Source organism: Dickeya ananatis (genome assembly GCF_019464615.1).
Taxonomy (GTDB): Bacteria; Pseudomonadota; Gammaproteobacteria; order Enterobacterales; family Enterobacteriaceae; genus Dickeya; species Dickeya oryzae.
Genome location: NZ_CP040816.1, coordinates 2,647,739 through 2,705,409, shown reverse-complemented (window position 1 = coordinate 2,705,409; position 57,671 = coordinate 2,647,739). Strand labels below are relative to the sequence as shown.

Here is a 57,671-nt window from a genome sequence, read left to right as displayed (position 1 = left end):
GATCATGGGTGAGGTGCTACGCCATATGGATATCCCCCCTGACGCACTTACCCAATAACCCATAACCGCCATCAACACCGCGCCGACAGGGAAAGTCACCTGCCCGGCGCGTTATTGCTTTCATGATCTACCTCAATGAAGTGTGATATTTTTATAAAAGTTCATACGCAGTGCGGGTATCTGTTTTCTTCACGGTGTACTATCTCTTCGCCGTGTACTATCTCCGCGCAGAGCATTATTCCTTGATGGTGTATTCCCCTGCGCACAGTTTTTTCTTGTTGATGTTAATTGGTCGTAATCATTTAATTTGTCGAATAGGGGTGACCTGTTGTGACGCAATTAATAGCACATGACATCGTCATGGACGATATAGCCAGTGATGATTTGCTTAATGATGTAAAACATTATTGGAACAATAGAGCACAAGGATATAACGACGTTAACGTCGCTGAGTTGGCATGCGCTAAACGTCACTTATGGCAGTCGATAATTTTACGTCATGCGCCGAAAAAAACGGTATTAAATATACTGGATGTGGGCACCGGTCCGGGTTTTTTTGCCGTCACACTGGCGATGGCGGGGCATAACGTTAGCGCCGTGGATGTGACACCTGCCATGCTAGCACAGGCCCGGAACAATGCCGCGTACTATGGCGTTGATATCCGGTTCACTGCCACGGATGTCCATGCCTTGCCGTTTCCCGATAATCACTTCGACCTGCTGGTTACCCGTAACGTGACCTGGAATTTGGAACACCCGCAACAAGCCTATCAAGAGTGGCATCGGGTATTAGCACCCGGTGGACGGTTAATTAACTTTGATGCTAACTGGTACGCCCATCTTTTCAATGATGAGGCACGTGAAGGCTATTTTCGTGACCGACACAATGCCCGTCGATTAAAGATTGATGATCATTATGCAAATACCGATACCGTCGCGATGGAAAATATCGCCAGAGCACTGCCGTTAAGCCGGGAAATACGTCCGCAATGGGATCGTCGTGCCTTGTCAGCCTGCGGTTTTCAGCAGGTGATTATCGATGAAAATATTGCTGAACAGCTGTGGGACGATGACGAGAAAATTAATTACGCCTCTACACCGATGTTTATGGTCGTTGCGGAAAAATAAACTGCGATCGATTATTTCTGTACCCAAAATAATTCGAGTTGCAGGACAACACGCTCGCGTGTTGAACAACGCCACGCGTTGGCCCTTTAGGGCAAGGCTCATTAGAGCCTTGTAACGCGGCAAGTGAGCGAATCCCGATGAGCTTACTCAGGTAAGTGATTCGGGTGAGCGAACGCAGCCAACACACCTGCAACTTGAAGTATGACGGGTATATTAGCTCTGGGTGACAGGTCATGGTTAGGATACACCCCATCACACTGGCGGCGTTGATACTGTGTTTGCTGTTCGGCGCATTTTCTGTTGCTGCCGATATGCGCGGCAATCAGTTGGTTTATGCCAGTACCAAAGATATTCGTGATATCAATCCTCATCTTTATGCGGGCGAAATGGCCGCTCAGAATATGGTGTTTGAGTCGCTGGTCATCAATACGCCTGAAGGGGTTAAACCCTGGCTGGCGGAAAGCTGGACGATATCACCCGACGGCAAACAGTATATTTTCATGTTACGTCACGGCGTGCGGTTTAGCGATGGCGAACCGTTCACGGCGGATGCGGTTAAACGCAATATCGACGCGGTGTTAGACAACTATCAACGCCATGCCTGGCTTGAATTGGTACAGCAGATCGATAAGGTCACGGTGCTGGATAGCCACCGCGTCGAGATAACACTCAAACACCCCTATTACCCGACGTTAATCGAACTGGGTTTGACCCGGCCTTTTCGTTTTGTGTCACCGAAAGCGTTTATCAACGGTAAAACCAAAGAGGGCATCAGCGGGTATGTCGGTACCGGCCCCTGGGTGCTGGCGGAGCATAAATCTAATCAGTATGCGCGCTTTGTCGTCAATCCCGATTACTGGGGTCGCCGACCGCATCTCGACAGCGTGATGTGGCGGGTGATGCCTGACCAACAGTCGATGCTGATGGCGTTGCAAAAAGAGAGCGTCCAGCTCATTTTCGGGGCGGACGGCGACATGCTGGATATGGATAGCTTTGCCGCACTTGAGGCGTCGGGGAAGTATCGGACATTGATAAGCCCACCGGTTGCCTCTCGTGCACTGGTGCTCAATAGCGGTCGCCCTATCACCGGCGATAAAGCGGTACGCCAGGCGCTGCAATACGCGATTGATAAAACGGCGATTGCCAGCGGTGTCATGGGTAATACCGAAAGTGTCGCTGATACCTTACTGTCGCGCCGTGTGCCGTATTGTGACATCGATTTGCCGGTTTACCGATTTGATCCGCCACAGGCGAGTGCTTTGTTGGACGCCGCTGGCTGGCATTTGACGGCAGGAAAAACGGTGCGGGAAAAAGACGGCAAGGCGTTGGTGTTGATGCTGTCGTATAACCGCAACAACGCGGCGGAGCGAGAAATTGCCGAGCTGATTCAGGGTGATTTTAAGAACGTCGGCGTGCAACTGACTATTCTGGGCGAAGAAAAGCAGGCGTTTTTAGACCGCCAGAAATCTGGTGATTTTGACCTGCAATACTCGCTGTCGTGGGGAACGCCTTATGACCCGGCGTCGTATATCTCCTCGTTTCGCATCCCCGCACATGCGGATTATCAGGCGCAGAAGGGGTTACGTCGCAAGGCCGAGATCGACACGTTGATTGGCGATATTTTACTGACGCCGGATGAAAAGCAGCGTCAGGCACGCTACACGCAGTTATTCACCCTGCTGACGGAGGAAGCGGTGTACATCCCGTTGACGTATTCAAGGACGAAAGCGATTTATGCACCGACGCTGAAAGGGGTGTCATTTAATGCCTCACAGTATGAGATCCCTTTCGAGAACATGTCGTTCTGAATACCGGGCGATCATGCTGATGGCGCTGTAACGGGGATGGCATCGGTGAGTGGAGGAGGAAAACGACGCGGATGCGTGCTTATTTCATCAAACGACTACTCATGATGGTGCCGCTGGCCGCGGTCATCTCGTTTCTGGCTTTCTCGTTGCTGAATTTGGTGCCTTCCGACCCGGCAGAGGTTGCCCTGCGTGTTAATGAGATAGTCCCGACCGATGAAGCGATACGGCTGGTGCGCCATGAGCTGGGGCTTGATAGGCCATTCCTCCAGCGTTATGTGTGGTGGCTCTGGCGGGCGCTGCACCTGGATTTCGGCACGTCATTTATCACCAGAAAACCGGTCTGGTATGAGTTTATGCAAGCGCTGCCCGCCACCTTGCATCTGGCGTCGGTCACGCTGGTGCTGATCGTAACGCTGTCGCTGACCTTAGGCATCACCTGTGCGATAACCGAGCATTCCGGGTGGGATAGGGTAGTACGTAGTCTGGTGTTTTTAACCGTTTCCATCCCCAATTACTGGCTTGGCCTGTTGCTGATGTGGGGGCTGGCGGTCAGGCTGAACCTGTTCCCGGTTGGCGGTATGCAGGAAACGCATTCCGTGATTCTCCCCGCGTGTACCTTGATGTTGGGGTATATCGGCACTTATATCCGCCTTATCAGGGGCAGTATGCTCGGCAATCTGCGGCAAAATTACGTGTTGTACGCCAGAGCCAGGGGGCTGCCTGAACCGCTGATTATCACTAAGCATGTGCTGGTGAATTCCCTGCATGCGTCGCTGGTGGCGATAGGCATGAGTATTCCCAAACTGATTGCCGGTACGGTGGTGATAGAAAATATTTTTGCCTGGCCCGGTGTCGGTCGGCTGTGTTTATCCGCCATTTTTAACCGTGATTATCCGATCATTCAGGCCTACATGTTGCTGATGGCGTTGTTGTTTCTGGTGGGGAATTTTTTGACTGATGTGATGCAGGTCAGGCTTGACCCACGCATGAAGGAGGCCCGGGAATGAGACGGCCCGGTATCGCTGCGAGAATCAGGCAGGACAAGCTGGCGTTGTGCTGTAGCCTGTTGTTGCTGATGGTCTGTCTGGCCGGTGTGTTTGCCCCCACGATTGCGCCGCATGACCCGACGTTAATATCGATAAAAGACAAATATCAGGGAATCAGCCTGCTGTATCCGCTCGGTACGGATAACCTGGGGCGGTGTGTTTTTTCACGCCTGGTGTTTGGCGTGAGAACCACGGTGTTTTATAGCATCGCCGCTATGGTATTGACTGTACTGACCGGCGGAATCATCGGGGTGATCGCCGGTTATTTCAAAGGCCGCCTCGATAGCGGTGTGATGCGCCTGTGCGATGCCATGCTCGCGTTTCCCAGCGAGGTGATGATTTTTGCCATCGTCGGTATTCTTGGACCGGGCATGCCAAATATTCTGTTGGCGGTGGTACTGGCGAAATGGGCCTGGTATGCGCGGATGATCCGCGGCATGACGCTCAGGCACAGCAGCAAAAATTATATCAACTACGTTCGTGTTATTGCCGCTCCCTCAACATACATCATGCGACGGCATTTGTTGCCCGCCGCTGCCGCTGACAGCGTTATCCTGGCGTCAGCAGATATCGGCAGTGTGATCCTGATGATTTCCGCGCTCTCTTTCCTGGGGTTAGGGGCTCAGCCACCGTTACCGGAATGGGGGAATATGCTGAGCGAAGCAAAAAATGTCATGTTGACCCACCCCACACAGATGTTGCCTGCCGGTATCGCCATTGCCGTGGTGGTAGCTGCCTGTCATGTGGTCGGCGACTTCTTGCATGACGCACTGGAGCCTGCCGGTTACGTCCACCGGGAGACGTCGCCATCATGACGCAACCGGTATTACTCGATGTCAATCGGCTGTCGGTGGCTGACAAGCGCACCGGTAACCTGTTGGTGCAGGATGTGACGCTGGCGCTCCACCGTGGTTGCTGTACGGCGATAGTAGGCGAGAGCGGCAGCGGGAAAACCCTGCTGTGCAAGAGCCTGCTTGGCTTGTTGCCACCCTGGTTGCACGCCAGTGGTGAAACGATGTTCAACGGTTGCGACATGCAACGCCTCTCACCCAAAGCATGGCTTTCACTGCGCGGTCGGCAGATTGCGCTCATCATGCAAGACGCCCCCAGTGCGTTTGACCCGTTGTATACCCTAGGCAACCATCTGGATGAAACGCTCAGGCAGCATACGTCATTATCACGTGCGCAGCGTCGTGCCCGCGCCCAGCGCATGCTGGACAGCGTAGGGTTACGGGAGGTGGACAGCTTGCTGGCCGCTTACCCCCATCAGCTTTCCGGTGGCATGTTGCAACGGGTGATGATTGCCATCGCGTTGGCGCTGCAACCGGCGTTAATCATTGCTGATGAGCCGACGGCGTCACTCGACAGTATTACGCAATTCGATATCGTTCAGCAGTTTATCGGGCTGCAAACACGCACGCAGAGCGCGATGCTGTTTGTTTCCCATGACCTGGCGTTAGTCAGGGCGCTGGCACAGTATGTGGTAGTGATGAAAGACGGTCGGGTAGTTGAACAGGGCGAAACCGAACGGGTCTTTACCTGCCCCGAGCAGGACTATACACGGACGTTGATTGATACCCGCAGGCGGTTGAGTCAGGCGTTTCACCGGATTATGGGGACATAGCGTATGTTACTGGAGGTCCGGCAGGTTGAAAAAAGTTATTGGCAAACGCACGGTCACTTTTTCCGTAAACGAGAGCGCAAAGTGATAAAACCGCTGTCGTTCTCGCTTGAGCCGGGCGAATGTCTCGGTATTGTCGGTGAAAGCGGCGGTGGGAAAAGTACGCTGGCGCGCTTGATTTGCGGGCTGGAGCAGCCGGATCGGGGACGTGTGTTGCTGGCGGGCGAGCCGGTTTCTTGTGCCCAAAACAGGAAGCACCGTATTAGCGCGGTGTTTCAGGATTACACCTCGTCGATTAACCCGCTGATGACGGTGTATCAGGCGTTATCCGAGCCGTTGCGGCTACAGGAAACCCTCCATCGTGCCGAACAGGATCACCGAATCACCGAATTGCTGGCATTAGCCGGGCTGGCACCCGCATTACGCGAACGCTATATCCATGAGCTGTCGGGCGGTCAGATCCAGCGCGTGTGCATTTGTCGCGCGGTGGCAACCCAGCCTCAGTTGTTGGTGCTGGACGAGGCCATCAGCGCGTTGGATGTCTCTTCTCAGGTACAGATTCTGGATTTGCTTATCGCGTTGAAAAAACGCATTAATCTTGCCTGCCTGTTCATTACGCATGATATTCAGGCGGCGGCGTATCTGTGCCATCGTGTGATGTTTTTCCGTGAGGGTGAAATGGTTGAAAGCTGCGCGGTTAACGCATTGCCCAACGTCTCCCACCCTTATGCGCAGCGGTTGTTGCAGTCGGTCATGACCTTTCGCTAACGCCTCATTCCCTCCTTAATTGTTTCTAAAATGTAACCAAACACGAATCGCTGTTGACATTTAATTGACCAGGCATTAATTTCTTAATCAATTAATGCCTGGTCAATTTTATGATGTCATGAACAATAACCACGACGACGCGCTTTGCTCGATAGGTTTGCTTATCCACCTGTCGAATCAGTTTAAAGATCACCTGCTGAATGAGTATTTTGCTGACAGCGATATCACCGCTCCACAGTTCAAGGTCTTGATCAGTATCTATAAAGGGTTGACCAGCCCGATAGAGGTGAGCAAAAACGTGATGATGGACGGCGGCGCGCTGAGCCGCATGATTGAGCGGATGGCGAAGCGGGAATTGCTCATTCGTCAGTCTCACCCCAGTGATAAACGGCAGGTGATTCTGGCGTTGACGGAAAAAGGGCGGGAAATCTGCCAGCAGTTTGAACAGGAAGGGATGCAGGTTGTGCCGGCGAAGATCACTGCTCGCCTGACGCTTGAGGAAACGGAACAACTGAAACGGCTGCTGACCAAGATGCTGCCGGATGATGTGGTGGCGCGCTACTTGCCTTACTGACGTCCTTCTCTTCGGTATGTTGTGTTCGCCCACGCCGCGGTTATACGGCGGGGGGTGGCGCAGATGCTGGCGTGTTATCGGTAGGGTTGAGTGTATTTCTGGTAGTCAGTAAGGAGGATTTTGCAATGATGTTATCAACGATGCCATCGATGGTGAGATTTACTACTGAGCTGGTTGGCTGGATAGAAAACCATCTTGAAAGCCCACTGATGATCAATGACGTCACCGCGAAATCGGGTTATAGCAAATGGCATTTGCAGCGGTTGTTTAAGAAGGAAACTGGCGTTTCATTGGGAACCTATATTCGCAACCGGCGTTTGAGCAAAGCGGCGGTTGAGTTAAAGCTCACCAGCCAAACTGTTCAGGATGTGGCGTTACGTTATTGCTTTGATTCCCAGCAGTCGTTTACCCGTACCTTCAAAAAACGTTTTGGTATGTCGCCAGGCCATTACCGCAGAACCTCATTCTGGGATTTCTCCAATCTGCAACCGTCATTAGGCGCGGGTGTTGACTGGCTGCCGATCCCCGAACTGGTTAATTTACCGGCCAGACCGATGGGTACCTCTTCGTTTGAACATTCGCAAAATGTTGATGACTTCCTCGCGGGGAATGACATTTCGCACCGGGTCCATTGGTGGGAGCAGGCAAGCCAGCAATATGATGGCGACGAGGTGGTCATTTATTCCTTTTCGACTGTGATCCCGGATGAAAACCGGGTTAATCGCCATGTGCGCGTGGCGTATCACATGAGTGCAGTAGACCCACATGAACGCCTGCTTGCTGATGACGTTGACAGTCAGTCATCAACATCGGAGGGCCGTTATTTACGCTTCGCCTTTTCCGGTGACGAGCAGGAATATAAATCGTTTCTGAAAGCGATTTACCACCACATCTTACCCGGCCAGGACTATACCCATGTCAATGGTGGCGTACTGGAGATCATTCGGTGCAGGAAAGATGAAAACGGCAAAATAGATACCGGGTATTTTGAAGTGGAATACTACGCGCCGTTTGACAGGAAATAAGTCTGGCTCATCGGTCTGATGGCGTATTAGCTCGGGGGCTGCAACATGATGATGACGCGTTCTGTTTCAGTTTTATCGGATGGTGGCTTGCCACAGTGCAGGTATACTCATCGCAGTTTTCGATAACAAAGAAGAGCAAGCGTGTTATGACAGTAATCAAACGTGCAGTGAACATGGCGGGTATTGCCGCCCTGATGGCAGTTTCTGGTTATGTTCAGGCGGCCAGCTGGCAAGATTCCCTTTCCAGCGCGGCCAGCCAGTTAAGCCAGCATAATGCTTCGGATAGCAATGCCAGCGGGCTTGGTAGCCTGCTCAGTAGTGATGCGCGCTCGCTGAGTGCTGGCAGCATGCATAATGCGGCGGGCATCCTGCAATACTGCATAAAACAGAAACTGGTTGCGGCCACGAACACCGAAAATATCAAAAATCAGTTGATGAGTAAGCTGGGGCTGGCTTCTCAACCGGAACAGAAGAAACCTGCGGATTACCTGCAAGGGGTATCGGGTTTGTTAAAGACCGGTGAGGGGAAACAGGTCGATCTGAATGCGATTGGCAACAGTCCACTCGCGGAAAAGGTCAAAACCAAGGCGTGCGATATCGTTTTAAAACAAGGCGTGAAATTCATTTCCTGATGAATATGCCCGCCGCTGTGTGAGAGGCACCGCTCTCCTAAAACGCCGTTGCAGGACAAACGCGGTACGGGCATTGTCCTGCAACTCGAATTATTTAGAGAATAACGGGATCTTGTCGAATTAATGCCCGTATTTAAAATTAAAGCCTAATGCGTCGCCGGTGGTATCGTATTCACGGAAGTTGTAGATCAGTGGCTTCCATTTTGATGAATCGACAACATCATGTTGACCTAAGAGGTGGTTTTCAACCCACACGGTCAGAATATCAAGCTCTGCGAGTATAAAACGTCCTTTATCCGTTGTGCTGACGGTTTTACATTCCGCCTGAATCGGACATTCAACTACGCGTGGTGGTGCGACGCGGGTGGATTTTTCCGTATTAAGTCCGGTTTGGGTAAATTTATCATGACAGACCTGAACACCCCATTTTATCTGGCTGTCAGAAAGTGTTTCTCCCCCTGTCAGTTTGCCGAGTGCTTCCACTTTTTCACACAGGTTATAATCAGGAATATTGATGACCACATCAGAGCCTGACAGTAAGTTACTGTGAGTTTTACTCCCTTTACTAATACCTATAATAATTTTGTCCCCCAATGAAATGGATGATGAGACTGGGGAAATATTGGTATTCCCATTTTTGGTATCTATTGTGGTGACGAGAAATACCGGGAACCCATAATAGAATGAATTTAATTTTACGTTCTTTTTCATTGTAAAAATGCCTATTGCTAACGGAACTATGATGCCCATTTCTACTCTTTATGCATCCATTTAACAATAACTACAATTGAGTATTTATGGGGTAGTCTATTGGGCGTCAGACCTATTGATATCAGGCTATTAAATGATGTTTATTAATTTTAAGTGATTGTTTTCTCTCGTCGAATGCCATGTCTTTTTTATTTCATCTATTTGATTTTTAATGATTTTATTTAATTTATTAAATTTGGCGTAAAAAGTAATCCACAAATTTAAAAAGAGGTATATTATATGCAACATATTGTTTTATCTTCCCGTCATTTCAATCTTATCGGGGAAGGAGAGGCTGAACTATGCAACGAATCGTTATACCCGCTCATTATATTCACACACGAACCACACCATTTTGGACAAAAGAAACTGCCCCTACGTCTATTTGGCAACGTCATCTGGATGCCGGAACCCGACAAGGCGTTTACCCACGTTTATGCGTCATGCAGGGGACCATCCGCTATTATGGTTATGCGGACGAAACCAGTCCGGACCCTGTTGATACGCTGACGATTGAGGCCGGGCAGTTTGGTGTCTTCCCGCCAGAAACGTGGCACCGCATAGAAGCGTTATCCGATGACACGTTATTTAACGTCGATTTTTATGTTGATCCTAAAATTTTAATCGAAGGGTAAGGGAGTTATCGTGGATATCGAGAATAAAGGTTATTCCTTAGCGTTATCAGGCCGTGAACACCATCAAAGGGAAGAACGGGTGTTTCTTAAACCGATGGCGTTGTATGTGCCGGATGTAGCCGCTCAGGCGGTGATGGATTTGATCAGTGCACTGTCGGGAAAAATGGGTGATGACAGCGACGTCGTGCTGAGTGTGACCAACAACAATAATGGTGTGTCCGTTGATAAAGACTTCGCCACCCTGACAGCGCTAAAGGACCCGGCAATCGCGGCAGATGCCGTCAAAGAACTGATTAACATCGTAAGAGGCTACGAATCCGACGAGGAGACGAACGTGTGCGGCTGGTGAGGCCCTTACAACACGGTTAAGATGCCTGTTAGCGAATCCCCCATTACCAGAGACTATCTCCACTATACAGGCTATCTCCGATGCGAATGTTCGCGCGGAGGTTGTCTGAGAACATCCCAGGGACTCGGTATTATCGGAGTCCCTGCACCGACTGAATTGACCCACTCAGCTATTCCTTCACTGCTAATTTTTTATAACGCCAGAATATAATGCATGAACGAAGGGTAAAAAAACCGACAGCACCGCCGGAAGACACCGCTAATAATAGAATCAGCGGCATGCTGAGGACATGGTCGGCCGCCATTGCCTGACGATAACCGATATAGTAGCGAAGAGGGAAGTAGACCAAAAAAATGATAATAACAGACCAGGTTCCTGGTACGGTAATGGTACCGGCTTTACGTCCAGGATAATAAGTCTGAGGTGAGAATATCCGATTTGCCGCAATGCCCCCGATAATACAACCCGCAAGCCATATCAAACCAGCAATAATAATATTGCCTTGTTGTAATAAAGAAATAATCGAGAAAATCATAAAGCCGCCGGGGATAATGAGCAGAAATTTAATGCTGACATCTTTTTTAAAGCAAAAACTTAAACAATAAAGCAGGGATGATACTAAAAGTATGATTACCCATACCGGCATGTCCGTTACGATTCCTAACATAATAACTCCATTTAAAATGTTTTGGTTATAAAAGGTAATAAATCTTTGTCAATAACGACGGAGACCGCGTTTATGGTATCCGATGTTCTCTGGATACGTGAAATTATATTTTATTACCCATCTATCGAATGAGTGCGGTTAATATATTAGCATAATAATTATTTTCACTTGATGTAATTATTGCATTAAACTGATGACATGACTTGAATGTTATTCATTTATTTGAAATTAATTTATATCTTGTTAAAATATTTAACACAACATTTTCAATATAATGCTTTATTTTGGTGATTTATCTTTTTCATCTATTTCATTCTGTTTGTATTGTAAATTATGTATTTTTGTTACATTAGTTTGTGTTTATAAAACAATCAGTTGTGTTATTTGTGGTTTGTTTTTTGTCGTATTTAAAGGGGGGCGGGTAACATCCTGACAAAAAAATTTTTTGATAGTATTAGATGTGTGGCTTTTTTTAATGCAATATCCATAAGAATCCTCCATTTAATGGTAATGGAATATCGAATTCATTGTTTTACGATTAAAGCCGTTGTCAAAAGGGCTATTTGACCGGTTAACTCGCATCCGTTTTGCGAGAAAGAATAAACATAATCACATGGATATGGGTGATGGGTATGGATATTGCAATTATAGGGATCTCTTGTCGTTTTCCTGATGCCAATAACTACAGCGATTTCTGGGAAAATATAATCCATCAGCGCAATTCGGTTTCTGAAATTGCTGATGTTAACCGTGATACACCGCCTGATAACCGCAGGTCGTTACAATGGCCTGATGCCAGTGAGAAACGATGGGCCGCATTTGTTAATAATGTTGAGGGTTTTGATAACCAATTCTTTGGCGTAATCCCGAAAGTCGCCGAAACCATGGATCCCCAACAACGGATCATGCTGGAACTGACCTGGTCTTGCCTGGAAGATGCGGGTATTGCGCCCTCAACCTTACGTGGGCATAAAGTCGGTGTTATTCTCGGTGTTTTCAATAACGATTATAAAGAATTACAGGAAAATACCCATGCGCCGATAGAAGCGCATCATTCCACGGGTACTGCTACATCGATTATTGCCAACCGTATTTCACACTTCTTTGGTTTTCGCGGCCCGAGTGTCGCCATTGATACTGCCTGTTCTGGCTCATTAAATGCCATTCATAATGCGATTCAGGCTATTGCCGGTGGTGATTGTGATATTGCAATTAGCGGTGGTGTTAACCTTATTTTAACCTCTACCCGGCATCAGTCTTTTGCAAAAATGGGAATGATGTCGCCTACCGGTGCTTGTCACTCTTTTGACAACCGTGCTGATGGGTATGTCCGTGGAGAAGGGGCTGGCGTTCTATTGTTAAAGCCACTGGATAGTGCACTGGCTGACGGTGATGTCATCCACGGCGTGATTAAAGGCAGCGCGGTTAACCATTGCGGCACCACTTACACGCTGACGTATCCCAGCGCAGAAGCTCAGGCTGATGTCATTATTGCTGCACACACGAACGCGGGCGTACCGGTTGATTCGATTGGTCTGGTGGAAGCGCATGGCACCGGAACACCCAAAGGTGACCCGATCGAATTTTCCGGGCTTACCCACGCTTTCAGCACGCTCGCCCAGCAACAAGGGGCGACGTTAAATGAGGCTTATTGTGGTGTGACATCGGTGAAGAGCAACATCGGTCACCTTGAAGCCGCAGCCGGTGTGGCTGGTATCATCAAGGTATTACTGGCGTTTAAACACCGTACGTTACCGCCATTGCGCAATTTCCAGGCGCTTAACCCCAAAATTGACACCACCTCAACGCCATTTTTCTTCGTCGATAAGGCCCGTGACTGGCCGCGAATGGCGGAAAACACGCCACGCCGTGCAGGGGTGAGTTCATTTGGCTTTGGCGGGACCAACGCTCACATCGTACTGGAAGAAGCGCCTGAGCCGGTCAACACGGCGCATCAGGAAAACCTGCCAGCAGCGGATACGCCCTGGTTAATTGCTCTGTCGGCTAAAAGCCCGGCTGCGTTATTGCAACGTCAGAAAGATTTGATCGACTGGTTGAGTGAGCATGCTGACGCCGCGTTAAGTGCGGTAAGCGCAACATTATTGATGCGCCGTGATCATCTCGCTTATCGCTATAGCTGTGTAGGCAGTGACAGCCAGGCCATTATTCAGGCGCTGACGCAGGCGGTGGAGCAAGGCCCGGTGTCGTTGCAAGAGCATGTGGCAGATGACGCACAGGCACTGGAAAACGCGCGTCTTGAAGGGGAGACCCTGCTTGATGCGTTGCGCGAAGCGCAGGCGACTGCCGCGATGCCTCTGTTGCAGCAATTGGGGGCATGTTATTTGCGAGGTGCGCAACTGGAGTGGTCCCGGTTATTTGGCGGCACCATCCCACCGCACATGGCGTTACCCGGTTATCCGTTTATTCATACGCCATTCTGGCTGAGTGACAGTTATCGTACCGACTCCTCTGCATCAGCGTTACGTGGCGCGCGTCACCGTGTTGTTAATGTTGGCAGCTCCCGGTATCAGGCCCGGCTTGCGGGGGATGAGTTTTTTATTGCCGGTCATCAGATTGGCGGTCAGACCATACTGCCGGGTGTGGTTTATCTCGAACTGGTTCGCGCCGCGTTCACCGATGCTATCGCGCTAAACGAGGCTGACGCACTCAGCTTCGCTCAGGTGGCCTGGTTAAAACCGCTTGAGTTCCATGATGCCGCAACCGATCTGTTTATTCAGCTTGATCCGTATCAACCGGGTAAACAGTGGCTGTTCCAGGTCCTCGATAGCGACCAAACACTTTACTGCCAGGGGATGGTCGGTTTTTCCGACACAGAACATCCGGCGTTACCGGCGGTGTCGTTGACAGACGACGCAGCGGTGCGTGATGCGCCTGCCAGTTATCAGCTGCTTGATAGTCTGCACATGTGTTATGGCGCCGAGCTGCGTGCCATTCAACAAATCCGATTCAATGAGCATGCCTGTATTGCCCAACTGGCGTTACCGGATGCACATAGCACCGACTTTGTCATCCACCCGTCGTTGGCGGACGGCGCGTTGCAGTCCGCGGTGGTCTGGGCGACGGAAAAACTGCGTGCTTCGCGTCAGGATAGTCAGCAAGGGGCGCTCGTCATCCCCTTCGCACTGGAAGGGCTGGTGTTATTCCGCCCTTGCCATTCCGCTATGACCGCGACCATCACCGTGTCTGACGAGCATCTTCTCCATGATGGTGTTTTCAAGGTAGATATCCATGTTTGTGAGGCAAACCACCCTGAACGTGTGGCGTTGGTATTCCGTGGCTTAAGCCTGCGCGTGCTGGATGACACCCTCACGGCCGCCGACCGGTCGAAACCGGAGCATCGGTTACCGGCGTTATCTGACGGCATCAATCTGTATCAGCCGCACTGGATTGAAAAACCGGTGTCAGAGGCGGATGAGCCGATGACGCAGTTGGTGCTGGTGGGCGAAGAGCAGGATGTCGACCGGCTGGCAAACCTGCTGGCGCAATCAGAAAACCCGCCGCAGATGCAGCGAATCCTGCTGGCTTCAGCACTGGATGTAAACCGTGAAGCCGCAAGTGCCTGGGTTCGCCCCGGTCATCATGATGACTTTATCGCCGCGGTCGATGCGCTGTTATCGCAAGGGGCTACCTTTGAACGGGTACTGTGGGCCAGTGCACCGCAGGCCAACGTTGATTTTGCCACTCGTCTGAATCAGGGCCCACATAGCCTTTTTGCGCTGACGAAGGCCATGATGCGTAAGGTGAAGAAGGCTCGCTTCGTTCACTTCCATCTCGCTAATGAGAGCCTGCCGGATGTTGCTGCTATCAGCGGCTTTTACCGGACGTTACGTGTTGAAAAACCCGCGTATATCGGTCGGGTGGTGCAGTACGAGGCGGTGGCGGATGGCGAATCGGATGCATCCACCGCTATCGCGGCGTTGATTAAAACCGAATTCAGTGACGTGTCTAAAGATGCGGATGTGCGTTATCGCCAGGGTGTGCGACTGGTGCGCCGTTTTGTCGTCGATGCATCGTCATCTGCCTCGGCTCACCCGTCATCGCGCGCTATCGCGGTAGCGGATTCGACGAATGTGGCCGACGCGGTAAACTGGCCAGTATCCTCACCGACGGTGTTGCGCCAACAGGGAACGTATCTGATCACCGGTGGGTTGGGGGCGTTAGGGCTGATTTTTGCCCGTTTCCTGTGCTCGCGTTACGGTGCCACCGTCTATCTGAGTGGCCGTTCGGCACTGGATGAACAGCGTCAGCAACAGCTTGACGCCCTGAACACGTTGGGTGGCAATGTTATTTATCTGGCGTGCGACATGAACGACCCCGATAGTGTGCAAGGGCTGATTGGCGCTATTCGCACGGCGGGGCATGAGCTCAACGGCGTCATCCACTCCGCTGGTGTTATTGAAGATAACTTTATTCTGCGTAAAAGCCCGGAAGCCTTTGGGCGGGTCATCACACCGAAAGCGATCGGCACCTGGTTGCTTGATGACGCGACCCGTGAACTGCCGCTCGACTTTTTCGTGCTGTTCTCTTCCGTCACCGGTGTTCTGGGCAACATGGGGCAGTGTGATTACGCCTTTGGCAATGCCTTTGAAGATTACTTCGCCTTCCAGCGCAATGTTCGGCAACAGCAAGGCGAACGCAGCGGTAAAACTCTCTCGCTGAACTGGCCGTATTGGCAGGACGGCGGCATGCGCCTGACCGAGAAAGAAGCGGGCTTCCTGAAAAGCCAGTTCGGGATTGTGCCGTTACTGACCGAAGATGGCATCGCGATTTTCGACTATGCCCTGCAAAGTCAGGCATCGCAGCTGGTGGTTATGCCAGGTGTGCCGGGCGAACGTGCACGGATAGATGAGGTGCTGGGCGTTGTTGAACCCACCGTGTCGCATCAATCATTGCCGCAACAGCCTGATTTAGCAGCGGTAGCCACGACGGATATGAACGACCCGCACGCCTTGCAGGATGGGGTGATCCGTTATTTGTCCGAGCTGTTTGCCAGAAAACTCCAGATCCCGCCGCATTTCGAACGTCATGGTTTCTTCCGTGATTATGGTTTTGATTCGGTGGTGGTCATTGATTTGGTCAATGAGCTGAAAAAGACATTTGGCAGTGCGCTGCCGATGACGCTGTTTTTTGAATACCAAACCATGGATGAACTGAGCCGCTTCCTGCTGGAAAACTGTCAGGATGCCTGCCGTGGTTTGCAAGGGAGTGCCCCGTCGGCGGCGGTACCGCCTGTGCTTCATGCTGTCGCATCCGCATCGAATAGCGTGCGTGCCGTGGCACCCGCGCCCCGGGCGGCGCAACCGACGCTGAACGATGATGACATTGCCATTATCGGTATCGCCGGGCGCTACCCTGAGGCACAGAACCTCGAACAGTTCTGGCTCAACCTGAGCCAGGGGCGTGACTGCGTTATCGAGATCCCAGCCGATCGCTGGGATGAACACTGGTTCCAGCAAGGAGCGGCCACACCGGGGAAAAGCTATAGCCGTTGGGGTGGCTTCCTGTCGGATGTGGAACGCTTTGATTTGCGTTATTTCAATATTTCGCCGAAAGAAACGGAAATCATGGACCCGAATGAGTGGCTGTTCCTTGAGACCGTTACTCACGCCATTGAAGATGCTGGATACGCGGCAGATAAGCTCGCGCCAGCGCACACCGGGCGGGAAAATCGCGTCGGTGTGTATGTCGGCATGATGTGGGGGGATTACCAGCTTCATGCGGTCACCAGCCCGGAACAGGCGTGGACCACCTCGCACTCGTCTTACTGGTCGGTCGCGAATCGGGTATCGCACTTCTTTAACTTCTCTGGCCCGAGCATGGCGCTGGACACGGCGTGCTCCTCGTCACTGACCGCTATCCATGTGGCGTGTCAGGCGCTTCGCAGCGGCGATATCCCGGTGGCGATTGCCGGTGGCGTCAACCTGTCGCTGCATCCTTATAAGTATCACCTGTTATCTAATATGCATTTCCTCTCCTCGGACGGTCGTTGCCGCAGTTTTGGCGAAGGCGGCACCGGGTATGTGCCGGGTGAAGGGGTCGGCGCCGTGGTATTAAAACCGCTGTCGCGTGCGCTGGCGGAAGGTGATCACATCTATGGCATCATCCGGGGGACGGCGGTTAACCACGGCGGCAAAACTTCCGGTTTCACGGTGCCCAACGCGAAGCGTCAGGCGGAATTGATTGCCGAGGCGCTGGAAACCGCCAGGGTGAACCCCCGCCACATCAGTTACATCGAGGCGCATGGCACAGGCACCAAATTGGGCGATCCGATTGAAATCAGCGGCCTGAATAAAGCCTTTTCGATTGCCGGGGACAGCAGTAAATACTGTGCTATCGGTTCGGTGAAAGCCAACATTGGTCATCTGGAAGCGGCGGCGGGCATGTCGGCGCTGACCAAGGTGTTGTTGCAAATGAAGCACCAGACACTGGTGCCGTCCATCCAATCCGATGTGATTAACCCGTTTATCGATTTTCAGGGTGGGCCGTTCCGGGTTCAGCAATCGCTGGAACACTGGCAGCGCCCGGTGCTGGAAGTCACACAGCAGGACGGTCAGTCGGTGACACGGGAAATCCCGCGTATCGCCGGTATCAGTTCGTTTGGTGCAGGCGGCAGTAACGCCCATCTGATCGTCGAGGAATACCTTGCACCGCCATCTGCCAACGTTGATGCCGATAAAGGTAAACCGGCGTTAATCGTGTTGTCTGCACGTCGTGAGCCGGCGTTGCAGGCGATGGCCGGACAACTGGCCGATTTCATCGCGCAACACCCGGCACTGTCGTTACAGGATATGGCCTATACGCTGCAAGTTGGACGAGTGGCGCATGAGTATCGTCTGGCGTTTGTCGCTGAAACGGCGACCGAGGCGGTCAACCTGTTGCGCGCCTATACCCAACAGCAATTGTCGGGCCTGAGTACTGGCCATCGGGACAATCTACGTCAGGCGACGTCAACGCCGCCGTTGGCCGAGTGGCTCAAACAAGGACGTCTTGGCGCGCTGGGTGAAGCCTGGGCTAACGGACATGAGGTGGACTGGAGCCAGTTGCATGCGGCAACACGCCGCCAGCGTCTGTCTCTGCCCGGTTATGCCTTCCAGCGTCAGGATTGTTGGGCACCGGCGTTACCCGCCACGGCACCGCTGACGAGCGCAGCATCAGGGGTTGGTGTGCTGCACCCGCTGATCGACGCCAATATCTCCACGCTGGCTGTGCAGGCATTTCGCAAACGGCTGCGTGCAGAGGAGTTTTTCCTGAGCGATCACCGTCTTGGCGATAACCGTATTTTGCCGGGTGCCGCGTATATCGAGATGGCGCTGAGCGCCAGCGAGCTGGCGTTGCAGGGCCGGGCGTTGCCTGCCTCCGGTGACCGGCCGCTGTTGTCGCAGGTACAGAATATTCAATGGCGTCAGCCTATTCTGGTCGCCAGTGATGATATAGACGTGGAGATCGCGCTGACACCGTCGCAAGGGGGGCTGGATTTTGAAATCTACCGTGCGGACGGCGAGCAGCATCACGTCTTCGGCGGCGGCCACTTGTGCGAAGACGTTTCTCCTCAGCCGGAACCAGCTAACCTGCAACGTTTGCAGGCGAATGGTCAGGTTTATCAGCGTAACGATATCGACATGGCGTTCCGGCAACGTGGTTTTACGCTGGGCCCGACCTTTCAGGTAATTGAATGTCTGTATGCCAATGCCGAAGAAGCGCTGGCGGAACTGAAATTTCCTGATGGCTTGTCAGCCGAGGCGGTTGTGCAGCCGTTTATCCTGCCGCCGTCACTGCTGGACGGTGCACTGCGCACCGCGCTGGGTATCGGTGGCTTTAGCGCCACGACGAATACGCTGGAGGTCCCGGTCGCGCTGGCAAAACTGCAGATATTCAAGCCAATTGACGGGATTTACTATGCCTATGCGCGTCGTGATAACGCCGTAGGTGGGGCGACGGCGAGCTACCACATCGATTTGCTCGATAGCATCGGTAATGTGGTGGTCAGGCTCACCCAATTGCAGACGCAGGCCGTGCCGCATCTGGGGATGAAGTCTTCACGGGCGGTGAAAGCGAAATCCAGCGCGCCTATGCATGCCGACATCACCCGTGCGCCTCAGCCGGTTGCTGTTGCATCGCAGCAATCCGCGGGGGCGGTGTCTGCCCATGACGCTCTGGTCAGTACGCTGATTGCTCTGGTTGTCGATGTGACCAAACTGGACATCGGTGAAGTCACCGCCAGCGGGCCGCTATCGAATTATGGTCTGGATTCGATGATGATCCTGGCGTTGAACGAGAAACTTGCCGCGGCGTTTGAGGGGCTGCCACAAACGCTGTTCTATGAATATGAAGACCTCGCCTCGCTGGCAGACTATCTGCTGGAGAATTACCCCGAGCAGGTAACGGCGTTCACGGGCATCGTAGCGGCGGCACCACAAGCGGTGGCACAGATAGCTTCAACAGAAGCCACTGCACCGGTTGCACCAACCATCGCGTCAGCAACAGCACCAACCCTTTCGGTGCGTGACAGCGTGCTGGATTATCTGATGGCTAATATCGTGGAGGTCACGAAGCTGGATGCCAGCGAAGTGAGACCGGCCACGCAATTGTCGGATTACGGCCTGGATTCGATGATGATCCTGGCGCTGAACGGTAAGCTGGCGGCCACCTTTGGTGAGGTGTCGCAAACCCTGTTTTATGAGTACCCGGATATCGACTCGCTGGCTGATTTCCTGTGCGAAAGCTACCCGGAACAGGTTGCCGCGTTGCAGCCAACGACAGCAGTTGCTCCGGCGCCGGTGGCATTACCGGTGGCATCGACGCCGCCAGAGGAAAGCCGGGTGCCTGCTACGACAAGCGACGCCGAGGGGAACGATGATGCGGCCAGCCGTGAACTGTTTGACAGTCTGACGGCGGCAATCGGCCCGACGGCGGCCAGCCTGTCGGTACTGACGCCGCTGTGGCAATGGCCGCTCGATACCGTCAACCTGATTCGTCTGCAACATGAGCTGGACGCGCGCTTTACCAAGGCGAATGCCAGCGACGTCTACCGTTATCAAACACTGGCGGAGTGGGCCGACACGCTACAGGTTGCGCCGCAGTTGGCACAGGCACCTGCGTTGTTGGCGAACACCAATGGGGTATCGGCAGCGCCTGCGCGCCCGACGTTGGCCAGTTTGTTAAACCATTCGCGTATCGATGCGCTGAAACGCAATACCTCGGGCGACGCCGGTGCGAGCACTGATATTGCTGTTATCGGGCTCAGTGGCCGTTATCCCGGGGCCCGCAATGTCGATGAGTTCTGGGCCAATTTGGCTAGCGGTGTTGATAGCGTTAGCGAAATTCCTCTGTCTCGCTGGGATTATCATCCACATTACTCGCCAGAGCGGGGGCCGAAGAACAAGGTATACAGCAAATGGGGCGGATTTATCGATGATGTGGATAAGTTCGATAGCCAGTATTTCAATATTTCGCCGCGCGAAGCCGAGCTGCTGGACCCACAAGAGCGACTGTTCCTGCAAACCGCCTGGGAATGTATCTCAGACGCCAGCTACTCTCGCCAGGCGCTGAGTAAGGCACAAGTCGGCGTCTATGTCGGGGTGATGTGGTCGCACTATCAATGCATTGAAACGACGGAAAAACAGCATGAATCGGGCTGGGCGATGTCGTTGCATTCCTCGGTCGCTAACCGCGTATCGTTCTATTTCAATCTGAATGGCCCGAGCGTGGCGCTGGATACCATGTGCTCGTCGTCACTCACGGCGCTGCATATGGCGTGTCAGGCGATCCAAAACGGCGATTGCAACATGGCGATAGCCGGTGGCATCAATCTGATTGTGCACCCGATGAAGTACTACCAACTGGGGCAGAACCAATTCCTGTCCAGCGATGGGCGTTGCCGTGCCTTCGGCGAAGGTGGCGATGGCTATGTTCCCGGTGAAGGGATGGGGGCTGTGTTGCTCAAACCGTTACAGCAGGCGATTGCCGATGGCGACCAGATTTATGGTGTTATCAAGGCAACGGCGCTGAATCACGGCGGAAAAACCAGTGGCTTTACCGTGCCGAATCAGGCGGCGCAGAGCAACGTTATCAGTACAGCGCTGTCGCGTGCAGGCTGGGACCCTGCCAGCGTCGATTACATCGAAGCGCACGGTACCGGCACTATGCTGGGCGACCCGATTGAAATTTCCGGCCTGACCAAAGCCTTTTCACGTATCAGTGCTCAACATCACGCACAGCAAGGGGCAACGCCTGCGCTGTTGCCGGGGCGGTGCCGCATCGGTTCGGTGAAAAGTAATATCGGGCACCTGGAGTCTGCTGCCGGTATCGCCGGGTTGACCAAAATTCTGCTGCAACTGCGTCACCGCCAGGTAGTACCGTCGCTGCATTCACGCACGCTGAATGAAAAAATTAACTTTGCCGCTTCGCCATTTCGCGTGGTGCAGTCGCTCGAACCGTGGGATACCGCGATTGATCACCCGCGCCGTGCTGGCCTGAGCGCCTTCGGGGCGGGTGGCTCCAACGCCCATGTGTTGATAGAAGAAGCACCGACGCGAGCTCCGGCCCACCTGCTACCGGGAGAGCCACGGCTGTTTGTGCTCTCGGCGGATAGCGACGCACGTTTAGCGCTGTATGTTGAGCGGATGGTGCACTTCCTGCGCCAGGCGGTACGTGAACCACACACCGCGCCGGATTTTGACTCGCTGGCCTTCTCTTCACTGGTCGGCCGCGATGCCATGACGGAGCGTCTGGCAGTGGTGGCGAGCAGTCTGGACGACTTGCTGAACCAGCTTGAGCAATACCAGCGTGAGGGCGCGGCGAAGCAATTGTTCCGCGGGCATATTGCGGGCGGTGGTGAGCGTCTGGATACCATTCTGGAAGGCAAACAGCTTGATGAGCTGATCACTTCGTTGGTTCAGGAACGTCAACTGCTGCGTTTAGGGCGGTTGTGGACCACGATGCTGGATGTGAACTGGCAGCAGTTTGCACCGTCACTCTTTACCACCAGAGGAACGGCAGGATCGGTGCGTCGGGTGTCGTTCCCGCCGCTGCCGCTGATGATGCGTAGCCACTGGCTGGCGCTGCCGTCGGCTCAGGACGCTTCACACCGTGCGACATCGCTGCATCCGTTGATAGATCAGAATATTTCAACGCTGGCGCAGCAGAAATTTATCAAACAACTGACCGGGCAAGAGCGTTACCTGCGTGACCATGTGGTCGGTAGCCGTGACGCACGGATGATTTTACCCGGTTCGGCCTACATCGAAATGCTCCATGCAGCCGGTCAACTGGCGATGGAAAGCGACTGGACGGTAGCGGCAATCCGCAACCTGATGTGGATGAACGCGCTTGAGGTGGACAGAGAACCGGTGGATGTGGAGATCGCACTGGCGCATACCGGTGACGACGACAACATACAGGTCGCGGTGCGTAACCGCCATACTGATGTGCTCTCGCTGGAGGCCGAACTGGTCTACCGCCCGCAAGCGGAACAGCCTGAAGAGGAGTGGATCGATCTTGAGGCCTTGCGTAACAGCGGTAAGCGCGAAAGCGATCAGGCTGCCATCTACGCCGATTTTGCCCGCATGGGCTTCGCGTATGGCCCAAGCTATCAGGTGACCCGTGAACGCTATCGCTTCGCGGACGCCGCGCTGAGCCACCTGTGCCTGCCGGAGGGCGAGCATGCCGAGGCGTTTTATCTGCACCCGTCACTGTTGGATGGGGCACTGCGTACCTGTCTGGCAGTCGGACTGGAGCCGGTGGAATACGCCACGCCTATCGTGCCGTTCTCTCTGGGGGAGCTGGAGTTCCGCCACCCACTTGGCGCTGAGTGCTATGCCTATGTGACACCAGCCCAGTCGCAAGCCGGTGGTCAGCAGGCGGGCAGCACCATTCAGAAACACGATATTACGCTGCTGGATGCCACCGGTCGGGTGCTGGCGCGGTTGCGTGATTTCGCCGCCCGCAGACTGGAGCAGGATGCCGGTTCGGCACAGCCTTCGGCATCACAAGACGTACAGTATTATGCCTACGAGTGGCAGGCATCACCGTTACCGGAAGTCGTTTCTGATGCGTCAATGCGTGCCGCGACAACGCGAGTATTGGTGCTCGGTGATAACGAGAGCCTGGCTGAAGCACTGCGTGCACGCTATGGCGATGACGCCAGCATCATCACCGCGACAGCGGCCAGCGCGTTCGCCCAGCTCGATAGCCACCGCTTTAGCGTTGATACCCAATCGCCCTCCAGCATGCGGGCCTTGTGTGAGCAGTTGGCGGAACAGCAGTTGTGGCCGACCCACATCGTGCAGGCGATTGGCACCGATAGCCATTTTGATGATGTGGCCGCCATTGGCAGCGCGTCGTCATTGCATGCGCCATTACAGTCGTTACGGCACCTGTTTGTGGCGCTGGAAACAGTAAATCCGGGGCAAGCGCTGCGCTGTGTCAACGTCTATACCGCGTCTGATGATCAGGTGGAGCCGCAGCAGGATGCTGTCAGCGGGTATGCCCGTTCATTGCTGACCATCAACCATCGTTTCGAGCTGTTCACGCTGCGTAGCGATGCGAATGACGCCGCGTCGCTGGCCGATGCGGTGTATCAGGAGTTCGTGCAACGTCCGCAGGCGCTTGCCGGGCTTGAAGTGGCCTATCGGCAGGGCGTTCGCTATCAGCGTCAGGCTGGCGCAATCACGCCGCCGCAAGCCGATGGGCAGGGTAGCCAGCCGCAATTGCGTTTCGTCCAGCACGGTCACTATGTGATAACCGGTGGCGCTGGCAAGCTGGGATTGCTGATGGCGCAGTATCTGGCATCCCGCTATCAGGCTCGTCTCGTGCTGAGCGGCCGTTCGGCCAAGCCCAGTGAGGCGGTCATGCAGCAACTGGCCGCGATGCGTGAGCTGGGTGCTGAAGTCTGTTACGTCGCGGCCGATGTGGCGCAAGACGGGCAGGCCGACGCCTTGATTGCGCAGGCAAAAGCGGCGTTCGGTGCACTCGATGGTGTGCTGCATTGCGCCGGTGTTGCCAGTGCCACGCCGATGACGGCGCTGTCGGATGACGAGTTTGATGCGCTGATCGGACCGAAAGTTGACGGTCTGGTGGCCCTTGACCGTGCTACGGCACAAGAGCCACTCGCTGTCTTTATCAACTTCTCCTCCGTTTCTGCGGTGCTGGGTGACCTGGGGTCTGGCGCGTATGCGGCCGGTAACCGCTTTATGGATAGCCATGCGCTATGGCGTACCCAGCAGGTGAAAAAGGGACAACGTAGCGGCCAGACGCTCTCCGTCAACTGGCCATTGTGGGCCAGCGGGCAGATGAACATCGAGCAAGACGATGCCAGTTTGTTCGAGTTTTCAGGGATGGCGGCGTTAGGCCAGGAGGCCGGTATTATCGCGCTCGAACGCGCACTGCTTGAACAACGCCCGGAACTGCTGGTCGCGGTTGGCGATCGCAACAAGGTTGCCCGTTCATTGCGCATCCAGGTTGAGGAAACCGTGCAGCCCACACCGTCAATCGCCGTGCCGATGGTGACACAGGCACCGCGTCCGCAACCGACAGCAGCGATAGCAACACCGGAGATAGCAACACCGGCTGGCGACAGTGCGTATGCTCGTAGCGAGAGCGCGCTCAAAGAGATGATTTCAGCCATCACCAAGCTGCCTGCCAGCGATATCGCGGTGGATGCCACCTTTGAACAGCTCGGGATGGATTCCGTCATGCTGATGGAACTGCGTGCGGTGCTGGAAAAAGAGTACGACGGGCTGCCGAAAACCGCGCCGTTTGAGTACAACACCACCGCTAAGCTGGCGGGATACCTGTGCGAGCGTTATGGCGCGACACCGGTAGCTCACACCCCTGAGGCTGCGTCGCAGCGTACAGACACTGTCAGCCACCATCACGCCAGTGCACCTGTCGCGCCGCCTGTCAAACGGACGATACCTGCTGCGGCTACGGATGCGTTGCGTTCACGAGCGATGCGGACACCGATGCGCTCATCGCTGCCGTCAACGGCCAGCATGCAGGCCGATAGTGACGCGGTGGCGATTATTGGTATGGCGGGTGAGTTCCCAGGTGCCGCGAGTCTGGCGGATTTCTGGGCCGACATTCAGGCGGGCAAAGAGAGCCTGAGTGCCATCCCGGATGCGCGCTGGGTGCTCCCTGCAGAAGATAACGGCAACCCGCGTTATGTGAATCGCGGCGGCTTCCTCAGCAACGTGGACGTCTTCGATCCAGAGATGTTCCGTATGAGCGGCGAAGAAGCCAGTCGCCTCGATCCGCAAGTGCGTGTGTTACTGCGTAGTGCCTGGCACGCGCTGGAGAATGCCGGTTATACCCCGGCGGCGCTCAGCGATCAGCAGGTGGGCGTCTATGTTGGGGCAATGAACGAAGACTTCACCTGGGTGATGGCAGAGATTTATGCCCGCACCGGTCGTTACCCCGGCGCCGGTTCGGTCGTCAGTGAGCTGGCGAATCGCATCTCATTTTTGATGAACCTGCGCGGCCCGAGTTTCAGCATCGCCACCACCTGTGCGTCATCGCTGACAAGCGTACATATCGCCCGTAAAGCCATCCTCGGTGGGGAGTGCGATATGGCGCTGGCAGGCGGCGTCAACCTGAGTCTGCATCCCAGCAAATACATGCTGTTGCAGGAGATGAAGGTGCTGTCTGCCGACGGCAAGGAGCATACCTTCGATGAACGGGCCAACGGCCTGATTCCGAGCGAAGGCAGCGGCATCGTGGTGCTTAAACGTCTGAGCCGTGCGCTGGCTGATGGCGATCACATTTACGGTGTGTTGCGGGGTTCCAGCATTGGGCATGCCGGGACCGGTGCAGGGCAATACCTGCCGAACCTGACGGTCATGGAAGAAACCGCCGTGCGGGCGATCAACGAAGCACGCATCGATGTTAACGAACTGACTTACATCGAAAGCCACGGTGCGGCGACGGAACTGGGCGACCCGATTGAACTGAAGGCGTTGTCTAATGCGTTACGTCGCCAGACTCAGGCGCAACATTTCTGCGCGCTGGGTACCAAAGCCAACCTGGGGCATATGGAAGCGGCATCGGGCATCTGTTCGTTGATTAAGGTGCTGCTGAGCATGCAACACGGGCGTGTGTCACCGTGCGTCAACCTGCAGCGCATCAACACCTCGTTTGAGCATGAAACATCCGCTTTTGTGTTCCCGCGTGAGGCGCAGGAATGGCAGACCAACGCCAGAGGTTCTCGTCTGGCCGGGATTAACGCCTATGGCATGGGCGGTTCGACAGCCTTTGTCGTGGTGGAGTCAGCCGATGCGCTCGTCAGACCGCACGTACGCCAACTGGCGGGCAGGGAAGAAAACGCGTCTGCCCGTGCGCACATTGTCCATGCACATATTGTGGTGCTGTCGGCGCAGCAGGCGGAGCGTGTCGTCGCCTATGCCACCGAGCTGCGTGATTTTATACAGCAACAAGGGCGTGCGCTTTCGCTCGCAGACCTGGCCTACACCAGCCAGACAGGGCGCGTCATGCTGGATCATCGTTTGGCTATCGTCGCGACCAGTCAGGAGGACCTGCTGGCGAAACTGGAGAGCTTTATTGCACAGCCGGGTGCCGACCATAGCCGCCGGGAGACCTACAGCGGAAACGTCCACGACAGCAAAGAAGTGTCACAACTCATCGCTGGCGAGGCCGGTAAGCACTTTGTCCGCGAGCTGGTACAACACCGGCAGTTCGCCAACATTGCCACGCTGTGGATCCGCGGTTGCGATATCGACTGGAGCCTGCTGCACGACGCCGAGCCTCGTCAGCGTGTGCCGTTTCCCGGCTACCCGTTTGCCAGCCAGCCTTGCGACCTGTACGCCGCGTTGCGTCTTGATGCCCCGGTGCGACAAACACCCCGGCAGAAATCCGCTGCGCAGGAAGCTGAGGTGACAGTCTCGCCGGTTGTGCCGCAGGCGTGGTTTGCGCGTGCCGTGCCAGCGAACAACGCCTCAAAACATGGTGCCTCAACCCAGGATGACGCGTCATTGCAGGCGTTTTGGCGTGGGTTGTTGCAGGCCGACGAGGACGTAGGCTCGCTGACGGCATCGGTATTGCTCGGTGAGGCCGCCGTACTGGATGACGAGGCAGAACAGCCACTCCTGTCAGCCGAGCTGCATATCGATACTGACACCGTGGTGGCGATGCAGACCTGCACGCAACGTCAGGAAATTGCGGTGGAAACGCTGTTAACCGCAGGCTGGGCACTGCTCATCAATCGCCATGCACGGGTCAAACAGGCGCAGTTTGGTCTGATTCGACACCTTGAGAGTGATGAACCTCGCCTGATTCCTACCCGTATTCAAGTGGTGGGACGCCATAAGACCGCCGCCTGGCTCAAGGGCGTTGAAAAACAACTGGGTAAATGCCTTGAGCATGTCGGTGCCACGTCAGAACAACTGGCCCAGTGGGGCGGCGATGTGGCGTTGTTCGACAGTACGGTGGCGTTGCTGACGGACGATGTCGCGGTGAACCCGGCGGTATCCGCGTTGTTTGCGACGCACCCGTCACTGCGTCTGGCGCTGTTGGTGCGCCTTGAGGGGAACGGTGTGCATGTGCGTCTGGTATGCCGGGGTATGGATATCCAGGTGACACAGCTGAATCAGCTGCTTGAGCAGTTCGTGCTGCTGCTGGATGGCGCGGCCCGCCATCCTGATAAAAATCCGGCCGCATTGCCGATGCGCAGCAAAGGGGAAGGGCGTAAGGCCTTTTTGAAAACGCTTGAAAAACTTAACCAGCAAGATCAAACACCATGAAAATACTGATCACCGGAGCAAACGGATTTGTCGGGCTCAACGTGGTAAAAGCGCTGCTGGCTGCCAACCATCAGGTCACAGCGTATGTGCGCGCGTCTTCCAATGTGAGCTTTCTGGAGCCTTTCGGCGTCACCCTGGTGCGTGGCGAATTGCATGACAGCCAGCGCCTGTGCGCCGCGATGGAAGGGCATGACGGGGTTATCCATACAGCGGGCAATACCAGCAGTAACCCACGTGACTGGCCGCTACTGGCCGCGGTGAATGTGGAAGGTACGCGTGCCGTGATTGACGCGGCGCTGGCCTGCGGGATACCCCGTCTGGTTTATACCAGCACCAGTTCGACGATAGGGGCGCATAACGATCCTGCGGCGCAAGCCACCGAAGACACCGCGCTGTCGGGTTTTCGTGCCAAAAACCCCTATGCCCAAAGCAAATTGCAGGCAGAGGAGCTGGTGTACCGGGCCTGCGATCGCGGCTTGTCCGCTGTCATCCTTAATCCGGCGGAGGTGCTGGGTGAGTATGACTATTCCATGCAGTGGGGACGTATGGTGTTGGCGGTTGCCTATAACCAGTTACCGTTCCTGCCCCCCGGCGGTGCCAGTTTTTGCGGCGCAGGCGATGTTGGCGAGGCGCACGTCAGTGCCTTAACCAACGGTAAGGTCGGCGAGCGCTATCTGATTGCCGGGGCCAATACGCGCTATAGCGAACTGATCAATACGATTGAAGCGGTCGTGCCCTGTAAAGCCGACCGGCCTCAAACCCCTTATTCATCTGTCTATCTGAAAACGTGGCTTCAGGAAAAACTGCCCTGGCTGGTACGCGGCGAACCGGTGGTGGATGCCTACCGCCTGCGTGTTTTCGGTGGCGTTTATTACTTTAGCAGCGCAAAAGCGGAGCGTGAGCTGGGCTATCGGTCCTCTCCCTTAAGCCAGATGGTGGATGAGTGTGTGTCCTGGTATCGGGTCAACGGTTTTATTGCGCCTTAGCAAGCCGAATCATTCTCTGAAAGAGAATAAATCATCAAGGAGGTTTTTATAATGGATTTTCATGATCTGATCGAACTTGAACGTAAGCCATTCAAAGAGCGCGTAAAATTGCGCTATGGCACCTATTTAAAAGAACTCGAAAAAGGCTTTATGTTCAGCCGCCAAGGGGTGGGGCCTGTCGATGCGCAGATGCAATACAAAGACCTGCACAGCGATGACTTCAGAAGCGTTCTGGTATTTGGCTCGAATAGCTACCTGGGGCTGGCTAATCACCCTTACGTCAAAAGCAAGGTGATGGAAGCCGTAGAAAAATACGGGATCGGCACCGGTGGATCACCGGCGTTTTCCGGTTACACCAAGCAGCATCGGGATCTGGAGTTGCGTCTGGCGGCGTTAGCGGGCCACGAAGATGCGGTGCTACTGCCAAGCGGGTATATGGCCAACCTGTGCTGGGTGAATGGGCTGATGAATCGTAACGATATCATCATCTATGACCAGAACAGCCACGCCAGCGTTATCAACGCGGTCAAAATGACTAACGTGCCGTTCTTTACCTTCGACCCGGAACGTCTGGATGACTTTGAAGCGATGCTGCCTAAAATTCGGGCACGCTCCAAACCGAATACCCAGATTTTCTCGACCGTAGAAGGGGTGCGTTCTACCGACGGTTCGATCATCGACCTTAAGCGTTACATCGATATCTGCCGCAAGCATGACATCATCATCATTCTCGATGACGCGCATGGACTGGGCACCATGGGGCGCACCGGTAAAGGCACGCTTGAGCATCTGGATTTGTTAGGCCAGGTCGACTTGCGTATGTCCACCTGTAGCAAATCATTGGGCGCGCAAGGGGCGTTTATTTCCGGCAGCCGCGAGCACATCTTTATGCTGCGCAACTTCTCTTACCCCTATTTGTTCACCTCTGGGTTAGCTCAGCCGACGATTGCGGCGATTTCTGCGGCGCTGGACGTGATGGAGCGTGAGCCAGAACGTATCGCCCGTTTGCACGACAATGTGCGTTACATGCAAGACCAGCTGGAAGCGAAGGGGTTCAACATCCTGCGCGGCGAGTCTGGCATTATTCCCATTTTCTTTAGCAAGCTCTCTGTGGTGGGCAACATCAATCGCCGCATTTTTGAGCGCGGCGTGTTTGCCAACATCATGGAATACCCCATGGTTCCCCCCGATAAAGAACGTCTGCGTATCTCGGTCATGTCGACCCACACCCGTGAAGAGATCGATCAGGTCGTTGAGATTATCACTGAGGTTGCGCGCGAGTTTGACGCGCTCTAACGGACTGGATGAAGGAGAGAAGAAATGGACGCTCAGAAAGACGTTCTCGCGATGGTGCTCGACATCATTAATGGCATCAAAAACACCGGGTTTACGCCCGATGTCGTGGAGCTGGATGCCTTTATTGGCGGTGAGCTCGGAGTGGATTCGGTTGAGATGCTGGAGTCGTGGTACGAGATAGAGAAGCGGCTCAACATCAAAATCAACGACGGCGATAAACGCGGTATTTATACGCTCGGCGACCTGGTCAGCACGATTGAAGCGCATCTACCGGAAGATGCGCTCAAGTCCTGATCCCGCGAACGGAAGGCGGGAGCAACAAGCAACGTTAAGTGACAATACTAGGGAACAGTAATAGGGGATTTATGCCTTCTTCAATTTGGGTATTTCCTGGTCAGGGATCGCAGCAGAAAGGGATGGGGAGTGCGCTGTTTGAGCGTTTTCCCGAGCGTGTTCGGGAGGCTGACGAGGTACTCGGTTTTTCGATTCGTGATCTGTGCCTGAGCGATCCTCAGGGCGTACTGGGTGAAACGGAATTCACCCAACCGGCGTTGTTTGTTGTCTCAGCGCTTGGGGTTCTAGCCAACCGGCAAGACGGCGCAGATGCGCCGGATTGCTACGCCGGTCATAGTCTGGGTGAGTTTGCTGCGTTGTTTGCGGCAGGGGCGTTTGACTTTGCCACCGGCGTTGCACTGGTCAGAGAGCGTGGCATGCTGATGTCGAAAGCGCCACGTGGGGCGATGGCGGCGATTCTGGGTATCGATCTGAATCAAGTGATGGCGCTGCTGGCGTCGTCACCGTTCAGCGGTATTGATATTGCCAACATTAACTGCGCACAGCAGATCGTCATTTCCGGGCTGTATGATGACATTGTTGCCTGTGAGTCGCTGTTTACCTCAGCCGGGGCGCGTTACATCAAGCTGAACGTGAGCGCGGCGTTCCATTCCCGTTATATGCGTGACATTGAAACCCAATTCGCGCAGTTTGCTGGCCGTTTTACCTTCAACCCGCTTAACGCGCGGGTAATTTCCAACTACACCGCGCACGACTACCCCACGTCTGATTATCTCGAACTGCTGACGCGCCAGATAAGCCACCCTGTGCGTTGGTACGAAAGTATTTCACGGTTACTGGCATTGGGTGAGGTCAGACAGCAGGAAATCGGGCCGGGGCAAGTGCTCACCGGGTTGTTTGAGAAAATCAAAGCACAACCGATGACACTTGAAGACACGAAAGCCCCCGCAGCGCAACCCGTTCGCCACTTACCGGCGTCAGATGCCACTGGCTCTGGGGTGGTGTTTATGTTCGGCGGGCAGGGCTCGCAGTACTACGGCATGGGCCAGGAGCTGTATCGCCGTAATGACGCGTTCCGCCGTCAGATGGATAGCTGCGACGCGCTGTGTCGTAAACACGCGGGCTATAGCCTGGTGGAAACTCTGTATGACGACAGCCGCCGTCGGCTGCCGCTCTCTGATGTGGCGTTGTCGAATGTGGCGCTACTGAGTGTCGGGGTGAGCCTGACCCACATGTTCAACGCCGAAGGCATCAAACCTGATGCCGTACTGGGATACAGCCTGGGTGAGTGTATCGCCGCTGTCGTGGCGGGCGTACTGACGCTGGATGACGCCATGAAACTGGTGGTGTCGCAGGCGCACATGCTGCATGAGAAAACGGCTGGCGGCGGCATGATGAGCGTGCTGGCACCGGTATCGCACTTTCATAGCAACCCCGCGCTGTATCAGGGGACTGAGCTTGCCAGCATGAACTTCCAGAATAACTTTGTGGTCAGCGGCGACAAGGCCAGTCTGTCGGCACTCAAGACGCGTCTGACGCAGCAGGACGTGATTTCGATGTTGCTGCCGGTTGAGCAACCGTTCCACTCGTCCGGCATCGCCGCCATCGAGACGGATTTCCGTGCACTAGTCGATACCCTGGCGAAAAACGCACCGGAGATGACCGTGTACTCCTCCTTGTTGGGCACATCGGTTGAACGGTGGGACAGCGAGTATTTCTGGCGTGTGTTGCGCGAACCTGTTGATTTTTACCGTCTGATGCAATCGCTGAAGGTGAAAGATGACACATTCTTTGTTGATCTCAGTCCGACCGGCACCTTGTCGACGTTCATTAAATACGGTTTTGCCGGGAGTTTTCAGAACGGTGCGGCCATCAATCAATTCGGCAGGAACGCCGAGAGTGTATCTAACTTACTGAATACGTTAAAAAATAATTCTATAAAAGTTGTCACAGAGGGAGCGTAACCGATGGTTATCACGCAGGAAAATATGCTCTTGTCGCGTAAGGAAACAGCTGTGGCGTATTGGCAGCATCATCTTACCGGCGCGCAAAGAACGGCGAACGCCAACTTTGTCAATACCACTGAGAGTGGGGAGGCGGCTTCCTCCCCTACGCAGGCGTATCGTGTGCTCGTTTCCCACGTTGGGCGGGCGCTGAACTCGGAATTACTGGCGCTAATGCAGCGTGAATCCACCTCTTGGGAGGTGTTGCTGACTGCCGCATGGGCGCTGTTGTTGAGTAAATACAGCGGTGAGGATGAGGTACTGTTTGGCAAGCGCTTCGCTGTCGGTGAGACTGGGGACGCGTGTGCGTTGCCGTTGCGGCTGGCGCTGGATGGCGGGCGCACGTTGCATCAGTGGTTTCGTGATATCGCCACCGTGTTTGGGCAGCACCGGCAACATGCCGGGTTGCTGCCAGAAGCCTTGTCGCAAGGTGTAGTTGGTTACTCAAACCAGCCACTTTTTGAATCACTGCTCAGTGTGCGTGACGAGCAATACCCGGAACCGGAAAATCTGGACGAGTCTGTGCCGCTGCATCTTATCGCGCACACCGGGGATAACCTGTTGCTGGCACTGCATTACCGCGCGGGTGATATCAGCGACGCGGATGCGCATAACATTCTCGAACGCCTGCAACAACTGTTGGTGAGTTTTAGTCAGGGGGCTGAGCGCACGGTAGGGGCGCAGTCGCTGCTTAATAGCGCTGAAGTTGAACGCGTGGTCCACGAATGGAATGCCACGCAACTTGATGTGGCGCTGGATCGCTCGCTGTACGCGTTATTTGCTGAACAGGTGGCGGCCAGAAACGAGGCCACCGCGTTGGTGGCTGATGATGAACGCTTAAGTTATCGGCAACTTGCCGAGCGTGCCGGGCGTATCGCCGCAGGTCTGCGTCGTGTCGGTGTGGCGAAAGGCGATCGCATCGTACTGAGTATGGATAAAACGCCGAACCTGATCGCCGCTATGTTGGGCATCATCAGACTGGGTGCGGCTTATGTGCCTGTCGCTCTGGATGCGCCGAGCGAACGTCGCGCGTTTATCATTAACGACGCAAAAGTGCGCTGGACGCTGACCAGCCGGGCTAATCAGTCAGATTTCAGTGACGATGAAAGCAGTACGCTGCTTTTTGTCGACGATTATCTCAATCAGCAACCGCAGAGTGACCTGCGTGACGATACCGCGTTTGACGCTATCGACTCGCACACCATTGCCTACATCATTTATACCTCCGGTACGACCGGCACGCCAAAAGGTGTGGAGATCGCACATCGCAGCCTGATTAACTTCTGTGCCTGGTGTGAACACATCGGTATTTTTAGCGTCGGGCAGCCGATTACCCAGTTCGCGCCTTATACCTTTGATGCCTCGGCGGGGGAAATTTTTGGTACGTTGACCCGAGGGTGTGAATTACATCTGTTGTCGAACGCGTTGATTCAGAACCCACCGGCGCTGATGACGTACATGACGGCAAACGACATCCGTTTCTCGGCATTCCCGCCGCCATATCTCACGCACCTGGATCCGGCTCTGGTGCCGCAAGGCATGACCATTTTGACCGCCGGCTCAGCGCCGACACTGGGGCTGATTGAACGCTGGAGTGAACGCTGTCGTTACATCAATGGCTATGGCCCGACAGAAACCACCATTATGTCGTCGGCGTGGATGCGCGGTTTTGAGAAAGGTCAGGATACGCGCCTGAGCATCGGACGACCCATTGCCAACACCCGGATGTACGTCGTCGATAATTTTGGGCAGCTTTGCGCGCCGGGGATGGCAGGTGAAATTTGGATCGGTGGTGAGGGCGTTGCAGTCGGGTACATGAACCGCCCTGAGCTGACGGCCCAGCAGTTTATCGATGACCCCTGGGTTGCTGGAGGCCGCGTCTACCGCACCGGTGATATCGGTCGCTGGTTTGACGATGGGCGTATCGAGTTCCTCGGTCGGCGCGATCACCAAATCAAATTGAGCGGATACCGCATCGAACTGGGGGAGATCGAGTCACGTATTACCGCGCTGGAGCATATCAAAGACGCGACGGTTATCGGTATCACACCGGATGGCGGCGAGGCGCGTTTGGTGGCCTACGTGGTACCCGAGGCCGGTTACAACAGCGACGGTGCGATTACGCAATGGCGTGACGTCTTAGCCACGCAACTGCCCAGCTACATGATCCCGGCGGCATTTGTGGTGATGGCATCACTGCCGCTGACCGCCAATGGCAAGATTGACCGCAAAGCCTTGCCGTTACCGGATGATAACGCCTACGTGCAGCGTGACTTTGAAGCACCTCATGCCGGTATAGAAACCGTGCTGGCGCAGTTATGGCAGACCATACTGGGCGTGCATCAGGTCGGGCGGCAGGACAACTTCTTCGAACTGGGTGGCCATTCGTTGATGGCGATGCAGTTGCAGGCGATGCTGCGTGAGCAGCAGTACTACACCGATGTGCCGACCATCTTCGCTCACCCGGTGCTGGCCTGTCTGGCGCAACAGGTTCGCGATGAAGACGACGCCTCGCAGACATGGGTGATTCCGGAAAATCAGGTGACGCCGGAAACCACCGCGCTTCACCCGGCGCTTTTCCCGCTGGTGTCGCTGTCGCAACAGCAGATAGACCAGATTGTGGCCCGGATACCGGGTGGTGTGGCCAATATTCAGGATATCTATGCACTGGCACCGCTACAGGAAGGCATCCTCTTTCACCATCTGTTTGATGAAGCCGGAGACCCCTACCTGCAGTGTGGTCACCTGTCGTTTGCACACCGCGAGACGCTGGACCGCTACCTTGATGCCATTCAGTGCGTCATTGATCGCCATGATGTGTTGCGTACCGCGTTTATCTGGCAAGGGGTGGAAACGCCGGTACAGGTTGTGCTGCGTCACGCACGCTTGCACGTCACCACACTCAACCTGGATACGCAGCAAGGCCCGGTGGTCGAGCAACTGAAGGCGCAGTTCGATCCTCAAACCCATCGCATTGATCTCACGCAGCCGCCGTTGCTTCGCATGGCGGTGGCTTATGACGACCAGCAGGCACGTTGGGAAGCGCTGATGTATATCCATCATTTGGTGGATGACATCCCGTCGTTGCAGATTTTGCTCTCTGACATTCAGGCGTTCCTTACCGGTAAAGGCGAGAGCTTGCCCGCACCGGTACCGTTCCGTCATCACGTGGCGCGTTTGCAACAAGGTCGTGGTACGCAACAAGAACTGGCCTTTTTCCGTGACATGCTGTCGGACATCACCGAGCCGTCGGCCCCGTTTAATCTGCGTAACGGCCACCTCAACGGTCAGCGTATCCATGAAACCCGGCGTCCGTTGGCGGGCGCGCTGGGTGAACGGTTGCGGACACAGGCACGCCGTCTTGGTGTCAGTGTCAGTAGCCTGTGTCATGTGAGCTGGGCGCAGGTACTGAGCGCCGCCTGTGGCAGCGATAGCGTGGTGTTCGGTACCGTGCTGTCAGGGCGTATGCACGGTGAAAACAGCGATAAAATCATGGGCCCGTGCATTAATACCTTGCCGTTGCGTATTGATGTTGGTGACGTCTCGGTAGTCGATGCCGTGCGTCAGACCCATCAGCGCCTGACTGCGCTGATAAAGCATGAGCACACCACCTTGTCGCTGGCGCAACAAGGGTGTGGGATTGTGGCGCCGACGCCGATGTTCAGTACCGTCTTCAATTACCGCCGTAACCGCCCGACCGATGTGGACGTGTTAGGCGGGATCGAGTTTGACGGTGTGGCATGGCACGGTTTTGACGAGCGTACCAACTATCCTATTTCCGTCTCGGTGGATGACGCTGACACCGGCTTTGATATTGGCATTCAGGTGGTTGAATCGCTGTCGGGCGAGCGTATCTGGGGTTACTTCCAGCAGAGTATGCTGAGCCTGGTGAGCGCGCTGGAGGCTGCCAGTACCGCGTCTTCTGTCGCCACCCCGTTGTATGAACTGACGGTGTTGCCGCCCGAAGAGCACCAACTGCTGCTGAAAACCGTGAACAATACGGCGCTGGCCTTCCCGGCGACCACGATGATTCACCAATTGTTTGAGCAGCAGGTCGAGCAACAACCGCAGGCGCTGGCGTTGCAAATGGGTAACGTACGTCTGAGCTATGCCGAATTGAATCAGCGTGCTAACCGTCTGGCACACTACCTGATAGCGCAGGGCGTCGTGCCAGATACACGCGTCGCGTTATGTACTGAACGCTCGGAAACCATGCTCATCGCCTTACTGGCGATCCTCAAGGCGGGTGGCGCGTATGTGCCGCTTGACCCGGAATACCCGGCTACACGACTGGCGTATATTCTCGACGATGCCACACCGAAGGTACTGGTAGTCGACAGGCGTGGGCGCGAGGTCTTTGGGGAGCAGACAGGGCATGATGTCACCGTGGTGGATCTGGAGCGTGACAGCGCGCGCTGGGACGAGCTGCCTGGCGACAATCCGGATGTGGCAACGCAGCATAGCCGACATTTGGCGTATGTGATTTACACCTCAGGTTCTACCGGCAAGCCGAAAGGGGTGATGGTTGAACATCGTCAGGTGGTCAACTTCCTCACCGGGATGCAGGCGTTATTCCAACTGGGCACCCGCGACTGCCTGCTCTCCGTGACCAGCATTTCGTTTGATATTGCCGGGCTTGAACTCTACCTGCCGCTGATGACAGGGGCATCGATTGTGCTGGCTAGCCGCACACAGGCGATGGATCCCCATGCGCTGCTGACGCTGCTGCAAACCCTCAATATCACCATTATGCAGGCGACCCCCACCACCTGGCGCTTGCTGGTGGATGCCGACGCGACACCGCATAAGCAATTGAAGATTCTGTGCGGCGGTGAGGCGTTACCCAGTGATCTGGCTACGCGCCTGCATGCCTTCGGTGAATCCCTGTGGAACCTCTACGGGCCGACGGAAACCACGGTGTGGTCAACCTGCAATCGCGTGAATGCCGGAGATGTGACGCAATACAACCAGTCGATTGGTCGCCCGATTGCCAACACCCAGGTCTATCTGCTGGACAAGCATGGCAAACCGGTGCCGATGGGGGCTATCGGGGAGCTGTATATCGGTGGGGACGGGGTGGCCCGTGGTTACCATCAGCGTCCGGAACTAACCGCCGAGCGCTTTATTCCCGATCCATTCTCAACCGATTCGGCGGCACGCCTTTACCGGACCGGTGATTTCGCGCAACTGATGGACGATGGGCGGCTGGTGTTCCTCGGCCGTACCGATCACCAGTTGAAACTACGCGGGCACCGGATAGAGCTGGGGGAAATCGAAGCCCGGTTGTTGAGTCATCCGTCAGTGCGTGAAGCGGTGGTGGTTGCCAGAGAAGATATGTCCGGGGCGACCCGACTGGTGGCCTACGTGGTGCCCGGCCGCGGCGAAAAAGGCGAGCAGGAATCCTCTTCCCGCTCTGAAAGCCTGGATTTCAGTCTGTTTTTATTCGGTGCACATACCGATGCCCAGCAGGGGTATCACTATTGCACTGAGGTGACGGAGTTCGGCGATTCGCATGGCTTTACCGCCGTCTGGACGCCGGAGCGTCACTTCCACGGCGTGGGTGGCTTGTTCGCTAATCCGGCGTTGTTAAGCGCGTCGCTGGCGGCCAGAACACGTCATATCCAGCTGCGTGCGGGCAGTGTGGTAATGCCGCTGCATGATGCGCTCGGCGTGGCGGAAGACTGGTCGATAGTCGATAACCTGTCGTGCGGCCGTATCGGTATCGGCATCGCGTCCGGCTGGAATCAGCGAGATTTTGTGCTGGCTCCGCAGCATTACGACGACCGCCGCCCGGTGATGCATCACCGCATTGAGGAGTTGAGAACGCTGTGGCAGGGCGGCAGCGTTTCTCGCCGGGATCACCACGGGAATGATATCGACGTCCAGATTTACCCGGCACCCGTGCAAAAAGAATTGCCGATTTGGATAACGGCGGCGGGTGCGCCTGAAACCTTTGAGTATGCCGGGCGTAGTGGCGCGCATTTGCTGACCCACTTGCTCACGCAGAACATTGAAGGGCTGGCCCAGCATATCGCGATATACCGCACGGCGCGTGAAAAAGCCGGGTTTGATCCTCGCACTGGCATCGTGACGGTGATGATCCACACCTACCTGGGAGAGAACCTGGATGAGGTGCTGACGCAGGCGAAAGGGCCGTTCCTTGGTTATCTGGAAGGTCACCTCAGCTTGCTGTCTGGGTGGCTTAAAGAACAGAACATCAACCTCGACACGCTCCCCAACGAAGACAAACACCGCATCCTGGAGTTCGCGTTCAGGCGTTATACCCGAGAACTGTCGTTTATCGGTACGCCGGAATCCGCGCTGTCTGTGGCGGAAAATCTGCAGGAAGCCGGGGTCAACGAGGTGGCGTGTCTGATCGACTGGATTGTGCCTGAGAATACGTTAGCGGCGCTGGAACACGTGGCAACGCTCAAAGACATGGTGCAAAGCCACTTCAGCCGTCAGGCGCTGCGCAAGCATCTGCAGGATGCCTTGCCGGATTACATGGTGCCAGCGGCCTTTGTGACGCTCAAAGCGTTGCCGCTGACGCCGAACGGCAAGATAGACCGTAATGCGCTGGTCGCGCCGGATGAGATGTCGTTCGCCCGTCGCGCTTATGTGCCTCCTCAGGGGGAGATGGAAATCACGATGGCTTCTATCTGGGAAGAGTTGCTCGGTGTCGAGCGGGTCGGCCGTCAGGATCACTTCTTCGAGTTGGGAGGCTATTCGTTGTTAGCCGTGCGTTTGATTGAGCAGTTGCGCCGCAGGGGGCTGAGCATCGAGATACGCACGCTGTTTGATACACCGGTTCTGGCAGACATTGCGGCCAGGACCATTGAACTGGCGGAGACTCGACTGTGAGCAGGCTGTTTCCCGTAGGTTGGCTGCATAGCCCTGGCTGTTTTGTTGCATTGCATTACGTCAAGCACCATCGACTACACGTTATGATCACGGAGGATAAAAAATGAGCGATTTCGAACAATTACTGGTGACACTGGAAGAGGCAAAGATCTCGATATCGCTGGATAACGAGGACCTGGTTATTACCTCAGCCAAAGGTGCGCTCACCAGCGAGATTAAAAGTGCGTTACGCGAGCACAAAGCCACTATGGTGCATGCGCTGCGTAATGGGAAACGCCTGTCAAACGCGTTTGAAGTGGTGGTTCCTGAAAACAAAATTACGCCGCAAACCACGGCGATTACCCCTGAACTGCTGCCGCTTATCGACTTGACCCAAAAAGATATCGACCACGTGGTGGCACAGGTACCCGGCGGCGTGAGTAATATTCAGGATATCTACTCACTGGCACCCTTGCAGGAAGGGATCCTGTTCCATCACATGTTGGCCAGCAAAGGCGACCCATACCTGCAAACCGGGCAGATGACGTTTGATAGCCGTGAAAAAGTCGACAACTACCTTGCCGCGGTGCAAAAGGTTGTCGATCGCCACGATATCATGCGTACCGGCTTTTACTGGGAAGGGGTATCGACACCGTGCCAGGTGGTTCAGCGTCAGGCGCAACTGCATGTGCTGGATGTGGAGTTGGATCCTGCCGATGGCCCGATCGCCGAACAACTGGCCGAACGCTTTGACCCATCACACTACAGCATCGATCTGGCTAAACCGCCGTTGTTGCATGCGTTTGTTGCGTATGACAAACGTAACGACCGTTGGGAAATGTTCCGTGTATTGCATCACCTGATCGATGACATTACCTCCGTGCTGATCTTGTCCGCCGAGATTCACACCTTCCTGGCGGGCCGTGGTCACACGCTGCCCCCGGCGCAGCCGTTCCGCCGCCTGATTGCACAGGTACGGCTTGGCAAGAGCCCGCAGGAACATGAACGGTATTTCCGCTCGACGCTGGGCGACATTGATGAACCTACCGCACCTTACGGCCTGGTCAACATGCTGGATGACTTCGAAATAGTCGAAGTTAACCGCAAAGTACCCCAGCGTTTGAACGACAGCCTGCGTGCGCATGCGCGTCGTCTGGGGGTGAGCCTCGGCAGTATCTGTCATCTGGCCTGGGGACAAGTGTTGTCCTGCGTTAGCGGTCAGGATTCGGTGGTCTTCGGGACTATCCTGTTTGGCCGTATGCATGCCGGCGATGGCGCGGACCAGATCATGGGGCCGTTCATTAACACGCTGCCTATCCGCCTGGATATGCAAGGCGCCAGCGTTGAGGAAAGCGTGCGTACCACCCACAAACGTCTGGCAGAATTGCTGAGTCACGAGCATGCCTCGCTGGCGTTGGCATTGCGTTGCAGTGGCGTGAACAGTTCTACTCCGCTGTTCAACACCTTGTTTAACTATCGCCATAACCGTGAGTCGGAAAGCAATTCGCTGGATTTCGTGGTACCGGAAGCCGACCAGTGGGATGGGTTTGAAGAGCGTACTACCTACCCGATCACGCTGTCGGTGGATGACTACGGCAACGCGCTGGGCCTGAATATTCAGGTAGTGGAGTCGCTGGACCCGGAACTGCTGTTCGCTTACACGCAACAAGCGCTTGAAAACATCTCAACGGCACTGGATAACGCGCCCAATACGCCGATGCAGCAGATTGATATTTTGCCGGCCGCAGAACGCAATTTGCTGTTGAAAGAGTGGAATAACACCGACAAGGTTTACCCTGCGGTTGCCTATACCCACCAGATGTTTGAAGAGCAGGTGAAACGGACTCCCTCGGCGACGGCGCTGCGCTTTGGCGACCGTGAACTGAGCTATGCCGAACTGAACGCCCTGTCTAACCAACTGGCGCACCATTTGCACCAGCAAGGGGTGAAACCCGATGACCGCGTAGCAATTTGTCTGGACCGCAGCATCGAGATGGTCGTTGGCCTGATGGGGATTATCAAAGCCGGTGGTGCGTATGTACCGCTTGACCCCGATTACCCACAGGAACGTCTGTCCTACATTTTGCAGGATTCCGCGCCGAAGCTGTTGCTGCTCGACAAACGCGGGCGGGAAGTGACCGCTGAGCTTGATACCTCCGGTATCGTTAAGCTGGAGCTGGATGCGGCGTCTTTGGCTGATTCTGCGTTGTCGAAGGAGTCGTTGTCGCCTGCTGAACTGGGCCTGACATCGCGCAACCTCGCCTACGTGATATACACCTCCGGCTCAACCGGTAAGCCAAAAGGCGTAGAAAACGAACACCGTGGCCTGATCAACCGCTTGCAGTGGATGCAGGATGCCTATCAGCTCGATAGCAGCGATGCGGTATTGCAAAAAACCACCTTCAGCTTTGACGTGTCGGTGTGGGAATTCTTCTGGCCGCTCTCGGTCGGTGCAACGCTGGTCATGGCACCTCCGGGCGCGCACAAAGACACCCAGGCGCTTGCCGAGGTGATTCAGGCCAACAACATCACCACCATGCACTTTGTGCCGTCGATGCTGAACCTGTTCCTGGCAAACGACAGCGTGGCGGCCTGCCGTTCACTGCGTCGTATTGTGTGCAGCGGTGAGGCGCTCAGTTCTGCCAGTGTGGCCCGTTGCTACAAACTGCTGCCGGACACGGCGGTACATAACCTGTACGGACCGACCGAAGCGGCGATCGACGTGACGGCGTGGACCTGTCCGAAAAACTTGCCTGAAACCGCCACCGTACCGATTGGTCGTCCTATCGCTAACCTGCGTATCTATTTGCTGGACCAGCACCTGCGTCCGGTACCGCGTGGCGTCGTCGGCGAGCTGTATATCGGTGGGGTCGGTGTCGCGCGTGGGTACCTCAACCGTCCTGACCTGACGGCGGAACGCTTCGTGCACGACCCGTTTGCCGCCAACGCCGATGCGCGGATGTACCGTACCGGTGACATCGCGCGTTATCTGTCAGACGGTGATATCGAGTACCTGGGGCGTAACGATAATCAGGTCAAGATTCGCGGTTTTCGTATCGAATTGGGTGAAATTGACGCGGAATTGCTCAAACAGCCGTCTATCGGCGATGCCGTCGTCGTGGCCCGTGCGGATGCCCAGGGTGATTTGCGTCTGGTGGCCTACGTGGTGCTGAGCGCAGAAGGTCAGGCTGATGGGCTAAGCACATCTGACCATATCGCCCAGTGGCGTAGCAGCCTGGCGGCTCAGTTGCCGGAATACATGGTGCCTGCGGCATTCGTCACGCTGGAACAACTGCCGCTGACCGCCAATGGCAAGCTCGATCGCAAAGCGTTACCGCAGCCGGATGACTCGTCGTTCTCCCGTCGTGCCTATGAAGCCCCGCAAGGTGACATTGAAATCGCGATGGCGGAACTGTGGCAGGAACTGCTGGGTGTCGAACGCATCGGACGTCACGACAACTTCTTTGAGTTGGGTGGGCATTCGCTGTTGGCGGTGCAACTGATGGAACACCTGCGCCAGCGCGATTTGAGCACGGAGATCCGTGCACTGTTCGATAGCCCGACGTTGGCGGAACTGTCCGCTCGTACCATTGAACTCGACGAGATGAGATTATGACCGATTTTGATGACATGTTGCAGATACTGGATCAGGCCAATATCGCCTTATCACTTGACGGTGACGCACTGGTCATCAAGGCAGCAAAGGGGTCGTTGACCCCTGATATCAAAGCGGCGTTGCGGGAGCACAAAGCAGCTCTCGTTGACGCCCTGCGCCAGGGAAGAGCGCTATCCTCGCAAGATGGGAGTGGTGGCTCAAGGGTGCCGGCGAACCTGATCACGCCGCAGACGACCCACCTGACGCCAGATATGTTGCCGTTGATCGAGCTGACCCAGGAGGATATTGCGCATATTGTGGACAATGTGCCGGGTGGCGTGGCGAATGTGCAGGATATCTATGCATTGACGCCGTTACAGGAAGGGATCCTCTTTTTGCACCAACTGAGCGAAAAAGGGGATCCGTACCTGCAGTTTGCCCGCATTTCGTTGGCTAACCGTGAGGTGATGACGCGCTATGTCGAGGCGGTTCAACAAACCGTGGATCGGCACGACATTTTGCGTACCGCTTTTTTCTCGCACGGGGTATCGCGTACCGCGCAGGTCGTGCTGCGTCATGCGCCGGTGCAGGTGACGGAAATTGAGCTTGATCCGGCCAATGGCCCCATCATGGCGCAATTGGTGGAGCGCTATAACCCCGCGCACTACCGTATAGACCTGACCCGGGCACCATTGCTGAGTCTGTATACCGCGCGTGACCCACAAAGCGGGCGTTTTGAGATGCTGATGCTGTTGCATCACCTGATCGACGATATCGCTTCGTTGCAGATCATGATCCGTGATATTCGCGCCTTCCTGATGGGGCAGGGTCAGTTATTGCCAGCACCGCAACCCTTCCGCCGGTTGATTGCCAGTGTGCGCAATGGGACGACGCAGGCGGAGCACGAACAGTTCTTCCGGCAGATGCTGGGTGATATTGATGAGCCGACGCTGGCATTCGGCATGTCGACCGGCACGGCAGATAACACTGGGGTGGAGGAATTACGCCAGAATGTGGAGCCGGGCGTCGTCGCACGTTTGCGTGCGCAGGCACGCCGCCTTGGCGTCAGCATGGGCAGCCTCTGCCATCTGGTGTGGGGACAGGTGATGGCGCGTGCCAGCGACAGCGATACCGTCGTGTTCGGCACCATCCTGCTCGGCCGTTTGCAGGCCGGGGAAGGGGCCGACCAGATCATGGGGCCGTTCATTAACACGCTGCCGATCCGTCTTGATTTGGGCAACGTTGGTGTGGAAGAGAGTGTCCGTCAAACGCACAAACGTCTGGCGGCATTACTGGGTCATGAACACGCCTCGCTCAGTCTGGCCCAGCGCTGTAGCGGGATTATTGCTCCGCCAACCCCGTTGTTCAATGTGTTATTCAACTACCGTCATAACCAGCAGTCTGAAGACGAAAGCGTGGATACCACCGGCGAGCGTGATGAGGTGGAATGGCACGGCTTTGAGGAGCATACCGACTACCCGCTGACCGTATCGGTAGATGATTTTGGCGAAACGCTGCGCATGAGTGTGCTGGCTGCACCACCGCTGTCGGCACAACGGATTGCAGGGTATTTCCAGCAGGCGATGAAAAGTCTGGCTGATACGCTGGATAACGCCCCGGCGACGCCGATGCATGCGCTGGAGATTCTCCCGCCCAGCGAACGTACCCAACTGCTGATTGACTGGAATGCCACGACGGTACCGTATCCGGCGAATACGCCGGTTCACCGTCTGTTCGAACAGCAGGCAGAACGGACCCCGCATGCGATAGCGGTCATCGAAGGTGACGCACAGATTAGCTATTGCAGCCTCAACCAGTGTGCTAACCGGCTGGCGCAGGTGCTGGTTGCCCGTGGTGTAAAACCCGGTGACGTAGTGGCGTTGTTGCTGCCGCGTGGCAGTGCCTTGCTGGCGGCGACGATTGGCATACTCAAGGTGGGGGCGACTTACGTACCGCTGGATCCGCAGGCACCGCAAGAGCGCGTGCAGTGGGTTATTGAGGATTGCTCCGCTCGGTTTTTGATAAGCGATGCGCATCAGGCGCTGGAGACGGATACCTTCGTGCCCGCCATCGATGGCACCGTCATTGATATCACCGTCATTGATATAAACAGTACCGAAGTGATGCAGGCGAGTGATGACGAGGTCAATGTGCAGGTTTCTGCCAACGCCCCAGCCTATATCATTTACACATCTGGCTCCACCGGGATACCGAAAGGGGTGATGGTGCCGCATTACGCCATCAATCGACTGGTGATAAACAGTGGCGTTGGCGTGTTTGCACCAGGCGATCGTATGGCGCTGGCAGCCAATACCGCCTTTGACGCCAGTACGCTGGAAATATGGGGGCCGCTGCTTAATGGCGGCACCTGTGTGGTTATCGACCAGGATACCCTGCTTAACCCAGCCCGGTTGGTGCGCACATTGCATTCTCAACGTGTGAGTCAAATGTGGCTGACGGTGGGGCTGTTCAATCAGCTATATACCGAACTGACGCCGGTTCTCGCGCAGTTCAACGCGCTGTTTATCGGCGGGGATGCGCTTGATCCCAACATCATTGCGCAGGTACGGCGCGTGGTCCCTTCAGTGAAACTGGTCAATGGTTACGGCCCGACGGAAACCACGACCTTTGCCACCACCTACCCGATCAATGAACTGACGGATACCACCAGCAGCATTCCTATCGGGCGGCCTATCGGTAATACCCGGCTCTATGTGTTGGATAAACACCAGCACCCGGTGCCAGTCGGTGCGGTCGGCGAGCTATATATCGGTGGGGATGGTGTTGCGCTCGGTTATCTGAACCGGCAGGATTTGACCGCCGAGCGTTTCATCGCTGACCCGTTTGTCGATGACCCGCACGCCCGGCTGTATCGTACCGGCGATCTGGTGCGTTATCAGGACGACGGTAACGTGCTGTTTATCGGACGTAACGATCAACAGGTCAAGTTGCGCGGTTTCCGTATCGAACTGGGCGAGATAGAAGCGCGCCTGGTTGAACATCCACACGTCGAGAAAGCCCTGGTGCTGGCGGTGGATAATGGTAGCGGCAAGCGTCTGGTGGCTTACGTCGTAGGGGAGGGGGTGGCCGCGGCAGCATCGACATTCTCTGAATCAGAGGTGCAGGATTATCTTGGTCAACGCTTGCCTGATTACATGGTGCCTTCACGGATTGTCGCGCTGTCACAGTTCCCTCTGACGGCTAACGGGAAGGTGGATCGCAAAGCGCTACCTGCGGTGGAATTTAGCGATACCGCGGTCTATCGGGCACCGCGTAATACGCGCGAAGCGGTGCTGTGCGAGCTGTATGCCGAATTACTCCAGCAGCCGCAAATCGGCATTGACGATGACTTCTTTGCGATGGGCGGGCATTCCATTCTGGCTACCGGATTAATCGCCCGTATCCGTGGCCGATTGGGGATTGAACTGCCGGTTCGGTTACTGTTTGAAAACCCGACGGTAGCGAAACTGGCGAAACAGCTTGATGAGCACGTCAAAGTACGCAAACCGTTGACCCGCATGGAACCGCGACCGGATCTGCTGCCTATCTCTTACAGCCAACAGCTGATGTGGGTGGGGCATAATGTCCGTGGCGGTTCATCACTCAATACGCCGATTGTGGTCTCGCTTGAAGGCGAGCTGGATGTGGTCGCGTTAAAGGCCGCGTTGTACGACCTGGTGGAACGGCATGAACCGCTGCGCACCCGGTTTGCGGTGGTGGACGGCCAGTCGGTTCAGGTCATCGAGCCCTTTGCTAAGGTGCATATCGATGTCCCGTACATACAAGTGGAAGCCGAGCAGGTACCACAGGCGGTGTTTACGGCGATTACCTCGTTATTCGACCTGTCGACAGATTTGCCGTTCCGTCCGTCAATACTGCGGGCAGGGCCGCAAACACACATTCTGGTGATGCTATTTCACCATATTGCCTGTGACGCCTTTTCACTGGCACCGCTGACGCGGGATCTCACCCTGGCCTACAAGGCGCGTGTGGCCGGTCATGCACCGCAGTTTACGCCGCTGCCTGTTCAGTATGCCGACTATGCGGTGTGGCACCGCGAGCTGCTGGGCTCCCCTGACGATGCGAACAGCCTGTATGCGGAACAACTGGCGTATTGGAAAACCACCCTTGCAGGGGTACCGCAAACGCTGGCGCTGCCGCAAGACTACCCACGCCCGGCTAAACCCAGCTATCGTGGCGAACTGGTGCCGTTGCAGATCAATGTCGACTTGCACCAGCGGCTGAGCGAGCTGGCTCGTGAGCGCAACATGACGCTGTCGATGGTATTGCAGGCAGCTCTCGGCATCTATTACACCCAGCTTGGCGCAGGCGTCGATATTCCGCTGGGTGCGATTTCAGCCGGTCGCAGCGATGAAGCGTTACATAACCTGGTGGGGTGCTTCCTGACGCAGTGGGTGATGCGCGTTGATACCTCTGGCGACCCCACCGTGAATGAGGTGCTCGCACGGGTGCGCGCACAGGCACTCAGCTCGTATGGGCATCAGGATATTCCTTACCTGAAACTGGTCAGTGAGCTACTGCCGGAGCGTCCATTGTCTCACTACCCGCTGTACCAGACCATGATGATCCTACAAAACGCCCCATCGGAAACCCTCAACGTTCCTGGGTTGAACGCGCGGCTTTATCCGGTACACAGCGGGCATGCCAAGTGGGATCTCTATTTCACGCTGTATGAAGAATACAGCGAGACGGGGGAGCCGCTGGGGTTGGGGGGCATTATGGAGTATGCCACCGACCTGTTCCGTCGTGAAACCGCCGAGCGTATGGCTGCAGGTTATCTCGCGACCTTAGAGGCCGTGGTCGCCAATCCGAACGCATCTATTCATCAACTGACTACGCCTGATCAGGCAAGCCCGACAGGGATGGCAGCGCGCGTGGCGGAATCACCGGTGGTGGGCATGGCAGCTGATGATTTCAAGCCACTGATCACCTTACAGAAGGGCGATAGCACCAGTATCCCGCTGTTTTGTGTGCCAGGGGCGGGGGCGAGCGTGACGGATTTCCTGCCCTTCATACAGGCGTTGCCCCAACAACAGACGGTCTATGGGTTAATGCCGAAAGGGGTGGATGGGGCCGGTGAACCGGATCCCTCAGTAGAAGCGGCGTCGGTGCGTAACCTTATGGCGCTTCATCAGGCAGGTATCGGTGAGAAGACGCGGATTCATCTGCTGGGGCACTCTTTTGGTGGGCAGGTGGCGTTTGACATGGCGAGTCGGCTGGAGGCACAAGGCGGTGTGGTGGCGTCGTTGACGATTATCGACTCCGAAGCCCCTTTGGGTCGTCAGGCATCATTAGTGACGCCGAACCTGGCTGAATGTATGCGCGAGTATGTTGAGAGTATCGGATTCACGCTGGAGATGGCGCTGGAAATAGACGAATCGCTTTATGCCCGTCATGACATTGAGCAGATGTTGTCGGCCGTACATCAACACCTGAGTCGTGCAGGGAAGGTTCCGGCTAACTCGTCTCCCCGGTTACTGCAAGGTCCGTGGCAAACCTTTTATGCCGCCAGACAAACGCAGTATCGACCGACAGCGCGCTACCACGGTCCGGTGAACCTGATTCAGGTGCGTGACCCATGGAAACAGCCTGATGCGGACAGTCAGCGTCGACATGACGATGCGGCAGGATGGGCCTACTGGGTAGACAAACTTGAAACCATCGCCGGGCCAGCACAGCACTTTACGGTGTTGAAAGCACCGCATGTAATCGAACTGGCGCGAGGGTGGCTCCAGTTTGCGCAGTCTGTGCAGGCTGATAGCGCCAGAACCGCTACGGTGAACGGCGGGTAAACGCATAGAAGGGTTCGTCCCTGGGTTGCAGAAGGGGCAGGGTTGGCGCCTTCTGCAATCTGGTGTTATCGCACTATTCCGGCGCTATCGCACTGTCGATGCAGACGTGGATGGTGCGGTAGTACGCTTACAACAATGCAATGAGTGGATGAAAATGACGAAACAATTACAGGATGTGGTTGAGGATGTGAATGCGATTCCGTTGGATAAAATTAATCCTGCACGTCGTGATCGCTTTGTAAATGGAACGGAACTGCCGGTGTTTGAGCGTCTGCGGCGCGAAGACCCGGTACATTTCACGCCGGAAAGTGAGTTTGGGCCTTACTGGTCGGTCACCCTGTGGGATGACATCCGTACGGTAGGCAGCAATTATCGCGATTTCACTTCCACGCAGAATATCGATCTGAAAACGCTCGAAGAGAAAGACAGACTGGAAACTGCGCTGCAAGCACTGGGTCATGAGCGTCGTAAGAGCGTGGGTTTTATTACGATGGACCCCCCTGAGCACACCAAACACCGCAAGGCGGTAACCCCAGCGGTAGCACCCTCCAGCCTGTCGAAAATGGCACCGGTAATGCGCGAACGTGCTGGCATGATTCTCGATAGCCTGCCGATTGGCGAGCCTTTTGACTGGGTGGACCGGGTCTCTAAAGAGATGACGGCAACCGTACTGGCAACGCTGCTCGATTTCCCTTTTGAGGATCGCCGTAAACTGACCTATTGGTCTGACGTGCTGATGTTCGAACCGGGACATGGCCTGGTGACCAGTTGGGAGCAAAAAGCGGAAGAAACGGTGAAGTGCTATCAGGTGTTTGAAGAAATGTGGGAAAAACGCCGTAATGCACCGCCCAGTTACGACCTGATCTCCGTATTGGCGCATCATCCCGACACCTGTGATATGACCCTGGAGCAGTACCGCGGCACCATTGTGCTGTTGATTATCGGTGGTAACGATACGACGCGTAATACCATTTCAAGCAGCCTGTACCTGCTGAATAAATACCCGCAGGAGTTTGCCAAGCTCAAGGCCGACCCCAAACTGGTGATGCCGATGGTGTCGGAAACGCTGCGTTTTTACCCACCGGTTAATTTTATGAGCCGTGTGGCCAACCGTGACGTTGAGCTTAATGGCAAAACCATCAAAGCAGGCGACCGCGTGGTGATGTGGTATGCGTCCGGTAACCGTGATGGCTCGGTGATTGATGAGCCTGATGTCTTCAACATCGACCGTGAACGCTCGCGCAGACACCTCTCCTTTGGCGTAGGTATTCATACCTGTATCGGTAGCCGACTGGCCGAAATGCAACTGACGATTGTCTGGGAAGAGATTCTCAAGCGTTTTTCCAGAATAGACGTGCTGGAAGAGCCTGAGCGCAATTACTCAAACTTTTTACATGGTTTTGAGAATCTGAACGTCATCATCCACAAAGACTGAGTATTCGAGACAATAAGTGGAACGAGTGCTGAAATATTACGATTGCGAGGTGTGCAATAGATGAAGATATCTATTTTTACCGCTGGCTCAATGGGAGATATACGGCCGTTTATCGTTCTGGGTAAGAAACTTCAACAGATGGGGCACGAGTGCTCCATCATGTCGGGGGAACGAAATGAGAAAATCGTTACCGATGAAGGATTGGGATATCACACATGGAGTCTTGATCTCCCAGAGGCCAGAAAGATTGAACAAGAGCTGATGGATGGCGAATCGTCGTATAAGAACGCGAAAAAAATGTCGGGGGTCGTTGACCAACTGATGTCGCTTTGGGTCGAGCAGGCCATTAATGCCGCCACTCATAGTCGCCTGATTATCGCCGCTAACCAGGCGGTACCGTTGGCCGTATCTATCGGTGAAAAACTCGATATTCCTGTCGTGACCGTTTACTTCGCGCCATTGACGCCATCGCGTTCTATTCCGCCGTTTTTCCTGAAAAAAATAATCAGGTTGCCAGGGCCGATTAATCTCGCGGTATGGAAGTTGTTGCGCATCATCATGTGGCGTTTTGTGGCGAAGTCTTTTAGTGCCTGTCGCACCCGTCTTGGTCTGCCGGCATGGAGCTGGTTTGGCCCCTGGTTTGATAAAAGCAATCAAGCCAGAAAAGTTATCTATGCGTTTAGTCCGCATGTAGTGCCACGGCCGCCAGAATGGCCAGAGGACACCGTTAAGATAACCGGCAGTTGGTTTGGCGCCATCCAGTCAATGCCGTCGGTATCGTCGACGCTGGAGCAGTTTATCGCCGAGGGCGCGCCGCCGGTCTATATCGGGTTCGGCAGCATGAACAGTACCGATCCTGAAGGGCTGACAAAGAAAATTATCAATGTCATTAAACGGCTAGGCGTGCGGGCCGTCATTATGAGCGGTGGCGGGGCTATCAACACAGACATGATTGTCGCGGCCAGTTTGCCAGGGGTTATCTGTGTCGATCACGTATCGCATGAATGGTTATTTCCAAGGGTGAAAACCGTTTTCCATCACGGTGGCAGTGGGACGGTGGCGGCGGCGCTAAGGGCGGGAACGCCTCAGGTGATTATGCCGTTTATTTATGACCAGTTTTATTGGGCGTGGCGGATGGAGGCGCTGGGCGGCAGTGGCGGCAGTCTTGATCTGAAACGTTCTGGTGAAGATGACATCGCGCAGGCGTTTAATCGGAGTTTTTCTTCCGCCGTCAGGGAGCGAGCCAGGGCACTTGGACAACAAATTCGCCAGGAGCGCGGGGTGGAGAACACGATAGCCGAATTGCAGTGCTGGGGGTTACTGTGAGCTCGCGATCTCTGGTTGCGCTTGTGGTGCAATAAGGAATGGATTTTGCTAGTGATGGTGTGGAGTAAGCGCTATGTGGTTGGAAAATAAGAGGGTGTCGTCAGCGTGTACGATGTCATCAGCCGATATGGCGGTAACGACGATAAAGGTGCGTCGTGGCCGCTTTATTAATAACAACTATATGGTGCTTAATCGTGGCACAGGGCAAGCGTTGCTGGTTGATCCAGCATGGGAAATAGACCGGCTGGAAACGGCACTTCGCACTGCGAATGCGCAACTGGCAGGAATATTGATAACCCATGCTCATCCTGACCATATTGATCTCGCCGGGTACCTGGCAGAGAAACATGGCTGCCCGGTATGGTTGTCACGCAAGGAGGCAGCGTGTTCCGGTTTCAGTATTCCTGCGGCACGTTTGTTTGATGAACAAGCCTGGCATGTCGCGGGAATGCTGGTTCGCCCGATAATGACGCCGGGTCATACGCCAGGGAGTGTCTGTTATTGGGTAGGGCAGCATCTCTTTACCGGCGACACGTTGTTTATTGAAGGGTGCGGGCTGTGTGCCAATCATGATGATGCGGCACACCTATTTTCGAGTCTTGAACGCCTGAAGGCTATTTTACCTGGAACGGTTCGTATTTATCCTGGACACAGTTATAGGTATCCACCTGGTTTAACGTTTGAAGAGGTATTTCGTTATAACGTTTATTTGTCTTTCGATAATCAGGAGTTGTTTACAAACTTTCGTATGAGAAAAGGCCAGGATAAATCGTCATGGATGGCTTTTTCATAGAAAACTAACACCTGGAGTCGTTCGGATTTCATGTAAGGAAAATATCCTGAAATCTGACGGCGATGGATAGATATCTCTTATTTTCACCGATGGTTGCTTATAGGATGCGCAGTGTATGGGAATACGTCACTGTTAGCATGAAGCAGATATGTTCATGTCAGGAAGGGAGGCTCGTGAATATGCAAGATGAAAACTATTCAAGCGATTATGTCAATTCGGCAGACGCATACCCAATAGAGAATGATATAGGGGATACGGCGTTAGCAAAACTGTATATGGATGACCTTAAGGTCGGCCAGGTTTTTTATAGTTCGGAGTATTATGTCAGCGCCGAAGAAATCACAGAGTTTTCAACCCGGTATGATCCGCAACCGTTTCACATGGATGATAAGCTGGCAAAAGATTCTATCTTCAGGGGGCTGGCAGCGAGCGGCTGGCATACGGTAAGTATTACCATGAATCTGCTGGTGAAGTGTTTACCGCTGGCTCATGGCATTATCGGCAAAGGAGTGGAAAATATTACCTGGTTTCGGCCTACCCGGCCGGGTGATCTATTGCGAATAAAAGCAAAGATTATTGATATCGACATTTCTCCAGCCAGGCCAGACAGAGCCATGATGAGTATTCATATTTTTACAATAGGTCATGACAATAAAATACGACAGGAGTTACTCGGTAAACTCCTTGTATTTAAAGGATGCACGGAATCGAAGGCGATGTAACACTCCACCGCACTGAAACAGTGTGATGGGAAAACTCATCGATATTCACTGTTTTCATCACGGTTGGTTTCCCATTACTACGGACATTAAGGGATCAACTCTTGTCACCTGAAATCGCTAATGAAAAATCAAATGCCTTATTACAAGGCTCAATATTACGCTCACTGGCAAAAATAGGTGTACCGGTTATTTTTGCCAATCTTTTACAGTCAGGATACATCATGATTGATGCATTCTGGGTCGGGCGTTTGGGTGACAAAGCCGTGGCGGCGATATCGGTGAGTCAGCCCATCATCTTTCTGGCCTTTGCTTTAGGTATTGGGCTGAGTGTGGCGGGCACGACACTGGTGGCACAGTGTATCGGCGCTCGCTTGTACCAACGAGCAAACGATATTGCCGCCCAGGTGTTTACGCTGTCGTTATTGTTTTCCATACCTATTGCGGTGGCGGGGTATTTCCTCGCCCCCTGGATGTTACACGCGCTGGGTACGCAGAATGAGGTGTTCCCCTACGCGCTTAGTTTTTTGCGTGTCATCATCAGCGGCATCATATTTACCTTCGGTTTCTCCATGTTGCAGTCGTTGATGAGAGGTGCTGGCGAGGTACGTATTCCATTATTGATTACACTGGGTACGCTGATTCTCAACGCCATCATGGATCCGCTATTTATCTTCGGTTACGGCATTATTCCTGCCTTTGGCGTAGCCGGGGCGGCGATCGCCACGCTCATTAATCAGGGCATTGCGATGATAGCGGGGTTACTGGTATTACGCTTTGGTCGTGTTGGCCTTAAGATCTATTTCCGTGCGATGAAACCCAAAGTGGATATGGTGAAATCTGTCGTTCGTCTTGGCATGCCTGCATCCATTGAACTCTGTGCGCACGCCTTGGGAGCGAGCGGCATGATGACACTGGTTACCGGGCTGGGCACCGACGTAACGGCCGCGTACGGTGTGGTGATTAATATCAATGCGCTGGTCATTGTGCCAGCGATAGGGATGTCAATCGCCACCGCGACGTTGGTAGGACAAAATGTCGGTGCCGGACAATCTGAACGTGCGCGGGCGATTGGTCGGCTCAGTGGCGCTATTTCATTTCTTATACTGACCGCCATTGGCCTGATAGGGGCCGTATTTAGCCCTTATATTATTGGCACATTTGCCCCCGACCAGTCGATGGTGATTGCTCACGGAACGCATTTCTTCCACCTGATTGCCCCCAGTTATGGGTTAATTGGGTTACAGATGGCATTAAACGGGGCTTTTCGCGCAACAGGCCGCACCATGACGACGATGGTGCTGGCGTTGGTTTCTCAGTGGCTGATTCAAATCCCGCTGGCGTGGGGATTATCCCACTATACGTCGCTTGGCGTGTCTGGTTTATGGTGGGCGTTTCCCATCACTAACCTGTTCATGGCAGGGCTGACGATAATGTTCTTTGAGCGAATTGACTGGCAACGCTCAAGATTAACGCATTCATTGGGCGCTTCTGCAGAGAAACAACCCGATACCGTCTGATCGTTGAAGAGCCTACCGCGTGTCATGCCCGGCCGGTGTGAAAATGCCTGCCGGGCTGATCCTCAAAAAAGGGGGCAAGTACACCGAAGAAGCATTGCCTGGCCAGAACCGGTTCAAGCCCCACTGCCATTTCTTTAGCCCGTGCCTTGTTCCAAACCATGTCGTTGGCGACCTGGTGGCAGGCAAAAGCGGGAGCATTCTATAAAGGAGCGCCATGGAGCGGTGATTGACCGTTTCAGGCGCGCGCTGAGAAGGGGGAATATTTAACCTGTTTTTGAATAAACAACAGACGGAGATATTTCAATGTCCAAATTCACCCTTCCCGTTGCAGGGGTATTATGCCTTGCTATGGCAAGCCCGGCGGCATTAGCCGCGGGTTTTACTCTGACCAGCAGTGAGCTTAGCTCGGGGCATTTTTCAACTAATCAATTGCTGAGTGAATCCTATGGCTTCGGTTGCAGCGGTGCCAATAAATCACCTTCTTTTAGTTGGTCCGGTGCACCGGCAGGTACCAGGAGTTTCGCACTGCAAATCTATGACCGTGATGCACCGACTGGGCTCGGATGGGTGCACTGGCAGGTGGTCAATATTCCATCTGGCGTGAACTCACTCCCTGCGAACGTGACAGCGGATAATAAAGGCTTACCGGCTGGTGCGATGCAAACGCGAACTGACTTTGGTGTGCCGGGCTATGGTGGCGCTTGTCCTCCCAAAGGTGAGACTCACCGTTATGACATCACTCTGACAGCACTAAACGTTGACAAGCTTCCGGGCGTAACCGCGGATTCAACGCCAGCACTGGTTGGGTTTATGACGAAAGCCAATGCGCTTGGTGAAGCAAAAATCCGGATTGTTCAGGGACGCTAACGCAATATCCGGGGCAGGGAAGATTATAGCGTAACGGCGGATATCGCTTTCGTTCTCACCTGACCCGGATAAAAACCGAATCGATGACGAAAACGTGAGGAAAATTTAGAGGGGCTTTCATAGCCCACTTCGAACGCAATCTGCGTCACCGAAAGATCGGTCACCTGTAGCAACGTCAGAGCACGGCACATGCGCACGTCAGCGATGAGCTTTGAAAATGAGGTTTGCTCTGCCGCGAGCTTTCGACGCAACGTCGCTTCAGACATTCCCAATTGGCTGGCGACTGTTTTGATATCCCAGGAATGAGAGAGGTTGACGGAAATTAACCGCCTTAATTTGCTCTCAATCCCTGTTCGAAAATGGACCCCAAAGCAAACACCATATTCCTCTAACCAACTGAGCATTTCATGCATACGGTCACGCGCGACGGCGTCAGGGATTAACGCCGGTTCGCTAAATATTTCGGTGGTATGATAAAAGGCCTTACGGAAAGTCTCACTGATCCCTTCCAGAGAACAGGCTTGGTTAACTTTCACGCACCTTGAATTGCGGCAGTGATAGCCCGTCACCACGTCGCTATTAAAACTAAGCCAGTCGGCTTCGTAGGTGCCATTTTCTGGGGCAGGGGTATTAATGATATCAAAGGATTGCCCTTCTCCCACAACGACCGCATCCCCTGCCGTTAATTCGACTTCATTGCCCACCCAGCGAATGCGCTTTGTGCCATTACGGATAAGAATGATGGTTGGATCATCGATGGTGATATGTCGGGCTAATAACGGCTGAGTTTGTAATACATGCGCCGCACTGCCTACCCCAGCGCGGCTCATGACTTTCCTGTCAGTCATACCGATTTCCCCATAAACTGCCGCCAGCAACGACCGGGATGATTCACCGGTCGTAATGTGGTAATCAGCGGCTGACAGCCTGCTTAGTCACCAACTGGTTCTGGTATCCCAGTTTTTCAATGTGAATACGGATGTGGTCTCCGTCCTTGAGCCAGACAGGCTCAGGTTTCATCCCCAGCCCCACACCGGCAGGTGTACCGGTTGCGATAATATCGCCGGGTTTGAGCGTCATGTAATGGCTGACATAGGAGACGATGTGTGCCACGGAGAAGATCATCTGAGAAGTATGGCTGTCCTGACGTCTTTCCCCATTCACCTCAAGCCAGATCTGTAACTGCTGGGGGTCACCCACTTCATCCGGCGTGACGATATAAGGGCCGACAGGGCCGAAGGTATCGCAACTTTTCGCTTTGTCCCATTGTGATGATTGGAATTGGAAACCCCGATCAGAGATATCATTCACAATGCAATAACCCGCAACATAGTTCAGCGCATCATCATGACTGACTTGTTTTGCCTCTCGGCGAATAACGATCCCCAGCTCCGCTTCCCAGTCGAGCTTTGTTGAATGCGGAGGAATGACGATATTGTCATCAGGTCCGCTCATACAACTCGGTGCTTTAAAAAAGATCACGGGTTCATCAGGCGCAGCAAGATTCGCCTCTTTAGCATGATCAAGATAGTTCAGGCCGATGGCGACAAACTTCGATACGGTGTTGAGTGGCGAACCTAACCGCGGATTCCCTTTAACTTCAGGTAGCCTGGCGATATCGTCTTCTTTCTTTAGCAGATCCAACACGATGGGGAGCGTTTCTGGGGTGATGTCGCTTACGCTGCCGGAAAGGTCCCTTAAGATATTATTTGCATCTAAAACACCAGGTTTTTCCTGGCCCTGATTGCCGTAACGACATATTTTCATCGCGAGCCTCTTTCGTTTTTCAAAGCGGATATCTTTTGTTTTTTTAACGTGGATAGCGGCCGATCCCGCGTAGGGTCTCGGCTTCCCTCACAGTAAATGTCGACCACCCCGAGAATGACCCCTCCAGGCTGAGTTGTCATAATGCATTCCTAAAGACGTTTTATTACTCTAAAATAGATTTTAACCAGATAAAATCTATTTTTTGATCAAATGTATTTTTTGATGCTACTGGATGCGCTATGACAGAAAACGCAGGAACAAAAGACAGTCTGACTCAGTCGACGTACTCACGACTTCGCCATGCTCTGCTGACCTGTCAGCTGTACCCTGGCTCGCGAGTCAATACGAAAGCACTGGCAGAAGGCCTGGAGACGAACGTCGGTGCGATTAGGGAAGCGTTGTCACGATTGACCGCTGAGAATCTGGTCATTGCCGAGCCTCAAAAGGGGTTTCGTGTTACGCCTGTTTCTCTCAAAGACTTGCTTGACCTCACTGCCACGCGAAAACTGATCGAAGGAGAGTGCCTGAGTGAATCAGTGATGCATGGGGATGTGAAATGGGAAAGTGAACTCATCTCTGCGTTTCACATGCTGGCACGTTACGGTAGTGGTGAGGGCGAAACGCTGGGCAGCGAGGAGTGGA

Annotated in this window: 31 protein-coding genes (2 of these 31 running past the window's edge); 27 read left to right on the top strand and 4 right to left on the bottom strand. The window is 54.7% G+C overall.

What is annotated here, in order from left to right; genetic code table 11:
- From ftsI to FGI04_RS11890, 10 genes are all read left to right on the top strand, one after another.
- Nucleotides 1-58 carry the end of a penicillin-binding transpeptidase domain-containing protein gene (ftsI, locus tag FGI04_RS11935; protein ID WP_342698755.1) on the top strand. The gene continues 1,643 nt to the left of window position 1, outside the view, so the window shows 58 of its 1,701 coding nt (coding positions 1,644-1,701); the start codon falls outside the window, past its left edge; it ends in the stop codon at nt 56-58.
- Nucleotides 59-330: 272 nt separating this feature from the next.
- The gene (locus FGI04_RS11930; protein ID WP_407336784.1) at nt 331-1,128 is read left to right on the top strand and encodes a class I SAM-dependent methyltransferase; all 798 of its coding nucleotides are present in this window, start codon (nt 331-333) and stop codon (nt 1,126-1,128) included.
- Between the two features lie 233 nt (nt 1,129-1,361).
- Nucleotides 1,362-2,936 (top strand): nickel ABC transporter substrate-binding protein, encoded by a 1,575-nt coding sequence (gene nikA, locus FGI04_RS11925; protein ID WP_407336783.1) that lies wholly within the window; start codon nt 1,362-1,364, stop codon nt 2,934-2,936.
- Between the two features lie 71 nt (nt 2,937-3,007).
- On the top strand, nt 3,008-3,943 hold the full coding sequence (gene opp1B, locus FGI04_RS11920) for a nickel/cobalt ABC transporter permease (RefSeq protein WP_407273204.1): 936 nt from the start codon (nt 3,008-3,010) through the stop codon (nt 3,941-3,943).
- On the top strand, nt 3,940-4,797 hold the full coding sequence (gene opp1C, locus FGI04_RS11915) for a nickel/cobalt ABC transporter permease (protein ID WP_407273205.1): 858 nt from the start codon (nt 3,940-3,942) through the stop codon (nt 4,795-4,797). The genes opp1B and opp1C overlap by 4 nt, the downstream gene beginning before the upstream one ends.
- Nucleotides 4,794-5,606 carry an ATP-binding cassette domain-containing protein gene (locus FGI04_RS11910; protein ID WP_407273206.1) on the top strand — a complete coding sequence of 271 codons (813 nt, stop codon included), beginning with the start codon at nt 4,794-4,796 and terminating at the stop codon, nt 5,604-5,606. Before opp1C ends, FGI04_RS11910 begins: the two co-directional genes overlap by 4 nt.
- 3 nt (nt 5,607-5,609) lie before the next feature.
- Complete coding sequence (locus tag FGI04_RS11905; RefSeq protein ID WP_342698761.1) at nt 5,610-6,371, top strand: ABC transporter ATP-binding protein; 762 nt, start codon at nt 5,610-5,612, stop codon at nt 6,369-6,371.
- 118 nt (nt 6,372-6,489) lie between these two features.
- Nucleotides 6,490-6,945: a MarR family transcriptional regulator gene (locus FGI04_RS11900; RefSeq protein WP_342698762.1), complete on the top strand. Its 456-nt coding sequence runs from the start codon at nt 6,490-6,492 to the stop codon at nt 6,943-6,945.
- A gap of 125 nt (nt 6,946-7,070) precedes the next feature.
- Nucleotides 7,071-7,970: a helix-turn-helix domain-containing protein gene (locus FGI04_RS11895; RefSeq protein WP_407336782.1), complete on the top strand. Its 900-nt coding sequence runs from the start codon at nt 7,071-7,073 to the stop codon at nt 7,968-7,970.
- A gap of 146 nt (nt 7,971-8,116) precedes the next feature.
- Nucleotides 8,117-8,602, top strand: a complete 486-nt coding sequence (locus tag FGI04_RS11890) for a YjjA family protein (RefSeq protein ID WP_210175390.1) — start codon at nt 8,117-8,119, stop codon at nt 8,600-8,602.
- Nucleotides 8,603-8,722: 120 nt separating this feature from the next.
- Here the strand turns inward: FGI04_RS11890 and FGI04_RS11885 are convergent, their stop codons facing one another.
- The gene (locus FGI04_RS11885) at nt 8,723-9,313 is read right to left on the bottom strand and encodes a flavin reductase family protein (RefSeq protein WP_407322224.1); all 591 of its coding nucleotides are present in this window, start codon (nt 9,311-9,313) and stop codon (nt 8,723-8,725) included.
- Between the two features lie 341 nt (nt 9,314-9,654).
- Between FGI04_RS11885 and FGI04_RS11880 the strand changes: the two genes are divergently transcribed.
- Together FGI04_RS11880 and FGI04_RS11875 are read left to right on the top strand one after the other, a co-directional pair.
- Complete coding sequence (locus FGI04_RS11880; RefSeq protein ID WP_342698765.1) at nt 9,655-9,987, top strand: TehB family protein; 333 nt, start codon at nt 9,655-9,657, stop codon at nt 9,985-9,987.
- Between the two features lie 10 nt (nt 9,988-9,997).
- The gene (locus tag FGI04_RS11875) at nt 9,998-10,336 is read left to right on the top strand and encodes a DUF1869 domain-containing protein (protein ID WP_342698766.1); all 339 of its coding nucleotides are present in this window, start codon (nt 9,998-10,000) and stop codon (nt 10,334-10,336) included.
- Nucleotides 10,337-10,505: 169 nt separating this feature from the next.
- Here FGI04_RS11875 and FGI04_RS11870 read toward each other — a convergent pair whose 3' ends face one another.
- Complete coding sequence (locus tag FGI04_RS11870) at nt 10,506-11,003, bottom strand: hypothetical protein (RefSeq protein ID WP_407273209.1); 498 nt, start codon at nt 11,001-11,003, stop codon at nt 10,506-10,508.
- 632 nt (nt 11,004-11,635) lie between these two features.
- On the opposite strand from FGI04_RS11870, the gene FGI04_RS11865 reads away from it, so the two are divergent.
- The 14 genes from FGI04_RS11865 to FGI04_RS11800 all read left to right on the top strand — a co-directional run bounded on the left by FGI04_RS11865 (nt 11,636) and on the right by FGI04_RS11800 (nt 55,262).
- Complete coding sequence (locus FGI04_RS11865; protein WP_407336781.1) at nt 11,636-27,775, top strand: SDR family NAD(P)-dependent oxidoreductase; 16,140 nt, start codon at nt 11,636-11,638, stop codon at nt 27,773-27,775.
- Nucleotides 27,772-28,761 (top strand): NAD-dependent epimerase/dehydratase family protein, encoded by a 990-nt coding sequence (locus FGI04_RS11860; protein ID WP_342698769.1) that lies wholly within the window; start codon nt 27,772-27,774, stop codon nt 28,759-28,761. The genes FGI04_RS11865 and FGI04_RS11860 overlap by 4 nt, the downstream gene beginning before the upstream one ends.
- A 51-nt stretch (nt 28,762-28,812) precedes the next feature.
- A complete protein-coding gene (locus FGI04_RS11855; protein WP_342698770.1) occupies nt 28,813-30,057 on the top strand; it encodes an aminotransferase class I/II-fold pyridoxal phosphate-dependent enzyme in 1,245 nt (414 codons plus the stop codon).
- A gap of 24 nt (nt 30,058-30,081) precedes the next feature.
- Nucleotides 30,082-30,351 (top strand): acyl carrier protein, encoded by a 270-nt coding sequence (locus tag FGI04_RS11850; RefSeq protein WP_342698771.1) that lies wholly within the window; start codon nt 30,082-30,084, stop codon nt 30,349-30,351.
- Nucleotides 30,352-30,422: 71 nt separating this feature from the next.
- Nucleotides 30,423-32,315, top strand: coding sequence for an ACP S-malonyltransferase (gene fabD, locus FGI04_RS11845; protein WP_407336780.1), 1,893 nt, complete (start codon nt 30,423-30,425; stop codon nt 32,313-32,315).
- A 3-nt stretch (nt 32,316-32,318) separates the two neighbouring features.
- Entirely contained in the window at nt 32,319-39,215 is a 6,897-nt protein-coding gene (locus FGI04_RS11840) for a non-ribosomal peptide synthetase (protein ID WP_407336779.1), read from the top strand.
- Between the two features lie 103 nt (nt 39,216-39,318).
- Nucleotides 39,319-42,810: a solanimycin non-ribosomal peptide synthetase SolG gene (gene solG / locus FGI04_RS11835; RefSeq protein WP_407321144.1), complete on the top strand. Its 3,492-nt coding sequence runs from the start codon at nt 39,319-39,321 to the stop codon at nt 42,808-42,810.
- Nucleotides 42,807-48,602: a non-ribosomal peptide synthetase gene (locus tag FGI04_RS11830; protein WP_407340121.1), complete on the top strand. Its 5,796-nt coding sequence runs from the start codon at nt 42,807-42,809 to the stop codon at nt 48,600-48,602. Before solG ends, FGI04_RS11830 begins: the two co-directional genes overlap by 4 nt.
- Nucleotides 48,603-48,756: 154 nt before the next feature.
- On the top strand, nt 48,757-50,037 hold the full coding sequence (gene solI, locus FGI04_RS11825) for a solanimycin biosynthesis cytochrome P450 SolI (RefSeq protein WP_342698776.1): 1,281 nt from the start codon (nt 48,757-48,759) through the stop codon (nt 50,035-50,037).
- Nucleotides 50,038-50,097: 60 nt separating this feature from the next.
- Entirely contained in the window at nt 50,098-51,363 is a 1,266-nt protein-coding gene (locus FGI04_RS11820; RefSeq protein ID WP_407321145.1) for a glycosyltransferase, read from the top strand.
- Between the two features lie 73 nt (nt 51,364-51,436).
- The gene (solJ, locus tag FGI04_RS11815; RefSeq protein WP_407321146.1) at nt 51,437-52,156 is read left to right on the top strand and encodes a solanimycin biosynthesis MBL-fold hydrolase SolJ; all 720 of its coding nucleotides are present in this window, start codon (nt 51,437-51,439) and stop codon (nt 52,154-52,156) included.
- A gap of 179 nt (nt 52,157-52,335) precedes the next feature.
- Nucleotides 52,336-52,878, top strand: coding sequence for a MaoC/PaaZ C-terminal domain-containing protein (locus FGI04_RS11810; protein ID WP_342698823.1), 543 nt, complete (start codon nt 52,336-52,338; stop codon nt 52,876-52,878).
- A 101-nt stretch (nt 52,879-52,979) separates the two neighbouring features.
- The gene (gene solL / locus FGI04_RS11805; protein ID WP_342698779.1) at nt 52,980-54,395 is read left to right on the top strand and encodes a solanimycin export family MATE transporter SolL; all 1,416 of its coding nucleotides are present in this window, start codon (nt 52,980-52,982) and stop codon (nt 54,393-54,395) included.
- Nucleotides 54,396-54,698: 303 nt separating this feature from the next.
- Nucleotides 54,699-55,262 (top strand): YbhB/YbcL family Raf kinase inhibitor-like protein, encoded by a 564-nt coding sequence (locus tag FGI04_RS11800; protein ID WP_342698780.1) that lies wholly within the window; start codon nt 54,699-54,701, stop codon nt 55,260-55,262.
- Between the two features lie 23 nt (nt 55,263-55,285).
- Here the strand turns inward: FGI04_RS11800 and FGI04_RS11795 are convergent, their stop codons facing one another.
- Nucleotides 55,286-56,110 (bottom strand): helix-turn-helix transcriptional regulator, encoded by an 825-nt coding sequence (locus FGI04_RS11795; protein WP_407273217.1) that lies wholly within the window; start codon nt 56,108-56,110, stop codon nt 55,286-55,288.
- A 64-nt stretch (nt 56,111-56,174) separates the two neighbouring features.
- On the bottom strand, nt 56,175-57,029 hold the full coding sequence (locus FGI04_RS11790) for a fumarylacetoacetate hydrolase family protein (RefSeq protein ID WP_407273218.1): 855 nt from the start codon (nt 57,027-57,029) through the stop codon (nt 56,175-56,177).
- Nucleotides 57,030-57,268: 239 nt separating this feature from the next.
- On the opposite strand from FGI04_RS11790, the gene FGI04_RS11785 reads away from it, so the two are divergent.
- Nucleotides 57,269-57,671 carry the 5' portion of a GntR family transcriptional regulator gene (locus FGI04_RS11785; protein WP_342698784.1) on the top strand. Its footprint extends 293 nt past the window's final position, so only the first 403 of its 696 coding nucleotides appear in the window; its start codon is at nt 57,269-57,271; its stop codon lies beyond the right edge, outside the window.

What these genes read in the sequence shown, in the direction of transcription:
- FGI04_RS11850 (WP_342698771.1), top strand. Translation starts at nt 30,082, where the DNA reads ATGGACGCTCAGAAAGACGTTCTCGCGATGGTGCTCGACATCATTAAT.
- FGI04_RS11865 (WP_407336781.1), top strand. Translation starts at nt 11,636, where the DNA reads ATGGATATTGCAATTATAGGGATCTCTTGTCGTTTTCCTGATGCCAAT.
- FGI04_RS11885 (WP_407322224.1), bottom strand. Translation starts at nt 9,313, where the DNA reads ATGAAAAAGAACGTAAAATTAAATTCATTCTATTATGGGTTCCCGGTA.
- FGI04_RS11855 (WP_342698770.1), top strand. Translation starts at nt 28,813, where the DNA reads ATGGATTTTCATGATCTGATCGAACTTGAACGTAAGCCATTCAAAGAG.
- FGI04_RS11830 (WP_407340121.1), top strand. Translation starts at nt 42,807, where the DNA reads ATGACCGATTTTGATGACATGTTGCAGATACTGGATCAGGCCAATATC.
- FGI04_RS11840 (WP_407336779.1), top strand. Translation starts at nt 32,319, where the DNA reads ATGGTTATCACGCAGGAAAATATGCTCTTGTCGCGTAAGGAAACAGCT.
- FGI04_RS11810 (WP_342698823.1), top strand. Translation starts at nt 52,336, where the DNA reads ATGCAAGATGAAAACTATTCAAGCGATTATGTCAATTCGGCAGACGCA.
- FGI04_RS11800 (WP_342698780.1), top strand. Translation starts at nt 54,699, where the DNA reads ATGTCCAAATTCACCCTTCCCGTTGCAGGGGTATTATGCCTTGCTATG.
- FGI04_RS11880 (WP_342698765.1), top strand. Translation starts at nt 9,655, where the DNA reads ATGCAACGAATCGTTATACCCGCTCATTATATTCACACACGAACCACA.
- fabD (WP_407336780.1), top strand. Translation starts at nt 30,423, where the DNA reads ATGCCTTCTTCAATTTGGGTATTTCCTGGTCAGGGATCGCAGCAGAAA.
- FGI04_RS11900 (WP_342698762.1), top strand. Translation starts at nt 6,490, where the DNA reads ATGAACAATAACCACGACGACGCGCTTTGCTCGATAGGTTTGCTTATC.
- opp1C (WP_407273205.1), top strand. Translation starts at nt 3,940, where the DNA reads ATGAGACGGCCCGGTATCGCTGCGAGAATCAGGCAGGACAAGCTGGCG.
- solI (WP_342698776.1), top strand. Translation starts at nt 48,757, where the DNA reads ATGACGAAACAATTACAGGATGTGGTTGAGGATGTGAATGCGATTCCG.
- solG (WP_407321144.1), top strand. Translation starts at nt 39,319, where the DNA reads ATGAGCGATTTCGAACAATTACTGGTGACACTGGAAGAGGCAAAGATC.
- FGI04_RS11795 (WP_407273217.1), bottom strand. Translation starts at nt 56,110, where the DNA reads ATGACTGACAGGAAAGTCATGAGCCGCGCTGGGGTAGGCAGTGCGGCG.
- FGI04_RS11895 (WP_407336782.1), top strand. Translation starts at nt 7,071, where the DNA reads ATGATGTTATCAACGATGCCATCGATGGTGAGATTTACTACTGAGCTG.
- FGI04_RS11890 (WP_210175390.1), top strand. Translation starts at nt 8,117, where the DNA reads ATGACAGTAATCAAACGTGCAGTGAACATGGCGGGTATTGCCGCCCTG.
- FGI04_RS11860 (WP_342698769.1), top strand. Translation starts at nt 27,772, where the DNA reads ATGAAAATACTGATCACCGGAGCAAACGGATTTGTCGGGCTCAACGTG.
- FGI04_RS11870 (WP_407273209.1), bottom strand. Translation starts at nt 11,003, where the DNA reads ATGTTAGGAATCGTAACGGACATGCCGGTATGGGTAATCATACTTTTA.
- solJ (WP_407321146.1), top strand. Translation starts at nt 51,437, where the DNA reads ATGTGGTTGGAAAATAAGAGGGTGTCGTCAGCGTGTACGATGTCATCA.
- FGI04_RS11790 (WP_407273218.1), bottom strand. Translation starts at nt 57,029, where the DNA reads ATGAAAATATGTCGTTACGGCAATCAGGGCCAGGAAAAACCTGGTGTT.
- FGI04_RS11820 (WP_407321145.1), top strand. Translation starts at nt 50,098, where the DNA reads ATGAAGATATCTATTTTTACCGCTGGCTCAATGGGAGATATACGGCCG.
- FGI04_RS11910 (WP_407273206.1), top strand. Translation starts at nt 4,794, where the DNA reads ATGACGCAACCGGTATTACTCGATGTCAATCGGCTGTCGGTGGCTGAC.
- nikA (WP_407336783.1), top strand. Translation starts at nt 1,362, where the DNA reads ATGGTTAGGATACACCCCATCACACTGGCGGCGTTGATACTGTGTTTG.
- FGI04_RS11905 (WP_342698761.1), top strand. Translation starts at nt 5,610, where the DNA reads ATGTTACTGGAGGTCCGGCAGGTTGAAAAAAGTTATTGGCAAACGCAC.
- opp1B (WP_407273204.1), top strand. Translation starts at nt 3,008, where the DNA reads ATGCGTGCTTATTTCATCAAACGACTACTCATGATGGTGCCGCTGGCC.